Source organism: Nocardia sp. NPDC051990 (genome assembly GCF_040680755.1).
Classification (GTDB): domain Bacteria; phylum Actinomycetota; class Actinomycetes; order Mycobacteriales; family Mycobacteriaceae; genus Nocardia.
In genome coordinates this window covers 114084-160853 of record NZ_JBFAXH010000016.1, presented here as the reverse complement: position 1 = coordinate 160853, position 46770 = coordinate 114084, and the positions used below count along the sequence as shown (strand labels likewise).

Annotated in this window: 44 protein-coding genes and 3 pseudogenes (1 of these 47 cut by a window edge); 30 read left to right on the top strand and 17 right to left on the bottom strand. The window is 66.4% G+C overall.

The genetic code is table 11. From position 1 onward, the window contains the following. Nucleotides 1–419: 419 nt before the first annotated feature. From AB0L63_RS25460 to AB0L63_RS25440, 5 genes are all read left to right on the top strand, one after another. The gene (locus AB0L63_RS25460) at nucleotides 420–1403 is read left to right on the top strand and encodes a helix-turn-helix domain-containing protein (RefSeq protein ID WP_364505368.1); all 984 of its coding nucleotides are present in this window, start codon (nucleotides 420–422) and stop codon (nucleotides 1401–1403) included. A gap of 26 nt (nucleotides 1404–1429) precedes the next feature. Further along, nucleotides 1430–1984, top strand: a complete 555-nt coding sequence (cobU, locus tag AB0L63_RS25455; protein WP_364505366.1) for a bifunctional adenosylcobinamide kinase/adenosylcobinamide-phosphate guanylyltransferase — start codon at nucleotides 1430–1432, stop codon at nucleotides 1982–1984. Nucleotides 1985–2098: 114 nt separating this feature from the next. Then, nucleotides 2099–3211 carry a nicotinate-nucleotide--dimethylbenzimidazole phosphoribosyltransferase gene (cobT, locus tag AB0L63_RS25450; RefSeq protein WP_364505364.1) on the top strand — a complete coding sequence of 371 codons (1113 nt, stop codon included), beginning with the start codon at nucleotides 2099–2101 and terminating at the stop codon, nucleotides 3209–3211. Nucleotides 3212–3506: 295 nt separating this feature from the next. Next, complete coding sequence (locus tag AB0L63_RS25445) at nucleotides 3507–4256, top strand: adenosylcobinamide-GDP ribazoletransferase (protein WP_364505362.1); 750 nt, start codon at nucleotides 3507–3509, stop codon at nucleotides 4254–4256. 94 nt (nucleotides 4257–4350) lie between these two features. Further along, nucleotides 4351–5064 (top strand): MBL fold metallo-hydrolase, encoded by a 714-nt coding sequence (locus AB0L63_RS25440; RefSeq protein WP_364505360.1) that lies wholly within the window; start codon nucleotides 4351–4353, stop codon nucleotides 5062–5064. Nucleotides 5065–5102: 38 nt separating this feature from the next. On the opposite strand, the gene AB0L63_RS25435 is transcribed toward AB0L63_RS25440, so the two are convergent. After that, nucleotides 5103–6203 carry a branched-chain amino acid aminotransferase gene (locus AB0L63_RS25435; protein ID WP_364505358.1) on the bottom strand — a complete coding sequence of 367 codons (1101 nt, stop codon included), beginning with the start codon at nucleotides 6201–6203 and terminating at the stop codon, nucleotides 5103–5105. A gap of 105 nt (nucleotides 6204–6308) precedes the next feature. Then, nucleotides 6309–7409, bottom strand: a complete 1101-nt coding sequence (gene gcvT, locus AB0L63_RS25430) for a glycine cleavage system aminomethyltransferase GcvT (RefSeq protein ID WP_364505356.1) — start codon at nucleotides 7407–7409, stop codon at nucleotides 6309–6311. A 117-nt stretch (nucleotides 7410–7526) separates the two neighbouring features. On the opposite strand from gcvT, the gene AB0L63_RS25425 reads away from it, so the two are divergent. Further along, nucleotides 7527–9068 (top strand): leucyl aminopeptidase, encoded by a 1542-nt coding sequence (locus AB0L63_RS25425; RefSeq protein ID WP_364505354.1) that lies wholly within the window; start codon nucleotides 7527–7529, stop codon nucleotides 9066–9068. Between the two features lie 76 nt (nucleotides 9069–9144). On the opposite strand, the pseudogene AB0L63_RS25420 reads toward AB0L63_RS25425, so the two are convergent. Continuing rightward, nucleotides 9145–9498 (bottom strand): annotated as a pseudogene (locus AB0L63_RS25420) (oxidoreductase). Nucleotides 9499–9764: 266 nt separating this feature from the next. On the opposite strand from AB0L63_RS25420, the gene sucB reads away from it, so the two are divergent. From sucB to AB0L63_RS25370, 10 genes and pseudogenes are all read left to right on the top strand, one after another. Next, the gene (sucB, locus tag AB0L63_RS25415) at nucleotides 9765–11525 is read left to right on the top strand and encodes a 2-oxoglutarate dehydrogenase, E2 component, dihydrolipoamide succinyltransferase (RefSeq protein ID WP_364505352.1); all 1761 of its coding nucleotides are present in this window, start codon (nucleotides 9765–9767) and stop codon (nucleotides 11523–11525) included. A 23-nt stretch (nucleotides 11526–11548) separates the two neighbouring features. Beyond that, nucleotides 11549–12454, top strand: a complete 906-nt coding sequence (locus AB0L63_RS25410) for a TIGR01777 family oxidoreductase (RefSeq protein ID WP_364505350.1) — start codon at nucleotides 11549–11551, stop codon at nucleotides 12452–12454. Nucleotides 12455–12486: 32 nt separating this feature from the next. Then, a complete protein-coding gene (locus AB0L63_RS25405; protein ID WP_364505348.1) occupies nucleotides 12487–13020 on the top strand; it encodes an N-acetyltransferase family protein in 534 nt (177 codons plus the stop codon). Between the two features lie 199 nt (nucleotides 13021–13219). Then, a complete protein-coding gene (lipB, locus tag AB0L63_RS25400; protein ID WP_364505346.1) occupies nucleotides 13220–13954 on the top strand; it encodes a lipoyl(octanoyl) transferase LipB in 735 nt (244 codons plus the stop codon). Nucleotides 13955–14043: 89 nt separating this feature from the next. Next, nucleotides 14044–15060: a lipoyl synthase gene (gene lipA, locus AB0L63_RS25395; RefSeq protein ID WP_364505344.1), complete on the top strand. Its 1017-nt coding sequence runs from the start codon at nucleotides 14044–14046 to the stop codon at nucleotides 15058–15060. Between the two features lie 429 nt (nucleotides 15061–15489). Further along, nucleotides 15490–15666 carry a hypothetical protein gene (locus AB0L63_RS25390; protein WP_364505342.1) on the top strand — a complete coding sequence of 59 codons (177 nt, stop codon included), beginning with the start codon at nucleotides 15490–15492 and terminating at the stop codon, nucleotides 15664–15666. A gap of 194 nt (nucleotides 15667–15860) precedes the next feature. Then, on the top strand, nucleotides 15861–16220 hold the full coding sequence (locus tag AB0L63_RS25385) for a hypothetical protein (protein ID WP_364505340.1): 360 nt from the start codon (nucleotides 15861–15863) through the stop codon (nucleotides 16218–16220). Nucleotides 16221–16451: 231 nt separating this feature from the next. Further along, nucleotides 16452–16574, top strand: coding sequence for a hypothetical protein (locus tag AB0L63_RS25380; RefSeq protein WP_364505338.1), 123 nt, complete (start codon nucleotides 16452–16454; stop codon nucleotides 16572–16574). Between the two features lie 142 nt (nucleotides 16575–16716). Beyond that, nucleotides 16717–17118 (top strand): NAD-dependent epimerase/dehydratase family protein, encoded by a 402-nt coding sequence (locus AB0L63_RS25375; RefSeq protein ID WP_364505336.1) that lies wholly within the window; start codon nucleotides 16717–16719, stop codon nucleotides 17116–17118. Between the two features lie 16 nt (nucleotides 17119–17134). Next, nucleotides 17135–17287, top strand: a pseudogene (locus AB0L63_RS25370) (SDR family NAD-dependent epimerase/dehydratase); the annotation flags it as partial. A gap of 3 nt (nucleotides 17288–17290) precedes the next feature. On the opposite strand, the gene AB0L63_RS25365 reads toward AB0L63_RS25370, so the two are convergent. From AB0L63_RS25365 to AB0L63_RS25350, 4 genes are all read right to left on the bottom strand, one after another. Beyond that, entirely contained in the window at nucleotides 17291–17497 is a 207-nt protein-coding gene (locus AB0L63_RS25365) for a hypothetical protein (protein ID WP_364505382.1), read from the bottom strand. 402 nt (nucleotides 17498–17899) lie between these two features. Then, complete coding sequence (locus AB0L63_RS25360; protein ID WP_364505380.1) at nucleotides 17900–18358, bottom strand: hypothetical protein; 459 nt, start codon at nucleotides 18356–18358, stop codon at nucleotides 17900–17902. 24 nt (nucleotides 18359–18382) lie between these two features. Then, nucleotides 18383–18742, bottom strand: a complete 360-nt coding sequence (locus tag AB0L63_RS25355) for a hypothetical protein (RefSeq protein WP_364505334.1) — start codon at nucleotides 18740–18742, stop codon at nucleotides 18383–18385. Nucleotides 18743–18848: 106 nt separating this feature from the next. Then, nucleotides 18849–19283 (bottom strand): hypothetical protein, encoded by a 435-nt coding sequence (locus AB0L63_RS25350; RefSeq protein ID WP_364505332.1) that lies wholly within the window; start codon nucleotides 19281–19283, stop codon nucleotides 18849–18851. A 578-nt stretch (nucleotides 19284–19861) separates the two neighbouring features. Between AB0L63_RS25350 and AB0L63_RS25345 the strand changes: the two genes are divergently transcribed. From AB0L63_RS25345 to AB0L63_RS25335, 3 genes and pseudogenes are all read left to right on the top strand, one after another. Further along, complete coding sequence (locus tag AB0L63_RS25345) at nucleotides 19862–22066, top strand: elongation factor G-like protein EF-G2 (protein WP_364505330.1); 2205 nt, start codon at nucleotides 19862–19864, stop codon at nucleotides 22064–22066. A gap of 11 nt (nucleotides 22067–22077) precedes the next feature. After that, on the top strand, nucleotides 22078–22629 hold the full coding sequence (locus AB0L63_RS25340; protein WP_364505328.1) for a hypothetical protein: 552 nt from the start codon (nucleotides 22078–22080) through the stop codon (nucleotides 22627–22629). A gap of 139 nt (nucleotides 22630–22768) precedes the next feature. Further along, nucleotides 22769–22867 (top strand): annotated as a pseudogene (locus AB0L63_RS25335) (IS982 family transposase); the annotation flags it as partial. 688 nt (nucleotides 22868–23555) lie between these two features. On the opposite strand, the gene glnA reads toward AB0L63_RS25335, so the two are convergent. Next, on the bottom strand, nucleotides 23556–24992 hold the full coding sequence (glnA, locus tag AB0L63_RS25330; RefSeq protein WP_364505326.1) for a type I glutamate--ammonia ligase: 1437 nt from the start codon (nucleotides 24990–24992) through the stop codon (nucleotides 23556–23558). A gap of 253 nt (nucleotides 24993–25245) precedes the next feature. On the opposite strand from glnA, the gene AB0L63_RS25325 reads away from it, so the two are divergent. Next, a complete protein-coding gene (locus AB0L63_RS25325) occupies nucleotides 25246–25776 on the top strand; it encodes an RDD family protein (protein ID WP_364505324.1) in 531 nt (176 codons plus the stop codon). 88 nt (nucleotides 25777–25864) lie between these two features. On the opposite strand, the gene AB0L63_RS25320 is transcribed toward AB0L63_RS25325, so the two are convergent. Both AB0L63_RS25320 and AB0L63_RS25315 read right to left on the bottom strand, forming a co-directional pair. After that, complete coding sequence (locus AB0L63_RS25320; protein WP_364505322.1) at nucleotides 25865–26731, bottom strand: alpha/beta hydrolase; 867 nt, start codon at nucleotides 26729–26731, stop codon at nucleotides 25865–25867. Nucleotides 26732–26960: 229 nt separating this feature from the next. Beyond that, complete coding sequence (locus AB0L63_RS25315; protein ID WP_364505320.1) at nucleotides 26961–27704, bottom strand: DUF4191 domain-containing protein; 744 nt, start codon at nucleotides 27702–27704, stop codon at nucleotides 26961–26963. Nucleotides 27705–28258: 554 nt separating this feature from the next. On the opposite strand from AB0L63_RS25315, the gene tsaA reads away from it, so the two are divergent. The 4 genes from tsaA to AB0L63_RS25295 are packed head-to-tail and all read left to right on the top strand — an operon-like array spanning nucleotide 28259 to nucleotide 32688. Then, nucleotides 28259–28675, top strand: a complete 417-nt coding sequence (gene tsaA / locus AB0L63_RS25310; RefSeq protein ID WP_364505318.1) for a tRNA (N6-threonylcarbamoyladenosine(37)-N6)-methyltransferase TrmO — start codon at nucleotides 28259–28261, stop codon at nucleotides 28673–28675. Nucleotides 28676–28733: 58 nt separating this feature from the next. Beyond that, nucleotides 28734–30395, top strand: coding sequence for a CocE/NonD family hydrolase (locus AB0L63_RS25305; protein ID WP_364505316.1), 1662 nt, complete (start codon nucleotides 28734–28736; stop codon nucleotides 30393–30395). Continuing rightward, nucleotides 30392–31816, top strand: coding sequence for a M20/M25/M40 family metallo-hydrolase (locus AB0L63_RS25300; protein ID WP_364505313.1), 1425 nt, complete (start codon nucleotides 30392–30394; stop codon nucleotides 31814–31816). Before AB0L63_RS25305 ends, AB0L63_RS25300 begins: the two co-directional genes overlap by 4 nt. Beyond that, nucleotides 31813–32688 (top strand): lysophospholipase, encoded by an 876-nt coding sequence (locus AB0L63_RS25295; RefSeq protein WP_364505311.1) that lies wholly within the window; start codon nucleotides 31813–31815, stop codon nucleotides 32686–32688. The genes AB0L63_RS25300 and AB0L63_RS25295 overlap by 4 nt, the downstream gene beginning before the upstream one ends. Nucleotides 32689–32759: 71 nt before the next feature. Here AB0L63_RS25295 and AB0L63_RS25290 read toward each other — a convergent pair whose 3' ends face one another. Both AB0L63_RS25290 and AB0L63_RS25285 read right to left on the bottom strand, forming a co-directional pair. Continuing rightward, nucleotides 32760–33578, bottom strand: coding sequence for a DUF4097 family beta strand repeat-containing protein (locus tag AB0L63_RS25290; RefSeq protein ID WP_364505309.1), 819 nt, complete (start codon nucleotides 33576–33578; stop codon nucleotides 32760–32762). Between the two features lie 441 nt (nucleotides 33579–34019). Next, nucleotides 34020–34964, bottom strand: coding sequence for an endonuclease/exonuclease/phosphatase family protein (locus AB0L63_RS25285; protein WP_364505307.1), 945 nt, complete (start codon nucleotides 34962–34964; stop codon nucleotides 34020–34022). A 109-nt stretch (nucleotides 34965–35073) separates the two neighbouring features. Between AB0L63_RS25285 and AB0L63_RS25280 the strand changes: the two genes are divergently transcribed. Beyond that, entirely contained in the window at nucleotides 35074–35415 is a 342-nt protein-coding gene (locus AB0L63_RS25280) for a hypothetical protein (RefSeq protein WP_364505305.1), read from the top strand. On the opposite strand, the gene AB0L63_RS25275 is transcribed toward AB0L63_RS25280, so the two are convergent. After that, the gene (locus tag AB0L63_RS25275) at nucleotides 35369–35653 is read right to left on the bottom strand and encodes an isochorismatase family protein (protein ID WP_364505303.1); all 285 of its coding nucleotides are present in this window, start codon (nucleotides 35651–35653) and stop codon (nucleotides 35369–35371) included. The genes AB0L63_RS25280 and AB0L63_RS25275 overlap by 47 nt on opposite strands. Between AB0L63_RS25275 and AB0L63_RS25270 the strand changes: the two genes are divergently transcribed. Beyond that, on the top strand, nucleotides 35544–35786 hold the full coding sequence (locus AB0L63_RS25270) for a winged helix-turn-helix transcriptional regulator (RefSeq protein ID WP_364505301.1): 243 nt from the start codon (nucleotides 35544–35546) through the stop codon (nucleotides 35784–35786). The genes AB0L63_RS25275 and AB0L63_RS25270 overlap by 110 nt on opposite strands. A 6-nt stretch (nucleotides 35787–35792) precedes the next feature. Here the strand turns inward: AB0L63_RS25270 and AB0L63_RS25265 are convergent, their stop codons facing one another. The 3 genes from AB0L63_RS25265 to AB0L63_RS25255 all read right to left on the bottom strand — a co-directional run bounded on the left by AB0L63_RS25265 (nucleotide 35793) and on the right by AB0L63_RS25255 (nucleotide 41888). After that, complete coding sequence (locus AB0L63_RS25265) at nucleotides 35793–38804, bottom strand: bifunctional [glutamine synthetase] adenylyltransferase/[glutamine synthetase]-adenylyl-L-tyrosine phosphorylase (RefSeq protein ID WP_364505299.1); 3012 nt, start codon at nucleotides 38802–38804, stop codon at nucleotides 35793–35795. An 87-nt stretch (nucleotides 38805–38891) separates the two neighbouring features. After that, on the bottom strand, nucleotides 38892–40232 hold the full coding sequence (locus AB0L63_RS25260; protein WP_364505297.1) for a glutamine synthetase family protein: 1341 nt from the start codon (nucleotides 40230–40232) through the stop codon (nucleotides 38892–38894). Nucleotides 40233–40349: 117 nt separating this feature from the next. Continuing rightward, nucleotides 40350–41888, bottom strand: coding sequence for an alpha/beta hydrolase (locus AB0L63_RS25255; protein ID WP_364505295.1), 1539 nt, complete (start codon nucleotides 41886–41888; stop codon nucleotides 40350–40352). Nucleotides 41889–42127: 239 nt separating this feature from the next. Between AB0L63_RS25255 and panB the strand changes: the two genes are divergently transcribed. The 4 genes from panB (at nucleotide 42128) to AB0L63_RS25235 (ending at nucleotide 45540) form a co-directional block, all read left to right on the top strand. Continuing rightward, on the top strand, nucleotides 42128–42985 hold the full coding sequence (gene panB / locus AB0L63_RS25250) for a 3-methyl-2-oxobutanoate hydroxymethyltransferase (protein WP_364505293.1): 858 nt from the start codon (nucleotides 42128–42130) through the stop codon (nucleotides 42983–42985). Between the two features lie 223 nt (nucleotides 42986–43208). Continuing rightward, a complete protein-coding gene (locus tag AB0L63_RS25245) occupies nucleotides 43209–43649 on the top strand; it encodes a hypothetical protein (RefSeq protein WP_364505291.1) in 441 nt (146 codons plus the stop codon). Further along, nucleotides 43649–44611 carry a prolyl aminopeptidase gene (gene pip / locus AB0L63_RS25240; protein ID WP_364505289.1) on the top strand — a complete coding sequence of 321 codons (963 nt, stop codon included), beginning with the start codon at nucleotides 43649–43651 and terminating at the stop codon, nucleotides 44609–44611. The genes AB0L63_RS25245 and pip overlap by 1 nt, the downstream gene beginning before the upstream one ends. Before the next feature lie 2 nt (nucleotides 44612–44613). After that, nucleotides 44614–45540: a CHAD domain-containing protein gene (locus AB0L63_RS25235; protein WP_364505287.1), complete on the top strand. Its 927-nt coding sequence runs from the start codon at nucleotides 44614–44616 to the stop codon at nucleotides 45538–45540. Nucleotides 45541–45742: 202 nt separating this feature from the next. On the opposite strand, the gene AB0L63_RS25230 is transcribed toward AB0L63_RS25235, so the two are convergent. Then, nucleotides 45743–46770: the 3' portion of an RNB domain-containing ribonuclease gene (locus tag AB0L63_RS25230; protein ID WP_364505285.1), read on the bottom strand. Its footprint extends 658 nt past the window's final position; the window shows 1028 of its 1686 coding nt (coding positions 659–1686); its start codon lies beyond the right edge, outside the window; it ends in the stop codon at nucleotides 45743–45745.

Genomic DNA, 46770 nt, shown 5'->3' with positions numbered 1-46770 from the left:
GGGGCGGGGTGTTCGCGGCCCCCTGCTGTCTCGCGTCCGAGCCGTCGAGACTCGCGACTTCGTCGCATGCACTTCGACGACTCGGCCGCGAGACGGGCCGCGAACGTCGCTTGTAAGACCCGCCCCGTGGTGGCAACGAGGGCGGTGACGAGCCCACAGCCCATTGCACTCCACTCAGTGGTGATGGGAGCGGGCGAGGATGGCGGACAGATCGGACCGCAGGCGCTGGGCGTCGCGATCGATGACATTTGCTGATCCAGCGTGACCGCCGCCTCGTGTGATGAGGACCGCGAAGCCCACCACAACCGCCATGCTTACGAGAAAAATAATCATGGCAGTAATTTTTCGCTCGGCGATTTACCGCCGAAAGTGGCTGTTCTGACATTGTCCGTAAAGATTCAGCCAGGTACGCTGACTGCATGCTGTCCAAGGTCGCGGTGGTGCTCTCCGAGCGCCTGGCCATGTTCGAATTCGGCGTGGTCTGTGAGGTTTTCGGGTTGGACCGGACCGCGGACGGACTGCCCGGATTCGACTTCAAGGTATGCGGGGCCGAGCCGGGGAAGCCGCTGCCGTCCGTGACTCCCGGTATCACCGTCACGCCGGAGTACGGGCTGGAGGAGTTGGCGAAGGCCGATCTGGTGGCGATTCCAGCCTTTCCCATATCCGCCGTCGAGCAGGGTCTCGATCCGCGGGTCGTCGGCGCGATCCGGGCCGCGTCGGATGGCGGGGCGATTGTACTCACCGTGTGTTCCGGTGCGTTCCTGGCCGGGGCGGCCGGATTGCTCGACGGTCGCACATGTACGACGCACTGGCGCCATGTCGACCGATTGGCGGAGCTGTTTCCGCAGGCCACGGTCGATCCCGACGTTTTGTTCGTCGATGAGGGCAATCTGATCACCTCGGCGGGGACTGCCGCGGGGATCGATGCCTGCCTGCATCTGGTACGCCGGGAGATCGGCAGTTCCGTCGCGAATGCGATCGCGCGGCGGATGGTGGTGCCGCCGCAGCGCGATGGCGGGCAACGCCAATTCATCGAGCGCCCGGTGCCCGAATGCACCTCCGATAGTCTCAGCTCCATATTGCAGTGGATGAACGAAAACCTCGACCTGCCGCACACCATCGACGATCTGGCCGCCCGCTCGATGATGTCCACCCGCACCTTCGCCCGCCGCTTCGCCGCCGAAACCGGAACCACACCGGTGAAATGGCTGACCAATCAGCGGGTGCTGTACGCGAAACATCTGCTGGAGGACACCGACGAGGGCCTGGAACAGCTCGCCGCACAAGCGGGCTTCGGGTCCGGTGCCCTGCTGCGGCATCACTTCCAGAAGGTCGTCGGTATCGCACCGAGCGAGTATCGCCGCCGGTTCGGGGGCGCGGAGGCGACCGAGCAGCGGGCCTGAGTCCGGCGGATTGATACGGTGCTGCCGTGTCGGACCGCTCATTCACCAGCAGCCGCGCGCACCGCATCCTCGTGCTCGGCGGCGCGCGATCGGGTAAGTCGGCGTTCGCGGAGGTGTTGGCGGCCGAGGTCGGCCCGGTGCGCTATATCGCCACCGCAATACCCGATCCGGCGGATCTGGACTTCGCGGAGCGCATCGCCCGCCACCGCGATCGCAGGCCCGCGGACTGGAACGTACTCGAAAGCGCCGATCCGGCAACGGCTCTCACCGCCGCTCCCCCGGCTGGAACAACACTGATCGACGATATCGGCACCTGGCTCACCGCCAGTATCGACGCCCGAGACGCCTGGGAAGCACCGCGCGGCACCATCGCCCCCGACGCCGACGCCTTGGTCGCCGCCGTCGCCGACTATCCCGGCCGTTTGGTGATCGTCACCCCAGAGGTAGGCATGGGCGTCATCCCCGCCACCCGCTCCGGCCGCCTCTTCCGCGATGAGATCGGCACTGTCAACCAACGCCTCGCGCAAACTTGCGACGAAGCCTTTCTGATAGTCGCCGGTCTTCCCCTCCGCCTGAAGTAGCCGCCCGCCGATCCGGGGTGGGTGGTGCGGATGGGCGAGGGTGGCGGCAAGATTGGGCCGGATGTGGACTGCGCGGTGTAGGAATGAATTGCCCCGACCCGGAAAGGCTCGATAGTGACAGACGGATTCGGACCGGTTGTGCCACCCGATGCGGGGGTTCGGGCGGCGGCAGAGCAGCGGCAGGCGCAGCTGACCAAACCCGGTGGGGCACTCGGGCGGCTCGAGACGCTCGGAAATTGGGTGTCGGCATGCCAGGGTGTGTGCCCGCCGAAGCAGTTCGAGCGGGCACGGGTGGTGGTGTTCGCCGGGGACCACGGCATTGCGCGCCATGGTGTTTCGGCATATCCGAGTGAGGTGACCGCGCAGATGGTCGCCAATTTTCACGGCGGCGGCGCGGCGGTGAATACGCTGGCCGGGGTGGCGGGCGCGACCGTGCGCGTCGTCGATATATCCGTCGATGCCGATACCGATCCGCAAGTCGCCAAGCACAAGGTGCGGCGCTCGAGCGGGGCGATCGATCGCGAAGACGCGCTCAGCCCGGACGAGATCCAGGCCGCGCTCGCTGTGGGCAAGGCGATCGCCGACGAGGAGATCGATGCGGGCGCCGACCTGCTCATCGCGGGCGATATGGGCATCGGCAATACGACCCCCGCCACCGTCCTCATCGCGACCCTTACCGATACCGAACCCATCGCCGCTGTCGGCCGGGGTACCGGCGTGGACGACGCCGGCTGGATTCGCAAGGTCGCCGCGATCCGCGACGCCATGCGCCGCGCCCGACCGGTCGCCAAGGACCCGGTCGAACTGCTGCGGGTAGCCGCCGGTGCCGACTTCGCCGCCATGGCGGGCTTCCTCGCCCAAGCCGCGATCCGCCGGACTCCGGTCATCCTCGACGGCGCGATCGTCACCGCGGCCGCCCTGGTCGCCGAGGACTTGGCCGCCGGTGCCAGCGCTTGGTGGCTCGCGGGCCACCGGTCCAGCGAACCCGCGCACGCCCTCGCCCTGCGCCACCTTCGCCTCGACCCCCTCCTCGACTTGGACATGCGCCTCGGCGAAGGCTCCGGCGCCCTGACGGCCCTCCCGATCCTCCGTGCCGCCGTAGCCACCCTCGCCGAAATGGCCACCTTCGCGGAAGCCGGTGTGAGTACAGCCGATTCGGCCGCCGAAGCCGAAGCCGGAGCCAACATCACCGACGAGGCGACCGCGCAACCGGATCTGCGGAAATAGACAGTGGGCGCACACGTCGCCAGGGACGGTCGAGCCTTGCGCGCCCGGCCAGCCGACCGTGCTCTCGTTCGAAGCACCTCGACAATCGCCGTCAGCAGCCGACAATTCCGGCCAGCGGGTCGTTGCCGACCAGCGGCAACACTCGCAGCCGGCGACCAGCGAGCCTGGCACTCCGCCCCGACGGAGCCCTCAGCATGAACGGTGCGCGGCTCGCGATGCCCGCGACAGCGGCTTCGTCCCCCGGCTCCGCCGCTGGCCACGGTCGAGCGATTACCCCCCACTCAGGACGGCGAGGATGAACGGCGTGCGGCTCGCGGTGTCCTGGCTGACGGTTTTGCCGGTGCGGGGACCGAACAGTGTCGACCAGGATGCGGCGGGACGGGCGATCGGGTTGGCGCCGTTGGTGGGTGTGGGTCTCGGCGTGGGCGGGGTCGGGCTGTTGTGGGTGCTGGTGTGGTGCGGAGCGAGTGTGGCGGTCGCGGGGCTGGTGACGGTTGCCGGGTTGGCGCTGGTCACTCGGGGGATGCATCTGGATGGGTTGGCCGACACGATGGACGGGTTGGGATCATATGGTTCGCCAGAGCGGGCCAGAGAGGTCATGAAGAGTGGCGGCGCGGGACCGTTCGGGGTGGCGGCGATTGTGTTCGCCGTTGGGACCCAAGCGTTTTCGTTAGCCGCGCTGGCACAGGCCGAACGTTGGTTCGCGGTACTGCTCGCGGTAGTCGTCGGCCGAGTGGTGGTGGTCCTCGCGTGTCGGCGCGGCATCTCCGCCGCGCCCGACACCGGCTTCGGCGCCCTGGTCGCCGGGACCCAGCACCCGATCACCATCGCACTCTGGTGCGCACTCGCCATTGTCGCGGGCGCACTCGCCGTGCCGGAGCAACGCTGGCTCGGTCCACTCGTTGTCCTTGCCGCCCTGAGCATTTCGGCCCTACTGGTCCGACATTGCGTCCGCCGCTTCGGCGGAATCTCCGGCGACGTCCTGGGCGCGACGCTCGAGATATCCGTCGCCATCACCGCTGTCGGACTATCCCTGGGCGCCTGACGCGGCCAGCCATACCACAGCATCGCCAGCTCTTCGCACTGAGATAGCTGGCACAGTGCGTGCATTGTCTGGGTCGGGCAATACAGTGAACGGTATGTCTTCCGAGCGTCTGTATTTTCGTCAACTGCTGTCCGGTCGAGATTTTGCTGTGGGCGATCCGATCGCGACTCAGATGCGAAATTTCGCGTATCTGATCGGTGATCGGGAGACCGGCGAGTGTGTGGTGGTGGATCCGGCGTACGCGGCGGGTGATCTGGTGGATATCGCCGAGGCCGATGGGCTGCGGCTGACCGGGGTGCTCGCCACGCATCACCACCCGGACCATGTCGGTGGCACGATGCTGGGATTCACCCTGCACGGGGTGCGGGAGCTGCTCGAAAAGACGAGCGTCCCGGTGCACGTCAATGCCGAGGAACTGTCCTGGGTCGCCAATGTCACCGGCATCGCGCCGAGCGAACTCACCGGACATGAACACTGCGACAAGGTCAGCGTCGGCGCCTTCGATATCGAACTGCTGCACACCCCGGGCCACACCCCGGGCAGCCAGTGCTTCCTGTTCGACGATCGGCTGATCGCCGGCGACACCCTCTTCATCGACGGCTGCGGCCGCACCGACTTCCCCGGCGGCGACTCCGACGCCATGTTCCGCAGCCTGCGCTACCTAGCCGATCTATCCGGCGACCCGGTCGTCTACCCCGGCCACTGGTATTCGCAGGAGCCCTTCGCCGCGCTGTCCACGGTCAAGGACGCCAACTATGTCATGCGCCCGCAAACCCTGGAGCAATGGCGCACCTTCATGCCCAGCTGATCCCATGAGCGGCACCTGGCTGCGACATTCCGCCGCAGTCACATGCCGCGCATCCACCCGTGGATATCGGCGAAGGTGCCGCGCTGGATTCCGGTCAGGGTGTCGCGCAGCGCCATGGTGACCTCGCCGGGTTCGCCACCGCCGACGGCGAACTCACCATCGGCGGAGCGAACCCAGCCGACGGGCGTGATCACGGCGGCGGTGCCGCAGGCGAAAACCTCGGTGATCTCGCCGGATTCGGCGCCCTTGCGCCACTCCTCCACCGAAATCTTGCGCTCCTCAACCACATAGCCCGAATCGGCGGCGAGGGTGAGCAGCGAATCGCGAGTGACACCGGGCAGCAGCGATCCGGACAGTTCCGGGGTGACCAGCCGTGCCTCGGAACCGGAGCCGAAGACGAAGAACAGGTTGTTGGTACCCATCTCCTCGACGTAGCGGCGCTCACAGGCATCGAGCCAGACGACCTGATCGCAGCCCTTCTCGGAGGCCTGTGCCTGGGCGAGCAGCGAGGCCGCGTAGTTACCGGCAACCTTCGCCTCACCGGTGCCGCCCGGTGCCGCCCGCACGTATTCGGTCGACAGCCAGACCCGCACCGGCTTCACACCGCGCGGGAAGTAGGCGCCCGCAGGCGATCCCAGCAGCAGGTATTTGTAGGCGGAGGCGGGCTTCACTCCGAGCCCGGCCTCGGTGGCGATCATGAACGGCCGCAGGTACAGCGACTCCTCACCACCGGCCGCCGGCACCCAGCTGCTGTCGACATCGAGCAGTTGACGCACGGATTCGATGAATAGCTCCTCGGGCAGCTCCGCCATCGCCATCCGGCGCGCGGACTTGCGGAAGCGCGCCGCATTCGCGTCGATGCGGAAGCAGGAGATGCTGCCGTCGCTCTGCCGGTACGCCTTCAATCCCTCGAAGATGGCCTGGCCGTAGTGGAACACCATCGTCGCCGGATCCATCGCCAACGGTCCATAGGGCTCGACCCGGGCATTGCTCCAGCCCTCACCTTCGGTGTAGTCGATGGAGACCATGTGGTCGGTGAAGAACCGCCCGAATCCTGGTGCCGCCAGAATTTCCTGTACCCGCTGCGCCGGGGTGGGCGCGGGATGCGGAACACGAGTGAACTGTGCGGCGACGGTCATGAGGCTGATCCTATCCGGCGCCGGTTCGCCGCGGTGCGCGTGTCGGCGCGCCGCGGACATACACGCGCCGCCGACCGAGATTCCGCAGTGCAGGCGGGTCTGCGACTACTTGGTCTTGGTGTCGACGAACGGCGGGCGCACGACCTCGCACCGCAACCGTCGCCCACGGACATCGACCTCGACCTCGGCGCCGGGTTCGATCCCCGCGTCGGTATCGAGCAGGGCCAGGGCGATGCCGAACTGCAGCGTCGGCGAGAAGGTGCCGGAAGTGGTTTCGCCGACGGGCGCACCGTCACGCAGCACGGTCTGGCCCTGGCGCAGCACACCGCGATCAAGTGCCTTCAGTCCCAACAGGATTCGACGCGGACCCGCCGACTTCTCCTGCTCCAGCGCGGCTTTGCCCCAGAATTCGGGCTTCTTCCAGCCGATCGCCCACCCGCACCGCGCCTGCATGGGCGAAATCTCCAGCGACAGTTCATGTCCGTGCAGCGGATAACCCATCTCGGTGCGCAACGTATCGCGAGCGCCGAGCCCGGCGGGCTGCCCGTCGTGCGCGCGGACCTGCTCGACGAGCGCGCGGAACAGCGGTTCGGCGTCGGCCCACCGGGGCAGCAGCTCGTAGCCGTGTTCACCGGTGTATCCGGTGCGGCAGACCCGAATCCGGCGGCCGTCCCAATCGGCGTCGGCGTAGGCCATGTACTCCATATCGGTCGGCAAGCCGAGTGCGGTGAGCACCGCTGTCGCGCGCGGTCCCTGCACCGCGAATACCCCGTACTCGCGATGCTCATCGGTCACCGTGATGCCCTCCGGCGCGACCTTCCGCAGTTCCGCCACCACCGCCGCGGTATTGGCGGCATTGGGCACCAGGAAGATCTCGTCATTGTTGACGTAATAGGCGATCAGATCGTCGATCACACCACCGTCGGGCGCACAGCACAGGGTGTACTGCGCCTTGCCCGGCCGGATCCGACCGAGGTCGTTGGTGAGCGCCGAGTTCACGAACTGCGCCGCACCCGCGCCGCGGATGGTGGCCTTGCCGAGGTGACTCACATCGAACAGTCCGACGGTTGTGCGAACCGCCTGATGTTCACCGACCGTCCCCGCGTATGAGACCGGCATCTCCCATCCGCCGAACGGCGCGAACTTCGCCCCGAGTTCGACATGGACGGCATGGATCGGGCCTTGCAGCAGGTTCACATCGGTCACCCGCCGAGCTTAGCCCGACCGTGCCGGGCCTCACCGCGTACCGATGGACGCCCGCAACAGCGGTTATCAGATGGCGTCGCGATGCGCCACCCGGAGCAGACCGAATAGCCTGGGCCCATGACCGATGTTGCAGATCGCTCGCTCGGACCGGACTTGGACCTGGTCGACACCATCAGCGCCGACACCGATGTATTGGTGATCGGCCTTGTGTCCGGTGACGACGGCCCGACGATCGCCACCATGGAGGACGAATTCGTCGACAACATCCTCGCCCCGGATGTCCGCGCGGCGCTGCAGGAACAGCTGCGCGCCGTCGGCGCGAAGGGTAAGGCCGAGGAACTCACCCGGATTCCGGCGCCTACGGGCCTCGGCGTGAAAAGCGTGCTCGCCGTCGGACTCGGCGCCGCCGACAAGATCGATGCCGAACAGATCCGCCGCTCAGCCGGTGTCGCCGGCCGTGCGCTGACCGGTGTCGGCCGGGCCGTGACCACGCTGTCGGGTCTCGAGGGTGGCATCGGCCCCACCGCTGAAGGGTTCTTCCTCGGCGCGTACACCTTCACCGCGTTCAAATCCGAGAATGCCGACGACAAGCCGGACGAGCAGCCGGTGCGCAAGGTCGAACTCCTGGTCGGCGACCCGAGCGTGTCCTACCGCAAGGGCTTCGACCACGACTGGGTGATCGCCGAATCCATCGCAACCGCGCGCGATTTCGTCAATACCCCGCCCAGTCACCTGTACCCGGCCGAATTCGCCGCCCGCGCAAAGGCTTTGGCCGAGGCAGCAGGCCTGCAGGTGGAGGTGCTCGACGAGCAGGCGCTCGCCGACGGCGGCTACGGCGGCGTGCTCGGCGTCGGCAAGGGCTCCTCGCGCCAGCCCCGTTTGGTGCGCCTGACCTACAACGGCGGCGCCAAGAAGATCGCGCTCATCGGCAAGGGCATCACCTTCGACACCGGGGGCATCTCCATCAAGCCCGCCGCAAACATGGAAAATATGACCTCGGATATGGCGGGCGCCGCCGCGGTCATCGCCGCAACCATCGCCACCGCCAAGCTGGAGCTACCGGTCACCGTGATCGCGACCGTGCCGATGGCGGAGAATATGCCCTCGGCCACCGCACAGCGCCCAGGCGATGTGCTCACCCAGTACGGCGGTAAGACCGTCGAGGTGCTGAACACCGACGCCGAGGGCCGCCTCATCCTGGCCGACGCGATCGTACGTGCGAGCGAGGACGATCCCGAGTACCTCATCGACGTCGCCACCCTCACCGGTGCGCAGATGGTCGCGCTCGGCACCCGCACCCCCGGCGTGATGGGCACCGACGATTTCCGCGACCGCGTCGCGCGACTGTCCCGACTGGCCGGTGAAAACGGCTGGGCCATGCCGCTGCCCACCGAATTGCGCGCCGATCTGAATTCCAAGGTCGCCGATCTGGCGAACGTCGCACCGCACCGCTGGGGCGGGATGCTCTCGGCCGCGATCTTCCTCGAGGAGTTCGTCCCGGAGGGCGTGCAGTGGGCGCACCTGGACGTCGCGGGTCCGGCCTACAACACCGGCGGCCCGTTCGGCTACATCGGCAAGGGCGGCACCGGCGTTCCGGTCCGCACCCTGATCTCGGTGATCGAGGACATCGCGCACGAAGAACCGTCCGGCGCGGAGTAACCGAATATCGGTGCGGCGTCCGGATTCCCGGGCGTCGCACCGCGGTCCGTGAACAAATTGAACGAAAAGAACAGCCTTACCAGTCGCCCAAATCACGTTCCAGCGCCCGCTGACGCTCGACCCGCTTGCGCGCGTCGAAGTCGCGCATCCGCTGCGGATAACCGGTCTTGCGGACGTCGTAAACGGGAATCCGCAAATCTCCGGCTAGCCGCCGCGCGCCGCGTTCGCCGACGACCCGACGGGTCCATTCGCCGTCAGCCGCGATCAAGACGACAGTGACATCCGTCACGGTCGTCTTGGGCTCCACGCAGCCCTCCACCCCGGTGTGGGTGCGCACCCACTCGGCGAGATAGCGGGCATCGTCATCGCTACCCGAACCCGCAGGTAAACCGCCGCCACCTCAGGCCGCGCCGCCTCGGAAACGATCCAGCAAACCCACCGACGCGGGCCTCCTTCCACCAGACCGGATGCTCGGCACCGGCCATTACATATTGCCAGCCCCGGGTAGTTCGCTGCCCTGTGCTACACCTCTCGTGCGCGAGTGCAAGGATGGATCGCGGTACAAGAACCACACAGATCTCCGGTGCCACGCACAATGATCGGTGGCTTTCGGACACCCATCGCGACCCGCGGTGGGTGTCCGCAGTGAGATCAACTGTTGTAGAACCCGTCGAGCAGTCAGAGGAGTCAACGGACATGGCCTTCTCCGTCCAGATGCCGGCTCTTGGTGAGAGCGTCACCGAGGGAACGGTGACCAGGTGGCTGAAGCAGGAAGGAGACACGGTCGAGGTCGACGAGCCACTGCTCGAGGTCTCCACCGATAAGGTCGACACCGAGATCCCGTCGCCGGCGGCGGGTGTGTTGTCGAAGATCGTCGCAGCCGAGGATGACGTCGTCGAGGTCGGCGGTGAGCTCGGTGTGATCAGCGAAGCCGGCGAAGCGCCTGCGCCCGCCGCCGCACCCGCACCTGAAGCCGCGCCTGCACCCGCCCCGGCACCGGCCCCCGCGCCGGCCGCCGCCGCCGCTGCGGCCCCCGCCCCCGCGGCTCCGGCCCCCGCCCCCGCGGCTCCGGCCGCCGCCCCCGCCGCCGCGTCGGGCACCTCGGTCAAGATGCCGGAACTCGGTGAGTCGGTCACCGAGGGCACCGTCACCCGCTGGCTCAAGCAGGTCGGTGACCAGGTCGCCGTCGACGAGCCACTGCTCGAGGTCTCCACCGATAAGGTCGACACCGAGATCCCCTCGCCCGTCGCCGGCACCCTGCTGGAAATCTCCGCGCAGGAAGACGATGTGGTTGCCGTCGGTGGACAGCTCGGCGTGATCGGCAGCGGTGCCCCCGCGGCCGCCGCACCGGCACCCGCCGCCCCCGCACCGGCCCCGGCAGCTCCGGCACCTGCCCCCGCCCCGGCGCCGGCTCCCGCTGCCACCGCACCGGCCCCGGCAGCTCCGGCTCCCAAGCCTGCTCCGGCTCCGGCCGTCACGGCTCCAGCGCCGACCCAGGAGACCTCCGCCAACGGCGCGACTCCCTACGTCACTCCGCTGGTCCGCAAGCTGGCCGAGGAGAACAGCGTCAACCTCGCCACCATCGCCGGCTCCGGTGTCGGCGGACGCATCCGCAAGCAGGATGTGCTCGCCGCCGTCGAGGCCAAGAAGGCACCGGCTCCGGCCGCAACCGCCCCCGCGGCGACCGCACCGGCCGCGAAGGCACCCGCCGTGGTCCCATCGCAGCTTGCGCATCTGCGCGGCACGGTGCAGAAGGCGAGCCGCATCCGCCAGATCACCGCGACCAAGACCCGGGAATCGCTGCAGACCACCGCGCAGCTGACCCAAGTGCACGAGGCGGATGTCACCAAGATCGCGGCACTGCGCAGCCAGGCCAAGGCCGCGTTCAAGGACCGCGAGGGCGTCAACCTGACGTTCCTGCCGTTCTTTGCCAAGGCGGTCGTCGAGGCGCTCGGCGTACACCCGAATGTGAACGCCAGCTACGACGAGACCACCAAGGAGATCACCTACCACGCCTCGGTGCACCTCGGCATCGCCGTCGACACCGAGCACGGTCTGCTGTCTCCGGTGATCCACAACGCCAGCGATCTGTCGCTGGCCGGACTGGCCCGCGCCATCGCCGACATCGCCAACCGCGCCCGCACCGGCGGCCTCAAGCCGGACGAGCTGGCCGGTGGCACTTTCACCATCACCAATATCGGCAGCCAGGGTGCGCTGTTCGACACCCCGATCCTGCTTCCGCCGCAGGCGGGCATGCTCGGCACGGGTGCGATCGTCAAGCGCCCGGTGGTAGTCACCGATGAGACCGGCAACGAGTCCATCGGCGTCCGGTCGATGTGCTACCTGCCGCTCACCTACGATCACCGCCTCATCGATGGCGCCGACGCCGGTCGCTTCCTGACCACGATCCGGCACCGGCTCGAGGAAGCGGCGTTCGAGGCGGACCTCGGTCTGTAATCGGAAAGGGTCGTCTGTCGCGCATGAAGGTGGTGATCGCCGGTTCGTCCGGGCTGATCGGGACGGCACTCGTCGCGGCGTTGCGCCGCGAGGGGCACGAAGTCGCCAGGTTGGTACGCCGCTCACCCAACGCGCCGGACGAGTACCGCTGGGATCCCGCTCACGCCGATCTGGACGAGCGGGCCCTGCGGGGCGTCGATGCCGTGGTCAATCTCTGCGGGGCCAGCATCGGCAGGCGGCGCTGGAACGGCAGTTACAAACAGGAGCTGCGCGACAGCCGACTGACCCCGACCGATGTCCTGGCCAATGCGGTCGCCGCCGCTGGTGTAGCGGTGCTGGTGAATGCCAGCGGCGTGCACTACTACGGCGGCGCCACTGGCAATCGGGTGGTGGACGAAACCACCCCCGCGGGAACGGGTTTCCTCGCGACGCTCTGCCGGGACTGGGAGGCCGCGACCAAACCCGCCGTCGATGCGGGCGTGCGCACGGTGCTGCTGCGCAGTGCCGTGGTGCTGTCCCAGCACGGCGGCATGCTCAGCATGCTGCACCCGCTGTATTCGCTGGGGCTCGGCGGCCGACTCGGCAATGGACGGCAATACACGCCGTGGATCTCGATGGCCGACGAGGTCGGCACGATTATCTTCGCGCTGACCCATGACAACCTTGCCGGGCCGATCAACTCGGTCGGTCCGGCACCGGTCACCAATGCCGAATTCAATCGGGCACTCGGCCGGGTGCTGCACCGGCCGACCCCGTTTGTGATGCCCGCGTTCGCATTACGCGCGCTGATCGGCGAATTCGCCGAAGAGGCGATCCTGAACGGACCGCGCGCGATTCCGACGGTGCTGGAAGAAGCGGGTTATCAGTTCCAGCACCAGACGATCGGAGCGGCGCTGGCGGCCGCCCTCGGCCGCGATCACGACCATTGACGCGGCACCCGAAGCCCACACGGAGAAGATCGATGACCGAGCTGGATACCCGCCCCGCCACCGTCATTCGTGACGCACACGAGGGCGATCTGCCCGAGATCCTGATCATCCACAACACGAATATCGCCACCTCCACCGCCATCTGGGATCACGAGCTGGTCGATCTCGACAATCGGCTCGCCTGGTTCCGCGAGCGCACCGCCGCCGGACTGCCCATTCTGGTCGCCGATATCGGTGGTGAGGTCGCCGGTTACGCCAGCTACGGCCCGTGGCGGACCCGATCGGGCTACCGCTTCACCGTGGAGAATTCGGTCTACGTCGCCGACCATTTCCACCGCCGCGGTATCGCCAGCGCCCTGCTCACCGCGCTGATCGAGCGCGCCCGCCAGGCGGGCACCGTGCACGCCATGGTCGCCGCCATCGAATCCGGCAATACCGGTTCGATCGCGCTGCACGAGCGATTCGATTTCCGCACCGTCGGGGAACTGCCGGAGGTCGGCCGCAAATTCGGTCGGTGGATGGATCTGACGCTGATGCAGTTGACCCTGCCGATCGAAGCCGACTGAGCTGCGGCTACCTGCCTCATAAAAAGTTGAATGCGGTTTTCGGGGCTGGAGCCCGCTTACCGGAGACATTGTTTGTACCTGGTCGCACCTCGCGAACCAGCGCGCACACCGGCACTCGATACCGAAGCCGGCAATCCTGTGGCATCGCCCACACCAGGTTGGTTTATCGAATCGACACATTCAGCGTACCGTCGAGGACGTGAACGACACGGGCACCACCTGGTCCGCGAGATTCGATACGACCCCGATCGTGGTCGAGGATCTCGGACTCATCGATTACCACAGCGCCTGGGACCTACAGCGGTCGATCGCCGCGCAGCGGGCCCAAGGCCAAGGAGCAGACCATCTGCTCCTGCTCGAGCACCCATCGGTCTACACCGCAGGTCGTCGCACCGAGGCCGACGATCTGCCGATCGATGGCAGTCCGGTGGTGCAGGTCGACCGCGGCGGCAAGATCACCTGGCATGGGCCGGGCCAGCTCGTCGGCTATCCGATCGTGCGGCTGGCCGAGCCGGTGGATGTGGTCAAGTACGTGCGCAGGCTCGAAGAAGCTCTGATCACCGTGTGTACGGATCTCGGGCTCGACTGCGGCCGGGTCGATGGCCGCTCCGGGGTCTGGCTGCCCGCCACCGAGCTCTACTCCGAGCGCAAGGTCGCCCAGATCGGCGTGCGAGTACAGCAGGGCGTCGCACTGCACGGCATCTCGCTCAACTGCAATTCGGCCCTCGACGGCTTCCAGGCGATCGTCCCGTGCGGCATCCGCGACGCCGGTGTCACCACGCTGACGCGTGAACTCGGCCGCGAAGTGACAGTGGCCGAAGTCAAGCCGCTCGTCGCCGATGCGATCACGCGCGCGCTCAATGGCGAACTCCCGGTTACCGCGCGCGATATCGTCCGCGCCGCACCGGTTGTGGGGCCTGCGAAAGCCGGATGAGTCGACTGCTGCGCATTGCCCAGCCCCCCGCGCGTGACAGTGATGGACTGCATCCGACGGCGGCGCACGGCAGGCGTAAGGTCGATCGAGTGACCTCAGCTTCAGCACCGGCAGGACGCAAACTGCTACGCATCGAGGCGCGCAACGCGGAGACCCCGATCGAGCGCAAGCCTCAATGGATCCGGACCCGAGCCAAGATGGGCCCCGAGTACACCGAACTCAAGGGCCTGGTGAAACGCGAAGGCCTGCACACGGTGTGCGAGGAGGCGGGCTGTCCCAATATCTTCGAATGCTGGGAAGACCGTGAGGCCACCTTCCTGATCGGCGGCGAACAGTGCACCCGCCGCTGCGACTTCTGCCAGATCGACACCGGCAAGCCCGCCGCACTCGATCGCGATGAGCCGCGCCGGGTGGCCGAAAGCGTGCAGGCGATGGGCCTGCGCTACTCCACCATCACCGGCGTTGCCCGCGACGATCTCGAGGACGGCGGCGCTTGGCTCTATGCCGAAACCGTCCGCGCCATCAAGGCTTTGAACCCGAACACCGGCGTCGAACTGCTCATCCCGGACTTCCATGCGGTCCCGGAGCAGCTGGCCGAGGTCTTCTCCGCGCGCCCCGAGGTGCTCGCGCACAATCTGGAGACGGTGCCACGCGTCTTCAAGCGGATCCGCCCGGCATTCCGCTACGAGCGCTCCCTCGCCGTGCTGACCGCCGCCCGCGACGACGGCCTGGTCACCAAGTCGAACCTGATCCTCGGCATGGGCGAAACCCCCGAGGAAGTCACCCAGGCCATGCGCGACCTGCACGAGGCGGGCTGCGACATCCTCACCATCACCCAGTACCTGCGGCCCTCGCCGCGGCACCACCCGGTCGACCGCTGGGTCAAGCCGGAGGAATTCGTCGAGCACTCTCGTATGGCCGAGGAAATCGGCTTCGCCGGTGTCATGGCCGGACCGCTGGTCCGCTCCTCCTACCGCGCGGGCCGCCTCTACGCGCAGGCAATGACCCACCACGGCCGCGAAATCTCCCCCGCCATGGCACATCTCGCGGAGGAGGGCACCGCCTCTCAGGAAGCCAGCTCCGTGCTGGCGCGCTTCGGCAGCTAGCCACACGGAGATCAGGCCCGGTCCGAAGGATATGGACCGAGCCTGATCTCCCGCTTCTACTACTGCGAAGACCGAATTGGCTCACGTCATCAACAACGTCTGAGCGCGCTCGGTGAAGTCCGTGGCCGAAGGATGTGGCCCAAATAACGACGACTACGCCGACGCCGCAATCAACATCAAGCCGCACGAGTGTTGAGGATGGCGGGCACGAGTTCACCGTCCTCGTCCACAACCAGCGCGGATAGCGGCGTGAGTGATGGCTGAAAGCGTGGATTCAGCGGAGGTTGGGTGAGCGTTCCCATCCGGCCCCGACCACGGACAAGGCGGCAGCCACTGCGGCGCTGTGGGATCCGTGCACTCAGATCAGCGACGAGGTGCTGCGCCAGGTTGGGGTGGACCCATCGCGACTTCGGCAGTCGGCTCGAGCCATTGGGATCTGGTTTACATCTCGAGGAGGCGATCGGTAAGGCGGCTGCCGCCAAGGCCGCGACTACCCTCGGCAATATCGCTCGCGATGCCGGATGCTCTGATAACTGGGATCGGATGATCACGGTCTACTGGCGGCTGGGTGACCACAACGGGACATGTGGCGGCCCGCGCCACTGATCCTGGAGAAAGTGCAACCGGCGCGAACCACGAAGGTACTCGGCAAGATTCGCGCCACTGCACTCGAAATGCTGGCGAACGGGGACGGGACAATGAGTTCACCGGGTCAACCTCAGCATTGGTCGACCGAAGGTGGCCTTCGGCCCGTCCCAGGCGATGAAAGTCACCTCGAGCCGGAAAGGCTTGGCGCCCTGGTGAGCACGGAGTCGATCCTCACCCCGCCGAGCATCTGCGGCAGTGCCGAAATCGACTTGGCGCATCGGCTGATGCGGCGGCACCGGGAGTGCCGGATCCACCGGTGCGCGTGGCAGTGGGTCGCCTACCGCACACTCGTGCAGTACGGCCGGATCGCGCCGCAGCCGTTGAGCCCGCGCGAGCGCGCGCATCGGCGTAGCATCGAATTTTCCACCACCGCACCGTCATCCCGGCAAACGCCGGGACCCGATTCGGTATTTCCCTGCGGCGCAGCGGAACCCGTGACTTTGCACCAGGTTCTCGATGGACTACGCGAACTGGCGCGTGATATGCGCTCGGGCGACAGCCGGGAGGGGTGAGCAGCCGTGGCCCCGTGGCATGTGGTCTCGAGTGTGGTGGCGGTACTCGCCGGATGCGTTATCACGGTGACCGCTCTCGGATGCGTATGGCCGACCGACCGATCGCACCGATCCGCCCCCACCCATCGCCCTGCGCGAGCGCACTGTTCACTACGTCCGGTCCAGTAGCCGACGGCGTGGACATGTGACTGGCCCGCTCCGCCATTGACTCTCGACGAGGCGCACCGCGCGATGCAGCTGCACCGCGAACACGACTGCGCCCGACGCCGTGCCGCCCTGGCCACCCTCGTCGCGGCCGGGCGCGTCACCCTCGACTCGACCCGCCGACACCGCCCCTGGGAGCTGCTGTCATGAACCACACCGTCTGCACCGACGACCTGCCATCCGCGAGCGCCCACCCGCGTCGCGTGCACACCTCCGCCACCCGGCGCCTCGGAGCCGCCACCATGAATCACACCGTCGTCACCGGAGGCGCGGGCCTACTCGGCTCACATCTGTGCCGCGCACTGCTCGAGCGCGGGGACCGGTCACCGCGATCGACAATATGAGCATCGGCCGCCGGGCCGCTATCGAAAACCTCACGACGCACTTGCGATTCACCCTCCGCACCGCCGATGTGACCACGCCCGGCGCGTTCGCCGACCTCGCCACCGTCACCCACATCGCGCATCTCGCGCTCCCGGGTAGCCCGACAGCCAGTGCCCGGCGGCCGGTCGACACCCTCCGGGCAGCCTCGACCGGCACCCTCACGGCTCTCGACCTGGCCGCGCGTCGCGGCGCCCGCATCGTCGTGGCGTCGGGCTCCGAGATCTACGGCGAATCGAACCTCGGGCCGCCACACCGGCCACACCTCGAAAACATCGGCCCGGCAAGCATTTTCGGCACGCACCGCGGATAGCCACGTCACCGAGGCCATCGCCCGCCACTATCGAGGCGCGAATGTGGGCATCGTCCGGCCCTTCGAGGTGTACGGTCCACACCTGTGGCCGGGCGACGGCCGCGTCACGGCCTCATGCTGTGCTGCCGCTCTGCGTGATCAGACACTGCAGGTCATCGATGGTGACACGCGATCATTCGTCTACGTGGCCGATACGGTCGAGGCCATGGTCGCGATGCTCGACAGCGAAGCGTTCGGGCCAGTCGATATCGGCGGCCCGAACGCGGTCACCCTCGCCGAGTTCGCGTGCACCGTCATCGATCGCGCAGGCAGCGGCTGGCTCGAGGTCGCCCCCGCCAACGCCCCCGAGGTCACCGCACCGAGCCCGGATCTCACTCACGCGCGAGCCCCCTGGACTGGCAACCCACCACCCTCCTACCCGACGGCCTGCACCACACCCTCGACTGGATGCGCACCATCCTGCGCCCGCACCCACAGTGACCCGCCGACACTCGGCTACACCACGCCGGACCGAACATCGTTCACCCACAACCACATTCGCCGATCCGGCACAACCGAACCCGACATCACCGACTCACCGACAAACTCACCACCCGCCACGGCTGACGAGAGTTCCGGACGCTCACCGAGACCGGAGATCGACGCTGGAATGGCACGCGAGTGCCCCGGCGATACGACATCATCCTCATGCGGCTGCCGCGTCACCGGGGCGATCGTGCGGTTCCGCTGGCTGGAAGGGTTAGCCAACCCATCCAGGTGGGGCGTCGCACCAACGGGCATTTCAGTTCACCCGGGTTTGGTTCCGATGCTGGTCGATGAGGCCCCGGTAGATACCATTGGGTTCAGACCTCGACGAGATGTCACGCAGACCGAGAGTGATCTTACGGCCAGCCGCCGCCGAGTAACCGTCTTGGTCCATGCCGAGATCTTCCATGATCACCGGCAATAGTTCGTCCAGTTCGTCGTCGGCAATATAAACGGTGAGGGTGCATTCGACCGGCACAGTGGCCGGATCGTAGGCCTCACCCTGAATTCGCTCGGCCCAGTTGTCGACCTCACTGACCGGGCCGAACTCGGTATAGCACGGTATCCGGTTCACTCCGCGGATCCGATGCGTGCTCTCCTCCAGCATCAGCGCGATCGGGTGGATCTCCTCGCTGGCGAGGGATCCGGGTCCCGTGAGGTCTGGTAGCCCGAGCCCTACCGCGATCTGCCAGATGCGCCGATCATCGTCGTCCATGTATTCCATACTCCCCCGTCAGCGCTACTTGCCGACGCTCATGGTGCGGCAATGCTTCAGTTTCTTTCCCGCTGGCACAGCCTTCTGAGCATTGTTCTTGGCGTCATTCACTGCGCCATCCTTCGTCTTACCGGTGCCGCTGAACGTGAACGGCCCCGTGGCATCTGTCCTGTCCAGGTTCTCGAAGTAGCAGGACACCGTCGCCTTGTAGGTAGCGGTGAACTCTAACTGCCATCCTGGCTGTGCAGCGTCGATCGTCTGGGCGGTGGCGGTCGGCACCTCCGCCCCCGCGAGCCCCACTCCGATCGTTGAAGCACCTGCGGTGCAGGCTGCGACTAGGGCGATCGAAGCAAGAAACCGGCGGCTTGTCGTGATGGTCTTCATTGTGTTCTCCCCACTGATGCATGTTCCTTCACTTGTCTTCGACGCGCCTGTGGCGCAACAGATTCCACCCAATTTGGTGACGGTCATCACTGAGATGGACTGCGATTCAGTGGTTTTGGGAGTCATTGGCCTCGAACAGCCAAAAGCCCTTTCGGATTTGATCCCATCGAGGATGGCGGCGGAGCACCGGCAACCACCGCAACCCGAGCACGGCCAGCCCAAGCGCATGCCACGGCAACCGCCACCACCACCCGACCACTGCGCCGAATGTGCCGTCCGGCTCCTGCGGAGCCGCGTAGGACCAGGCCAGAAAGGCATCGCCGATGGGAAAGATACCGAATCCGTACCGCTTGCCCGAACCGACGGACACCGGCACCCCTAATGCCTCACCCAGACCGGTGAGCGGACCGGCCAGCGCGTGGCCGCCGTGGACGCGCGCGGCACCGAGCGCCACTATCGAAGCGGACAAGCTCGCCCCGAACAGCAGTGGTCCGGAGTCGACATCACCCTTCCCGTCGACCCCGTGCGGGTACTCCCGCACGGGGGCAGCCCAAGCGGTCGGGCCGCGAACGCCGAGCGGAACAGCCGGTACTGCTCATCTGCCCAGCCCTTGTCGATTTCCGGCAGGAAGCGATGGATGATCGACTGGGAAGATCCCCGTGCTCCCTCCACCACCGGCAGTACACGGTGCGGAAGCAACCCGGTGGCCGGGTCGAGTCGCGCCCGCGCCGCCGCCATCCAGCGCTCGACCATCACGGTGTCATTCACTCACTACTGACGCACCGGCGGGCCGATCGGTTCCATCCGATTTCGGCAACGGCAGAGCAACAGCCCTGTCCCCCTGGATGATCCGACGCGCGGACTCCGCCGGATCCTGCGCGACCGGTGAATCGCTACGGCACCTGGTGCCGGGCGCGAGCATCCCCGCCCGCGCCGAAACGACACCTGCCCGCAACCGACACCTCGGATGCGCGGTATCCGGGTGACCCCGAGCTGAACCGCATGTGCACGCCACCCCACGCACACCTGAACACACCGGATCGCCCGATCTGCACACGCGACGGGACCGCTGGTGGGAAGCTCGAAGGACCGGAAGTGTCGACCGAGAAAGCGAGACACATGGTCGAGAAAGCGAGTGCGTCCGCAGGGACCAACGGTAAGGCTGCGGCGCAGCGGCCGGAGGACATCCGGAATGTGGTGCTGGTCGGGCACAGCGGGTCGGGCAAGACCACATTGGTGGAGGCGTTGGCGCTCACGGCCGGCGCGGTGAATCGCGCGGGCCGGGTGGAGGACGGGACGTCGCTATCGGATTACGACGAGATCGAACATCGCCAGCACAGATCGGTGCAGCTGTCGGTGGTGCCGATGGTGTGGCGCGGAATCAAGATCAATCTGCTGGATACCCCCGGATACGCCGATTTCGTCGGTGAGCTGCGCGCGGGTCTGCGGGCGGCGGATGCGGCGCTGTTCGTCATATCCGCGGCCGAGGGTGCGGAGGCCGTGAGCGGTGCGACTCGCGCGCTGTGGGAGGAGTGTGCGGCGGTCGGGATGCCACGGGCGATCGTGATCACCCACCTCGATACCGCACGCGCCGATTTCGAGGAGATGACCGAGACCTGTCGGCTGGTATTCGGCGGCGTATCCTCGGAAAACATTCTGCCGCTGCATCTTCCAGTGTACGGGCCGAAGAGTCCGGACGGTCATCGCCCGGTGACCGGATTGGTCGAGCTGCTGCCGCACTGCGTCGCGGACTACTCCTCCGGGGAGGAGGTCCAGTGCGAACCGTCCGCCGAGCAGCTGCCGCTGCTCGAGGAGGCGCGCAACCGGCTGATCGAGGGCATCATCGCCGAGAGCGAAGACGAAACCCTCATGGAACGCTATCTCGGCGGCGAGGAGATCGAGTTGGCGGCGCTGGTCGAGGACCTGGAACGCGCGGTCGCCCGAGGCAGCTTCCATCCCGTGCTGTTCGGCGCGCCCGCCCCCGAGGGCGCCAAACAGGGCCTCGGCACGATCGAACTGTTGGAGCTGATCACCGGCGGATTTCCCACGCCATCAGAACACGCGGTCTCGGCGGTTACCACCTCCGACGGTGCGGCGCCGACACCGCTGCACTGCGATCCCGACGGCGCGTTGGCCGCCGAGGTGATCCGCACGGCGTCGGATCCATATGTCGGGCGCGTCTCGCTCGTCCGCGTCTTCTCCGGCACCCTGCGCCCCGATGACACCGTGCACGTCTGCGGTCACGGGATGGAGGACCGCGGCCACGAAAGCCACGATGTGGACGAGCGCATCGGTGCCATCACCGCACCGTTCGGCAAACAGCAGCGCCCACTCGGCCAGGCCATCGCCGGTGATATCGCCTATGTCACCAAACTGAGTCGCGCGGAAACCGGCGACACCCTGTCCGGCACCGCAGCACCGCTGCTGATCGAACCCTGGCAGATGCCGGATCCGCTGCTGCCCATCGCCATTCGCGCACACAGCAAGGCGGATGAGGACAAGCTCTCCAGCGGTCTGGCCCGGCTGGTGGCCGAGGATCCCGCGGTTCGGCTGGAACAGAATGCGGACACCCATCAGATCGTGCTGTGGTGTCTGGGTGAGGCGCACCGCGACGTCGCGCTGGAGCGTCTGCGCACCAGGTTCGGCGTACAGGTGGACGTGGTCGATCACAAGGTCGCGCTGCGGGAAACGTTCGCGGGCAAGGCAATCGGTAAGGGCAGGCACGTCAAACAGTCGGGCGGGCACGGACAGTACGCGGTCTGCGAGATCGAAGTGGAACCGCTGCTGGGTGGTTCGGGCATCGAATTCGTCGACCGGGTAGTGGGCGGAGTCGTACCGCGCCAGTTCATTCCGTCGGTGGAGAAGGGTGTGCGCGCCCAGGCCGCACGCGGGGTGGCGGCCGGGTACCCGCTGGTCGATATGCGCGTGACACTCTTCGACGGCAAGGCGCATTCGGTCGACTCCTCCGATGCCGCATTCCAGACCGCGGGCGCGCTCGCATTGCGCGAGGCCGCGACCACGGCCGGTATCGACCTACTCGAACCGATCGCCGAAGTATGGATAGTGGTAACCGACGATTACGTCGGTCCGGCTCTCGGCGATCTGTCCGGACGCCGCGGACGCGTCCTCGGTACCGAACCGCACGGCACCGGCCGCACCCGCATCCACGCCGAGGTGCCCGAACTCGAACTCACCCGCTACGCAATAGATCTGCGTTCGCTCTCACATGGCACGGGTGATTTCACGCGGTCGTATATCCGGCACGAGCCGATGCCGAACGCCTTGGCGGGCGCGGTCCGCGAACAGGCCAGGAAGTCGGGCTGAGAAGGAGCCGGGTGGTCAATCCAGAACGTTTCGTTGTCGATACCGAGCATTTCGGCAAGATCGTGATCACGCGGACCGACGAAAGAGTGGTCACCACACCGGTATTCGACGATGCCACAGTGGTGACCATCGAGCGCATCGGTCCACGCACTCGTCAGCGGGTGCCCATCGGTACCCGCAACGCCAAGCGGCTGCGGGCATCGATCAACGACCGCCCCATCAGGTTGACGGTCGGGCGCGGGCATTTCTACCACCGGTGGTCCTATCGCGCGGTCGCCGAGGTGGATGGCAAGATTTTGCGGCTCCAGCCGACGAATCTGCACTCCAGCACATTGCTGCTGGGACAAAAACACCAGGCCGATCATGTGCTCGGCGAATTCATGCTCACAGGGACGCACCACGTACAGGTGGTGTGGACATTGCCGTTCACCTCGCGCGATCACGGGGCAATTGTTCGCCAGCCCACCTTGGAGGACGTGCTTATCGCGTATGCGCTGGTGGTGGCATTCGGCTCGGGTGGTGTCTCGCTCTGGGAGATCGTCCATATGGTGCTCCCGATCTAAATTTCGGCTGCCGCTGCACGATTCGGGCAAGGTTGCCTTGCCGATATCCCGAACATTGACCGCCCCCGGCGAATCGATCCGCGGCGCTGCGATCTCCACCGTCGGCTCAACAGTCACAATAGGAGACGCCGCCGCGATCCGCGTGGCCCAGCTCGTGCTGGCGATGGCCGCCGCGATTTGGCACAACCACACCATCGCAGCACCAGTCACCCGGTCACTGATCGCCTACGATCACTGACCGAGGTTCGGACTTACTCGTCTAGCAGCGGTGTTGCAACGATCCCTAGAATCCGAGCGGCCTCGGGAGGGGCCGCTTCAGCGGCCAGATGCGCTCCGCGCACCGCTTTGCACCCTTGGCGCCAACAGTGTGGGGGGGAGTCGCTCGGGCCGTCTCCGACGCCCAGGTTGATCCGGTCGCGGATAGAACGCATGGCCTGGCGAAGTTCGATCGGCTCGACCTCGGTGATGTCTGCGTCGAAGGTCAGAAACAGTCCCGCCATGCCTGCCCAGGACCAAGCACCCAGTGTGAGCCGACAACTGTCGTCCATTGTGGTGCTCGACTGTGGAGCCGCCGGGGGCGAATAGCGCAACGAGGGATGCTGGTAGCGCGATCAGTGCGGATCCGCGGCATTGCCATTCGGCCGCGACATCGCCGCGGTCGTGCGTGGTCATCGCGAAGTTCACGCCAAACCTCACAGCGTCGCTGTCGATCTCCAGGGTGCTGACATCGAGACCGCGCAAGCCCAACTCCGGCATGCCACTGCCGAAACCACGCTCGACACCTACGGGCATCCGTGGCCGCATGCAGACGAGTCCACCCGGACCGCAATCGGTGGTGATCGCGGAACGGATGGACTCGCTGACAACTACTGCGGACGGAAGACGTCGGATAGACCTTCGTGCGCAGGTCAGAGCGTTACAACGACTTACACGTCGAAGTAGAGCTCGAACTCGTACGGGTGCGGACGCAGGTTGACCGGCGCGATTTCGTTTTCGCGCTTGAGGTTGATCCAGGTCTCGATGAGGTCGGGGGTGAAGACGTTGCCTTCGGTCAGGTAGTCGTGGTCCTGTTCGAGGCGGTCGATGACCGAGGCCAGGCTGGTGGGGGCCTGCGGGATGCCCTTGGCCTCCTCCGGCGGGAGCTCGTACAGGTCCTTGTCGACCGGGGCCTTCGGCTCGATCTTCCTCTTGATGCCGTCCAGGCCGGCCATCATCATGGCGGCGAAGGCCAGATACGGGTTACCCGAGGAGTCGGGCGCGCGGAACTCGATGCGCTTGGCCTTCGGGTTGTTGCCGGTGACCGGGATGCGGACCGCGGCGGAGCGGTTGCGCTGCGAGTACACCAGATTGATCGGGGCCTCGTAGCCCGGGACCAGGCGGTGGTAGGAGTTCACGGTCGGGTTGGTGAATGCCAGCAGCGACGGCGCGTGGTGCAGGATGCCGCCGATGTAGTGGCGCGCCAGGTCCGACAGGCCCGCGTAACCGGCCTCGTCGTGGAACAGTGGCTTGCCGTCCTTCCACAGCGACTGGTGCACGTGCATGCCCGAGCCGTTGTCACCGAAGAGCGGCTTCGGCATGAAGGTGACGGTCTTGCCCTCGGCCCACGCGGTGTTCTTGACGATGTACTTGAACAGCTGCAGATCGTCGGCCGCGTGCAGCAGGGTGTTGAACTTGTAGTTGATCTCGGCCTGACCGGCGGTACCGACCTCATGGTGGCCGCGCTCGAGTTCGAAGCCCGCGTTCTGCAGGTTGGTCGAGATCTTGTCGCGCAGGTCGACGTAGTGGTCGTACGGCGCGACCGGGAAGTAGCCGCCCTTGTTGCGGACCTTGTAGCCGCGGTTGGGGGTGCCGTCCGGGTTGAACTGCTTGCCGGTGTTCCAGGAGCCCGAGATCGACTCGATCTCGTAGAAGGCGCCGTTCATGGCCGAGTCGTAGCGGATCGAGTCGAAGATGTAGAACTCCGCCTCGGCGCCGAAGTACGCGGTGTCGGCGATGCCGGTCGAGCGCAGGTACTCCTCCGCCTTGCGCGCGATGTTACGCGGATCGCGGCTGTATGCCTCCAGGGTGAACGGGTCGTGCACGAAGAAGTTGAGGTTCAGCGTCTTGGCCGCGCGGAACGGGTCCAGCCGAGCCGTGCTGAAGTCCGGGAGCAGCAGCATGTCCGACTCGTCGATGGACTGGAAGCCACGGACGGATGAGCCGTCGAACGCTAGCCCTTCCTCAGCGAGGTCAGCGGTGAAAGCCTTCGCAGGGATCGAGAAGTGCTGCTGCACACCAGGAAGATCGCTGAAGCGGATGTCGACGTATTCGACATCCTCTTCCTTCATGTGCTTGATGACCTCGTCGGCCGTGCTGAACGTCACTTGTTCTCCTTACGGATCGGTTCCCAGCCAGTGTCGATTGCATGGGCTCGTCGCGTCCAGACGGTATGGACGCGGTGTTTCCCAGCAATCAAGGCTGTGTTTCACCCGTGTTACACGTGCGACTGGGCGGGTGGCGAAGGCCACCTGGGCTCGAACAGCATGGTAATCGCCCCGTCCGCAGCAGCGCCCGTCGAGGTCAGCTTGGGCTGATGCGATGTCCTACGACCGGTCGTAGCGGCCTATCCTGGGGGTCATGGCACGCATCAGCGGATCCTGGCTCTCCGGACCTCCGGCGGACCCGGGCGGTCCGGCGACCCCCGAGTTCCCCGGTCAGCACCTGGGTCTGCCGCGCTCGGGCGCCGGGTCGCTGGTCGGTATGTTGCGGCGCATCGTCGCACTCGTGGTCGACTGGTTCATCTCGCTCGGTGTGACTGCAATCATCGTGCGGCCGAACCCGGACAAGATCATCGGCGGGATGCATATTCCGGCCGGGGAGCCGCGCCCCTCGAATTTCGAGGCGATTGTGAGTGCACTCACGACTCCCAACCTGCTCGTCTGGTTCGTGATCGGGGTCGTCGCGGTGTCGTTGTTCGGATACACACCCGGCCAGTACTTCCTGCGGCTGCGCGTGGTGCGCGTCGACGCGCCCGTCGCGGTCGGTTTCGTTCGCGCCCTTGCCCGCCAAGTCCTGTTGGTATTCGTGGTACCCGCCCTGTTCACCGATGCCGACGGCCGCGGCATGCACGACCGCGCCACCGGCACGGCGGTCGTACGGGCGCGCTGATTCGCGATCCGCTCGGAACACGAACGCCGCGCCCAGGGTGGCATGACCTGGGCGCGGCGGTGCGGGCTGTGGTGTTCGGAGGCTCGGATCAGCCGAGCGTACGGGCGAGGAAGTCGCGGATCAGCGCCGCGATCTCCGCGCCGTGGGTTTCCAGCGCGAAATGCCCGGCGTCGAGCAGGTGCAGTTCGGCATCGGGGAGATCGCGCAGGTAGGCGCGCGCCCCTTCGGCGCCGAAGATCTCGTCGTGCTCGCCCCAGGTGATCAGCACTGGCGGACGGTGTTCGGCGAAATATTTCTGGAAGGCGGGATAGCCGTCCAGATTGTTCTTGTAGTCGTAGAACAATTCGAGCTGGATCTCCTTATTGCCCGGCCGATCCAGGTAGTGCTGATCCAGGGTCCAGGTGTCGGGGCTCACGAGTGCGAGGCGGTCGGCAGGCACACCGTGCGTGTACTGCCATTTCGTGGCCTCGGCGGTGAGCAGTTCGCGTACCGCAGGCTCGTGGGTGACGCGATCGCTGGCGTGCGCGAAGAGCACCTCCCAGAACGGGGTAAAGCCCTCCATGTAGGCGTTGCCGCTCTGCGTGATGATCGCGGTGACGCGTTCGGGTTGGCGCGAGGCGATGCGCAGGCCGATGGGTGCGCCGTAGTCCTGAATGTAGAGCGCGAACCGGTCGAGTCCGAGGGTGTCGAGCAGTTCGAGGGTGATCTCGGTGAGTTTGTCGAAGGTGTACTCGAATTCGTCGACCGCGGGCATGGCCGACTGACCGAATCCTATGTGGTCGGGCGCGATCAGGTGGTAGTCCTCGGCCAACGCGGGCAGCAGGTTGCGGAACATGGCGGAGCTGCTCGGGAAGCCGTGCAGCAGCACGAGGGTCGGCTTGGCCGGATCGCCCGCCTCTCGATAGAAGACGCGCTGGCTCTGAATCTCGACGGTGTTGTGGCGCACGGCGGTCATGGTGTCTCTCCCTGTTCGTCTTGTTCTCGGCGAGCGGTCCTAACCGCTCATCAATGTTTTAAAGGTTAGAAGTGGCGATCCTGTTCCCGCTTACGGAAATTTCTTTCCACAAATTCGGCGCCCATGCCGTGGACTCGACCGTGACCTGCGGCGATACCTGGAAGTCAGCCAAAATAACGAAAGGCCCGTATCCCACGATGTGGGATACGGGCCTTTCGGCAGCCTGGTTTCAGCGCCTGCGGAGGGTGCGCTGCACCCCGCGCATCTTGGCGCCCGCGGGCATCGGCCCCTTGGGCAGTGCGGGACCACTGCGCGAACTCAGCGCGGTCAACCGGCCTTCGATGAGGTCCATGCGCTTGGCATCGATATTGCGGGGCAGCTTGGTGAGGTGCTTCTGCAGCTCCTTCAGCGAGATCTGCCCCTCGTCGTTACCGATGATGATGTCGTAGATCGGAGTGTCGCCGATGAGTCGCGCGGTGCGCTTCTTCTCCTGTGCCAGTAGCGATTTCAGCCGCTGCGGAGAACCCTCACCGATCAGGATGACGCCGGGCAGGCCGATCACCCGATGCACCGCGTCCAGCTGGGTGGTCGCGGCGATGCCATTGCTGACCCGCCACTTGCCCTGCAGATTGTCCAGCACCCAGGCCGCCGCACCCGCCTGGCCCTCGGCCTTGGCATAGACATTCCGCTGCACGCGGCGACCGAAGATGATGAACGCGACGAGCACACCGAGCAGCAGACCGAGCGGCAGCAGGAACCACTGCAGCCCGAAGATCAGGCCGACCACCAGGAATACGACCGTGATGCCGACGACGGCGCCGATCATCAAGGGCAGCAGCAGCTTGTCTTCCTTGCGCTGCATCTGGAACGCCTGCCAGAGCTGCTGGCGGCGTTCTTTCGACTGCTGCTTGCGGGCCGCCTTCGCCGCGGCCTTCGCTTCCTTCGACGGCGTGCCGCCCTTGCCTACTGCCATGCTCACAGAATAGTGCCACGTCGGGTGGCCGGCTCGCTCGTATTCCCCCCGGAGACTTGCACTGACCAGATCATACGCCGCGCCGCCTGCGACACCAGCCGAATCTTATTGGCCTAGTACAACCTTCGCCCTGTCGAGAGCAAACGCGAATAGCCCGTCATCGCGCGAGCAACGGGCGCCCGCCGCACGCGATCGTGAAATCTTCGCAGCTGAGCCGCAGCCAGGTCTCTCGGCTGCGTCATCGTCCGCGCTGCCGGAGCCGAGCATGCGATATGCGAGCCAACGCGTGCGGTGCTCCTCGAATCGGCTATCGGGTGGCGGCCGGACCCCGGCCTGACCCGAATGGCGACGAAAGGGTACGACCCGCCCGAATCGGCGACCGGACCGTCGAGGACACGAGAAGTGGCTGAGCACCTCGGTCGAGGCCGATGCCGCAGTGACCCGGCGGCCCGCCGAAGGTCGGCGGCGGGAAGCGGATCGCGACGGTCGAGCACACCGACGGAGGTGTTCGGCCTCATGTAGCCGTCATCGAGGCGACTTGCGAGGATCGACCCATGTCTTCCGAAACCTATGACGTGCGCCCGATCGGGCGGGTGCGTTCGCCGCTGACCGATCCGGCGGATGCGCCGAAGCAAGGCGACGAAGGCGCACCGCCCGCCGAGATCGTGCTCGACTCCAATGTCGCCGCGGGCACGGCGGGCTTGCGGCCCGGCGATGAGGTGTTGGTGTTCACCTGGTTGCACCAGGCGGATCGGGAGGTGCTCGCGGTACATCCGCGGGGCGACCGTACCCGCCAGGTCACGGGGGTGTTCGCGACCCGCGCCCCGCATCGTCCGAACCCGATCGGGCTGCATCGGGTCACGATCGCCGATATTGCTGGGGCCACGCTCACTGTGCACGGTTTGGAAGCGATCGACGGCACTCCGGTGCTGGATCTGAAGCCGGTCCTCGGTCCGACCGCGCAACGCTGAGTAACACCCCCGGTTCCGGGGGCTGGACAATCGACCAGCAGCGGTCGATAGTTCTCGGGTGACTGTGGGTTCGGTGCTGTTGCGTGGGTTGGCCGGGGTTCTGCTGGTGCTCGGTGTGCTGGCGCCGGTGACGGCAGCAGAGCCGGTCGGTGTCCCGTTCCAGTGGTCGCAGAGGTTCATCACCGCGCCGGACGGCACCCGGCTGCACGCCGATATCCTGCGGCCACAGGGCATCTCCGCGGATACCCGCACTCCCGTGGTACTGACCGTCAGCCCGTATCGCTCGCATACCGCTTATCTGAGCATGCCGCGGATCGAGGATGGGCCGTCCACGGACGACCTGCACGTCGCGATGTTCCTGAACGCGGGCTATACCTACGTCATCGTGGATCTGCGCGGATACGGCGGCTCGTCCGGATGTCCGGATTTCGGTGGACCGGGCGAACGCTCGGATGTGGCCACCGCCGTGGAGTGGGCGGCGGGGCAGCCGTGGTCGACCGGCCGGGTCGGCATGATCGGCACCTCCTACGAGGCCTGGACCGGGATGATGGCGCTGGCCGCCAAGCCCGCGGGCCTAGCCGCCGTCGCGGCATTCGGACCGGATGTCGACCCGTACTCGTATATGTACATGCAGGGTGTTGCCTGGAAGTTTTCCGGTAAACCGGTCACCGATCAGGGCATTCGCCCAGCCGAAATGACGGGTTTCGAACATCTGCTCATCGCCTCCACACCCGGCCGCCTCGACGACTCCCCCGAATACCAGTCCAACGCCGTTCAGATATCGACCGAGTGCTACGCGCAACTCGCGGCGAACACCACCAACCATGACCAGACCACCCCCTTCTGGCGCGAACGCGATCTCACCGAACAGCTGCGTGGCAATACCATTCCGCTATTCGTCGGCCAGGGCTTTCTCGATAACAACACCCGGGCGTACCGCATTTTCGACGTCTGGAATGCGCTCGGCCCCGGCAATCACCGCGCCTGGTTCGGCCAATGGGGTCACAGCGATTGCGACAGCAACTGCGGCGCACCGGATTTCGATACCCAACTACTTGCCTACTTCGATAAGCATGTCGCCGGGCGCGATATCGAGGTACCCGGCCCGCGCATAACGGTCGGTCAGTTCGATGGCGGCTGGCGCTCCGAAACCGCTTGGCCGCCAACGGATTCGGACCGCATTCCGATCGACCTGCGCACCGGCACCTATACCGATCGCGGCCTGCTTCCCGGACCCGATCGCGAGATCTGGTCCATTTCCGAACCGCTGAGCACCACGGCGCACATCTCCGGAATCCCGACGGCAACGCTGCGCCTGTCCGGTCCGCCGACCGCGACGGTCGCGGTCGAGCTGTTCGATATCGCCCCCGACGGCCGCGGCACCATCATTACCCGCGGCATCGCTCCAGTCGCCGACACCGTCGATATCAGACTGCTGGCGCAGGACTGGCCGATCAACGCCGGACACCGCCTCGGCGTCCTGATCACCGATGTCGTCGACGATGTCTGGTCCCATGCCGCCGCAAATGCCCAGGTCACCGTCCTCACCGCCCGCCTGGACCTACCCCTGCTCGGCACCGCGCGTACCCCCGACCTCACCGGCGGCACCAGCGAGGCCTGGTCGAAGTGGCGCGACCAGAAGGTCCGCGCACTCGGGCCCGACGTGTTGAACAATGCAGTGATGCCGATGAATTTGCCGAATGAGACCGGTCCGCGATGATGACAGGTAACGCCGCGCCGACCCACACCACGCCGGTGGTCGTCGACACGCACGTCGCCGAACGCCTCGCGCAGGCTCTGCGCTGCGCGACGATTTCCCACGAGCCACTGGATACCGCCGAGCACGCAGCCATCGATACCGAACCCAGCGATGCCGAATTCGTCCGGCTCGGCGCGCACCTGGAACAGTCGTTCCCACTGGTCCACGCCGAACTGGAATTGGAACGGTTCGGGCACAGCAGGCTCTATCGCTGGCCGGGCGTCGAACCGGATCGGGTATCGGCGATTCTGCTCGCCCATCAGGATGTCGTGCCGGTCGATGATCTGCAGCGGTGGACGCATCCGCCGTTCGCGGGCGTGGTGGATGACGAATTCATCTGGGGCCGCGGGGCAATCGATGACAAGAGTCGGTTGATCGCGATTCTGGAGGCTGTCGAATCCGCACTCGCCGCCGGAATTCGCCCCCGGCACACCATCTATCTGGCATTCGGACACGACGAGGAGGTGTTCGGGGATCACGGCGCGGTGCACATGGCGCGGCGGTTGCGCGAATCCGGTGTGCACGCGGATCTCCTGCTCGACGAGGGCGGTGTCATTCTCGACGGTATCGCCGACGATGTCGACCGGCCGGTGGCCTCGATCATGGTGGGCGAGAAAGGCTATGCGACCGTTCGCCTTTCGGCCTCAGCGGTGGGCGGACATTCGTCCATGCCCGGCGCACAGACCGCGGTCGGACAGATCGCCCGCGCGGTGGGCCGGATTCAGGACCATCCGATGCCGCTGCGGCTGACACCGGTGGTGTCCGACATGGTCACCAGGTTGCGGCAAGTCATGCCCGATTATCGCCGCCGCCTGCTCCGATTCGCCGGACTGGCCACGCCGGTGATCACCCGGATACTCGCGGCCCGTCCGCAAACCGAGGCGCTGGTGCGCACCACGACCGCGCCGACGGTCATCCGCGGCGGCATCAAACCCAACGTGCTGCCACAGCAGGCCGAGGCCCTGGTGAATTTCCGCATCCTGCCCGGCGATTCGGTCGCATCGGTGCTCGAACACTGCCGCAAGGTGGTGCGCGATGCGCAGGTGCGGATCGAACTCGTCGGCATGACCTCCGAGCCCTCCCCCGGCAAACCACCCGGCCCGGCATTCGACATGATCGCGGGGCTGGCCCAGTCCGTCGTCCCGGGCATCGCGGTGACCACCGGCATCGTCCCCGGCGCCACCGATTCCCGACACTACGACGATCTCGCCGTGACCCGCTGCAATTTCGCCCCCATCCTGCTGAGCCAGGCCGATGTGGAAACGATCCATGGAACCGACGAGCGCATCTCCCTGGTGAACTACGCTCGGCTCATCGAGTTCAATCGGCGGCTGATCGATCAGCTCGCGGCGCCGCCACGTACCCGAGGAGCCGATGCATGACAACCGATCCGAAGGCCGGCGAGTCCCCCGAGCCGACCCCGGGCACCGCGGGTGAATTCGACGGCATAGGCAGCCGAATCGCTTGGCGCGCATGGCTTCCCGGCACCACCGCGCGCGCGGTGATCGTGCTCGTGCACGGCGTCGCCGAACATTCCGGCCGCTACGCCCATGTCGGAAAGCGCCTGGCGGACAACGGTTTCGCCGTCTATGCGCTCGACCACCTCGGCCACGGCAAGTCGGCGGGCAATAATGCGAATATCGGTTCGATGGCGGGCGCCGCCGACAATGTCGCGGAGATGCTGAAGATCGCGAGCCGCGAACATCCGGATGTGCCGCGATTCCTGCTCGCGCATTCGATGGGCAGCCTGATCACGTTGTATCTTGCGGTCCGGGCGCCCATCGACGTCGACGGCATCGTCTTGTCGGCACCGCCGCTGGATATCGCGGTCGGCAATCCGCTGCAGCGCCTGGCGGGCCCGCTGTTGTCCCGGTTCGCGCCGAATCTCGGTGTGCTGAAACTGGATTCGTCGATGATCAGCCGCGATCCCGATGTGATCCGCGCCTACGACAATGATCCGCTGGTCTTCCGCGGCAAGCTCCCGGCCCGCACCGGTATGGAGATACTCGACGCCACCGAATTCGTCAAGAGCCGTCTGGACAAGCTCACCGTGCCGCTGCTGGTGCTGCACGGCACCGCCGATGCCATCGCCGCACCTTCGAGCACCGATCTGATCGAGCGCACCGCGGGCTCGAAGGACCTCATGGTGATCCGCTACGAGGGCCTCTACCACGAGGTCTTCAATGAACCCGAACAGGACAAGGTGCTCGCCGATGTCCTGGAGTGGCTGGAGGCCCACGTAGCGGACGACTGAGCCGCCGTCAGGCAGGTCTGCTCGCCGTCGAGGACTCGGCCCGTGCGGTCCAGTGGCGAAGAAAGTCACGCTTAGCGGCAACTCGGCCCCGTGACTGAGGGATGATCGCGGGTATCGGTACCGAGAGGTCGAGGCCTCGACGTCTCGGTGTCGCGCGAATCAGGCGGATTTGACCGTGATTTGACCGTCGAGGTGCGCATGTCGAGGTGATATCGGCCCGCCGGGGTGCTAGGAACGTCAACGTTCTTGCGACCGTTGGTGGTTTCGGCCGACACCTGGTAGCTGCCATTCGGCACGACCAGATTGATGGACCCGTTGGTGGTTTCGGCCCGCACGTCCTGTGCCGCCGCCAGGGTGAGATCGATGCTGCCATTGCTGGTCTTCGCCTCGACCTTGCTGCCGTTGATCGCCTGTCCCTGGATTCGGCCATTGGTCGTCTCGACCTTGACCGGGCCCGCGACGGTGTCCAGCTGCACGTGGCCATCGTGGGTGGACACATCGACGCTGCCCACACTCGACAGTGTGATCACGCCGGTGGTGGTGGTGCCGCTCACCGGCAGGTTCGCGGGCACCGTCAGCGTGTAGGTCACCGCGCAGTCCTGGCCGCAGCCGCCGAGCACCAACTGCCCGTTGTCTACCCGATAGGTGACATCGGACGGTTTTGCGCCGTGGTAGCTGAAATACCGCTTCAGCGCGACCGGGCCCGCGTCCGCACGGCCCTCCACGGTGACGCCCCCGGCATCCATATCCAACCGAATCGAGGAGATCTGCTGCGGCAAGGTGGCACTGTTCTCGCTGTGGGTCGGCTGGACGGTGCCGCAAGAGCTGACAGCGATCGTTCCCAATCCGGCAATGGCGGCGAGCGTCAACGCACGCAACGGCTGGACCATGACTTCCCTTCGACTACTTCCAACTCCGGCCTGTCGCAAGCGTCGCGACTCCAGACACGCTAGTACAGCCATTCGACAGTTTCTCCGATTGTAATCCCAGGATTGGATAATTGATATCTCAGAGATCCGACTGGTTTCCCATGCCCGCGCGAGGAACCGCCGCCGCGGCCACTACGGCTCTCCCGCAGTCGTCCGGCATGACCGTGCGAAGGGAAATGCCTGCCCCGCCGACGTTGGCGCGATCTGTACTTGCATGTCGGGTGCTTCACGGTGTGCACAGGTGATGGGGGCAGGGCTGGCTCGGCGATGTTCGGGAGTCCTTGCCCGGGAGCCAACGTCCTCGGCGAACCCGACCCGATGGGTGCGCGCCTCGCTTGGTCTGCCCGTCGAGTGGTCAGCAGAAACCCCTGCGCGCCTATGCGTCTGAGCGCATTCGCTCCGTCAGGCGTACAACCGCACCTGTGCCAGTAAAGCGCGATGGTCCGATCCCGGAATGCTCAGCGAGCGGACCTCCGCCGCCGTGCCGTCGGCGACCAGAATGTGGTCGATGCCGATCACCGGACCCCACCGGCGGTCCGCGGGATAGGTGAGCAGCGGCCCCGCACCCGCCTGATCCGCCGCGGCGACGAACCGTCCGCGCAGCAGGGCACGGAATGCCGAATGATCGCGGGTGGCATTGAAATCCGCGCCGACAATCGCGGGACCCTGTTGCGCGTCCAGTATTTCGCGAATCCGGTCGAGCTCCGAAGTCCACGCCGGGAAGTCGACCGAGGGCGGCACCGGATGAAATGCGAACACCGCGACCGGTCCGCGCTGTGGATGCTCCATGGTGGCGGACAGATTGTTCATCCAGAAGCCGTCGTATTTCTTGGTGTCCCGCAACGGATATCGGCTGTAGATCCCGGTGCCGTTAGCGTTTCCACGGGCCTGTAGGAACTGATGTGGCAGCAAATCTTCGATTCCGGCTGCCGCGAGTCGCTGGGCGACCTGCGGCGTCAACTCGTCGACGGTGAGTACCTCGACACCGTGCTCCCGCACCGCCCGAACCACCGCCGCCGCATCCGCCTCCCCGATCAACAGATTCGACTGCATCACCGAAACTTCCGGCCCACTCGCCGCCCGCCCCTCCGGCACGAACATCGGTACCTGCGTCCACAACACCGCAGCGACGATCACCCCGGCCGCCGCAGCACTCTTCCAGCCCCGTGCGATCAGGAACAACACCAGCCCCAGCACCGCCCCGAGCATCAAACACGACGCCCCCGACGCCAACAGCACCAAGACCTGCCGCCGCCACGTCCCGAAATGCAGCACGATCCCGAGCACGCCCGCCCCGAGGACACACCACCCCAACCCGAGTAGCACCCGGTCCACCCATTTACGCATGCGCCGACCCTATCCCGCGGCCATGGAGACCAGGTGCGGCGATTGTGCAGATCCCGTGTGGATAGCGTGGCCCTCCTACACTGGACGGCAGACAGTGGAGGTGGTCGCGATGTATGTCGAGGAGTTCACGTCGCCGGGTGCGCTCACCGCCGACGCCGCCGAAGATCTCGCCCACACCGCGGGCCGGTTCACCTCGCGGATCACCGTGACCTGCAATGGGCACACCGTGCTGACACCAGTCCTGCCGTGGTGTTGGGATGAGTTGCGAGTGCGCGCGGGGAGCACGGTATCGGTCACCGCCGAGCGGGGGTACCGCCCACCCGACGATGAGGACCGCACTGCGCTGCGGGAATTCGTGCGCCGGTTCCAGGTGCTGACGGGGGTCGGCCCGGCGCGGCTCCCGCTCAGTGGCGGTGCATCTGCTCGACGAGTACGACGGCGTCCGTGGTGAGCGATCCACCGGCGAAAGCCAGTGTGGCCAAGGATCGTTCGGCTGCGGTCGGATGGCCGGCGCCGCACGCATCGGTCACCACAATGGGCAGATAGCCCAGGTCCAGGCTGTGCCGGACGGTGGGTTCGATGCCAACCTCCATGGCGATGCCGGCGATGGCGAAGGTGTCGATACCCAAGTCGCGCAGGGCGATATCGAGTGGTGTCGCCGCGAAGATCGACGGCCTCGTCCGCCGCACCACCTTCGATACCGTTCCACCGCAGGTCGAATACGACCTGACCGAGGAAGGCTGGAGCCTGGTCCCGGTCCTCACCGCCCTCTACGAATGGGGACAGAAACGCGCCGACCGCGCTGGCATCACGCTGCCCTGAACGACCTCAGCCTCCGAAGACACGCTCCACCACCGCTTTCGCCCGCCGCGTGACGCGCATGTAGTTGTCCAGGAACTCGCTGCCGTCATCATTCGGCCACCCCGCGACCCGTGCGACGGCCGATAGCAGACGGCCAGGGCCAGGTAGTTGATCGGCCGGTTTGCCACGCACGAGCACCAGCGCGTTGCGCGCCTTTGTCGCAGCGATCCAGGCTTCGCGCAAAAGCGCAACATCTTCGACCGCAAGCAATTTGGTCTGCTCGATGACATCGAGGGATTGCAGCGTCGAGGTGTTGTGCAGTGCGCGCACATCGTGGGCGTGGCGCAGTTGCATCAGCTGCACGGTCCATTCGATATCGGCGAGGCCACCGCGCCCGAGTTTGGTGTGGGTCGCCGGATTCGCACCGCGCGGCAGGCGTTCGGCATCCACCCTGGCCTTGATCCGGCGGATCTCGCGCACCGCCTCCGCCGATACCCCGCCCTCGGGATAGCGCACCTTATCGATGGTGTGCAGGAACCGGACGCCGAGGTCCTGGTCCCCGGCCACCTGATGCGCGCGCAATAAAGCCTGCACCTCCCACGGCTGCGCCCACTGCTCGTAGTAGGCGGCATAGGCGGCCAGCGTGCGCACCAGCGCGCCGTTGCGGCCCTCCGGACGCAATCCCGCGTCGACCTGCAGCGGCGGATCGGTACTCGGTGCACCGAGCAACCGCTGCACCTTTTCGGCGATGCCGACCGCCCACTTCACAGCCCTGGTCTCGTCCTCGCCGGGACGCGGATCGCAGACGAAGAGCACATCGGCATCGGACCCGTAGCCGAGTTCCAAACCGCCCAATCGACCCATGCCGATCACGGCGAAATCGGCCGGTGCCGGTGCCCCCAGTTCGGCCTCACTCGCCCGAATCACCGCGCGCAGTGCGGCTTCCAACACCGCGACCCACACCGTGGACAATGCCCGGCACACCTGCGGCACGTCCAGCATGCCGAGCAGATCGGCCGAGGCCACCCGCGCCAATTCGTGCCTGCGTAGCGAACGGGCCGCGGCTACAGCACGTTTCGGGTCGTCGTAGCGCGCCGCGGCGGTGAGGATCCCGCGCGCGACGTCTTCCGGCTGCGGGCTGAGCAATTGCGGCCCGCCCGGACCGTCGGCATACATCCGAATCGTGTCCGGCGCATTGATCAGCAGATCCGGCAGATATTCCGAGGAGCCGAGCACGATCATCAACCGCTGTGCGATCGCGCCCTCGTCGCGCAATTCGCGCAGGAACCAGATCTGATCGGCCAGCCCCTCCGAGACGCGCCGGTAGGCGAGCAGTCCGGCATCGGGATTCGGTGTGTCCCCCAGCCATTCGAGCAGTGTCGGCAACAACAGCGCCTGAATTCGGCCCTTGCGCGATACTCCGCCGGTGAGCGCTTTCAGATGGCCGAGCGCGTTTTCCGGCGCCGCATAGCCCAGCGCCGCCAACTGCCGGATCGCCGCGTCCGGGCTCAGCCGCAGCGCGTCGGGATCCATCTTGACCACCGATTCGAGCAGTGGCCGATAGAAGAGTTTGGCGTGTAATCGCCGCACCCGCACGGCATTCCGGCGAATCTCGGTGCGCAGCACGCCGACCGCGTCCTGCCGTCCGTCCGGGCGGATATGGGCCGCACGGGCCAACCAGCGCATGCCCTCCTCGTCATCGGCGGCGGGCAGGGTGTGGGTGCGCTTGAGCCGCTGCAATTGCAGCCGGTGTTCGAGTAGGCGCAGGAATTCGTAGGAGGCGGTGAGGTTCGCGGCGTCGTCGCGACCGACGTACCCGCCCGCGGCCAATGCCGTCAACGCTTCCACGGTGCCCTGCACGTGTAGCGTCTCGTCCACCCGGCCGTGCACCAATTGCAGGAGCTGCACGGCGAATTCGACATCGCGCAGGCTGCCGTGGCCGAGTTTGAGTTCGCGCTCGCGCAGATCGGCGGGTACCAGATTCTCCACCCGACGCCGCATCGCCTGTACATCGGCGACGAAGTCGGGGCGCTCGGCGGCGGTCCACACCATCGGCATCAGCGCGGCGCGATATTGGTCACCCAGCGCCAGATCGCCGGTCATCGGCCGCGCCTTGAGCAGTGCCTGGAACTCCCAGGTTCTGGCCCAGCGCTTGTAGTACGCCATATGCGAATCCAAGGTGCGCACCAGCGCGCCCGCCTTGCCCTCGGGCCGCAGGGCCGCATCGACCTCGAAGAAGGCCGCGCTGCCCACGCTCATCATCTCGGCGGCCAATCGGGTGGCGGTGGCATCGGCCGGTTCGGCCACGAAGACCACATCGACATCGCTGACGTAGTTGAGTTCGCACGCACCGCTCTTCCCCATGGCGAGCACGGCAAGCCGCACCGGCACCGGCACGTCCTTGCAGACCCGGGCCACCGCCACCGCCAGTGCGGCGGTCAATGCGGCGTCGGCGAGATCCGTCAAATGGCGGCCGACCACCTGATACGGCAGTACCGGCTCGTTCTCCACGGTGGCCGCCAGATCCAGCGCGGCCAAGAGCATGAGCTGATCGCGATATCGCTTGCGCAGCAGCGCAATTGCCTCGGGACCGGATAGCTCGGCCCGGTACAGCACGGCATCCGCGTGCGGGCTCCCGGCCGGTACGGCCCGCACCGCCGCCAACAGGTCCGCAATCAGCTCCTCGCGCGCGGGTAGCTTGTCCCGCAGCAGAATTCGCCACGCGGCCGGGTCGGCGACCAGATGATCAGCGAACGCGCTCGACGATCCGATGAGCGCGAAAAGCCTACCGCGCAAGGCGGTATCGCCCCGCAGCGTCGAATCGAGCTCGGACCAGCCCTCGCCCAGCGCGGCTTGCAACCGCGTCAGCGTCAGCAGTGCGAGGTCGGCATCGGGCGCGCGGGACAGCGCCCACAGCACCGGAATGCTGTCGATATTGTCCCAAGCCAACTCTCGTAACGAGGCGGCGGCGGTCGGCTCGAGCAAGCCGAGCCGACCGACACCGGGGACAGCTGAACGAGCAGACGGCGGCCGAACCATAAGTCCAACTTAGTTGGCCGATCTTCCGTTTCCACCCGGGCAGGGTGGAAAGAGTCGTAAATGTAGCCGACGCGCCGGTTTAACCGACTAGAGGCCGAGGTACTCCTTGAGCTCGAACGGGGTCACCTGGCTGCGGTAGTCCGCCCATTCCCGGCGCTTATTGCGCAGGAAGAAGTCGAAGACGTGCTCACCGAGCGTCTCGGCGACCAGCTCCGAGCGCTCCATCGACTGCAGCGCCTCGTCGAGCGTGCCGGGCAACTCGCGGAAGCCCATGGCACGCCGCTCGGCAGCGGTCAGCGACCACACGTCGTCCTCGGCCTCCGGCGGCAGCGTGTAGCCCTTCTCGATGCCACGCAGACCGGCCGCGAGCAGCACCGCGAAGGCCAGGTAGGGGTTGCAGGCCGAATCTGGGCTGCGGATCTCGACGCGACGCGAGGATGCCTTGTTCGGGGTGTACATCGGCACCCGCACCAGCGCGGAGCGATTGGACCGGCCCCACGAGGCCGCGGTCGGCGCCTCGCCGCCGTGGATGAGGCGCTTGTAGGAGTTCACCCACTGGTTGGTAATCGCGCTGATCTCCGGAGCGTGCTCCAGGATGCCCGCGATGAACGCCCGCGCGGTCTCCGAGAGGTTGATCGGATCGTCCGGGTCGTGAAAGGCGTTGGCCTCACCCTCGAACAGGCTCATATGGGTGTGCATGGCCGAGCCCGGGTACTGGGCGAACGGCTTGGGCATGAAGGTCGCGCGCACGCCCTCGTCGATGGCCACTTCCTTGATCAGGTAGCGGAAGGTCATCACGTTGTCGGCCATGGACAGCGCGTCGGCGTAGCGCAGATCGATCTCCTGCTGCCCCGGAGCGCCCTCGTGGTGGCTGAATTCCACCGAGATGCCCATCGACTCGAGCGCGTCGATGGCGTGGCGACGGAAGTTGGGTGCCGAATTGTGCACGGCCTGATCGAAGAAGCCGCCGGAATCGGCCGGGGTCGGCATGGAGCCGTCCTGCGGGCCGTTCTCCAGCAGGAAGAATTCGATCTCCGGATGCACATAGCAGCTGAACCCGACGTCACCGGCCTTGTTGAGCTGACGCCGCAGCACGTGGCGCGGGTCGGCCCAGGACGGCGAACCCTCGGGCATGGTGATATCGCAGAACATGCGTGCGGAATGCTGGTGGCCCTTACTCGTCGACCACGGCAGCACCTGGAAGGTCGAGGGATCCGGCCGCGCCACCATATCGGCCTCGGACACCCGGGCGAAGCCCTCGATGGCCGAGCCGTCGAAGCCGATGCCCTCTTCGAAGGCACCCTCTAGCTCCGCCGGAGCGATGGCAACGGACTTCAGATAGCCCAGCACATCGGTGAACCAGAGACGCACGAAGCGGATATCCCGTTCTTCGAGCGTCCGCAGCACGAATTCCTTCTGGCGATCCATGTCGCCGAGCGTAAGCATCCGGCGTTAAATCCGTGTTACATCCGCGCTCAGGGATTGCAATCCCATCATTGCCGAATGAATCGGACGAGAAACAAGATCGTCTTGTAATCGGGGGACTCAGCAGGTCAGACCGGCCTCCGGGACCTTCAGATCGACGAGGTAGGAGATCACCGCGTCGTCCAGGCACTGATCACCGGCGACCAGCGCCGCGGTGTGTCGGGTACCCCGGTAGGTGATCAGTGCGGCGCCCAGCTGGTTGGCCAGATCGACACCGGCCTGATACGGCGTCGCGGGATCCTCGGTGGTCGAGACCACTACTGTCTTCGGCAGACCCGGTGCCGAAACCTTGTGCGGTGTGCTGGTGTTCGGCACCGGCCAGAGCGCGCACAACTCCAGGGGCGCGGCTCCGGTGCCGCGGCCGTCGTCCAGGAACGGTGCCGCCTTGCGATATTCGGCGTCCTGTCGGCCCGCCACCGCACGATCGTTGATCGGCGGATCGTCGACGCAGCGGATGGCGTTGAACGCCTCCTGCGTGTTGTCGTAGTTGCCATCGCCGCGGCGACCGTCGTACAGATCGGAGAGCTTCAGCAGCATGTCGCCGCGCCCGTCCCGCAATTCGGACAGGCCGAGGGTGAGCACCTTCCAGAAGTCGTCGGAGTAGAGCGCCTGCTGCACGCCGGTGATGGCGTCGCCGTAGCTGAGTCCGCGCGGATCGGTGGTCGCGGCCGGTTTGGTCTCCAGCGGATTCACCAGCGCGCGGAACTTCACGACCGCCTGTGCCGGATCGGCGCCGAGCGGGCAGTCCGCCTGCTTGGCGCATTGGGCGGCGTAGGCGTCGAACGCCTGCTGGAAGCCCGCCGCCTGCCGCAGTGATTCCTGTACCGGATCCTGCGAGGAGTCCACCGCACCGTCGAGTACCAGCGCGCGCACATTGTTCGGGAACTTCTCGGCGTAGGCCGAGCCGAGCTTGGTGCCGTAGGAGTAGCCGAGGTAGCTGAGCTTCGGATCGCCGAGGATTGCCCGGATCACGTCCATATCCTGTACCACCTCGCGAGTACCGACATGGGCGAGGAATTCGGTGCCGGTGCGCTCGACACAGTGGCCGACGAACTGACGGTTATCGTTCTCGGTCTCGGCGATGCCCTCCGGGGTGTTGCCGGTCGGCGGTTTCGCGCGTTCGGCGTCGTTCTGCTGCGAGGTCAGACAGGCAATGGTCGGGGTCGACGAGCCGACACCGCGCGGATCGAAGCCGACCCGGTCGAACCGCTCGGCCAGCGGCGTCTTGCCCGCGATCCCCACCATCGACAGACCCGATACTCCTGGCCCGCCCGGGTTGAGCAGCAGCGAGCCGATCCGCTTGCCGCTGGCCGGGATTCGGGCCAGCGCGATCTGCGCGGTCGCGCCGTCGGGCCTGGCGTAGTCGACGGGCACGGTGATGCGGGTGCATTCGGTATTCGGCGGGGTGCGCTCGTCCGGGGAACCGAAACCGGTGCAGGGACCCCAGTTCGCGGTCTGGCTGTAGAACTTCTCGAGGCCCGCGGGCGGTGTGGGTAGCAGATTGCCCGGCTCGTCCTTGGATGCGCTGCATCCGGACGCCACCACCGCCAACGCCACCGCGACCAGCACCCGACGTGACCCACTGCGCACCACTGACATATGGAAGATCCTGGCATGGCCCACCCGCCGCCCCGAAACCCATGCCGGTTGGGAGTACGTCAAGCCTTGGTCACCGGACCGACAGTTGGCGAAATCAGTCGTTGCGCTGGGGATTGTGATGTGACCAATTGCACCACCCACGACCTTAAGCGAGTTGCGCAGAGGGTGCACACTGGATTCGTCATACAAACCCGGGGACCCGGACGGGCCTCGAGGCGACAACCACGAAAGGGACGATGATGTCCGTATCCGAATCGGAAACCCCTGCCTACGGCGCTGCCCCGGCGGCGACCAAGCCGACCAAGCGCAAGACGCGGGTACCTCATCTGCAGCAGATGAAGGCCGATGGCGAGAAGTGGTCGATGTTGACCGCCTATGACTATTCCTCCGCTCGCATCTTCGAAGAAGCCGGTATTCCGGTCCTGCTGGTGGGTGACTCCGCCGCCAACGTCGTCTACGGCTACGACACCACCGTGCCGATCACCATCGACGAGCTCATCCCGCTGGTGCGCGGTGTGGTCCGTGGTGCACCACATGCGCTGGTGGTGGCCGATCTGCCCTTCGGCACCTACGAATCCTCGCCGCAGCAGGCTTTGGCCACCGCGACCCGGTTCATGAAGGAGGGTGGTGCGCACGCGGTCAAGCTGGAGGGCGGCGAGCGGGTCGCCGAGCAGATCGCGCTGATCACCTCCGCCGGTATTCCGGTCATGGCGCATATCGGCTTCACCCCGCAGAGCGTCAATACCCTCGGCGGTTTCCGGGTGCAGGGACGCGGCGACGGCGCCGAGCAGCTCATCGCCGATGCCATCGCGGTTCAGGAGGCCGGTGCGTTCTCCATGGTGATGGAGATGGTGCCCGCCGAACTGGCCGGCCAGGTGACCCGCAAACTGACCATCCCGACCATCGGTATCGGCGCCGGCGCCGAATGCGATGCGCAGGTGCTGGTCTGGCAGGACATGGCGGGCTACACCAGTGGCAAGACCGCCAAGTTCGTCAAGCGGTTCGGCCGGATCGGCGATGAATTGCGTTCCGCCGCCGCCGCTTACGCAGACGAGGTGCGTCGAGGGACCTTCCCCGGCCCCGAGCACAGCTTCTGAGCTGCACCTCGACCGGCCGAGCGGTGCACGCGCCAGCGGCACTTGTGGATGGCCGCCGGCGAGGCCGGCGGGGTGGGGAAGCACTGCTCGGCCAACCTGCGCAACCGATGCTCGACTGCCTTGACCAGGTTTGATCGGCGGTGCCCGACGAACTCGTGCGGGCCAGACGCGGCAAATAATGGCAGACTCGAAGCCGACAATGCCGACACGAGCAGAGGTACCGATGCCGCAACCCCGTTGGATTTCACGCTGCACGCTACTGGTGGCGGGCGCATTCGCCGCGGCGGCGCTCACCGCCTGCGGGAACTCGAGCCCCGCGCCCACCGCCAGTTCGAGCTCGACCACCGGATCGGCGACGGCCACCAGCGCGGGCAAGAGCGCACCGACAACGCCCCTGGAGATCTCCGACGCGTCGGCCACCCAGCTGTGCGACATGATCCGCCCGGAGTTGTCGAATTGGCGGGTGCAGGGGCCGACACTAGGCCGGATCGGGCTCAATGCGCTTGTGCACGAATGGGCGCTGCGCAATGGTGGCATCAACGGCCACGTGCTCGCCGATAAGGCGATGATCGACCGGATCACCACCAAGAGCTGCGCCGATGTGCACCAGCAGGCGATCGAGGCGCTGGAACTGCCCGATCTGGCTTCGGGGCTCGCCTTCTGATGCGCACTCTCTACCCGGCGATCCAACCGTACGAAACCGGCATGCTCGATGTCGGCGCAGGCCAATCCGTGTACTGGGAGGTCAGCGGCAATCCGGACGGTAAACCCGTGGTGTTCCTGCACGGCGGACCCGGCGGCGGCACCGAACCGTTCCACCGGCAGTTCTTCGATCCGGCCGCATACAAGATCGTGCTCTTGGATCAGCGCGGTTGCGGACGGTCCACCCCGCACATCGCGGATGGGGCGAGTCTGCAGACCAATACCACCGGCAACCTGATCGCCGATATCGAAGCGCTGCGCATTCACCTCGGCATCGACCGCTGGCAGGTATTCGGCGGCTCCTGGGGTTCGACGCTCGCGCTCGCCTATGCGCAACAGCATCCGGATCGTGTCACCGAACTGGTGCTGCGCGGAATATTCCTGTTGCGGCGCAAGGAAATCGACTGGTATTACAACGGCGCCGCGGGCAACATCTACCCCGATGAGTGGGAGAAGTTCCTCGCCCCGGTGCCAGCGCACGAACGCGACAGCGATCTCGTGCAGGTGTATCACCGGCTACTGCACTCCCCCGACGAGAAGGCCGCCGAAGTGGCCGCCATCGCCTGGTCCACCTGGGAGGGTGCGACGAGTTCGCTACTGCCACACCCGGATCGGGTGCAGGACAGCGCCGAGCCGCGGTTCGCGCTGGCATTCGCCAGGATCGAGAACCACTACTTCGTCAATGGCGGATTCCTCGACGAGGGACAACTATTGCGCGATATCGACAAGATCGCGCATATCCCGGCCGTCATCGTGCAGGGTCGCCACGATGTCGTCTGCCCGGCGACCAGTGCGTGGGAACTGCATCGCGCTTGGCCCGGTTCGGTACTACACATCGTGGACGACGCCGGACACGCCGCGGCGGAACCGGGAATCACCCACCATCTCGTCGAGGCGACCGACGGATTCGCGAAGGTGAGCTGATCATGGTCAGGGCCGGAACCGCTGTCGTCGCCGCACTGCGCGACGACGTCGACCGGCTGCTGGCCGCCGAACCGGACGTCCGCGCCGACGCCTGGGATTCGGTGCACCAGATGCGAGTCGCGACGCGCAGACTGCGCAGTGTGCTGCGCTCGTACCGCACGCTCTTCGAGGCCACGCCGATCGCCGAGATGCAGCAGGAGCTGAAATGGCTGGCCGGCCTGCTCGGTGTCGCCCGCGATGCCGAGGTGCGGGCGGAACGGTTCACGGCACTGCTGGCCGCACACGCGCCGCAGGACGAATTCGCCCGACTCGCAACGAAATCGACCGTGCCGAAGGCTGCGGGCGACGGCTATGCGCCCGGTACCACGGAGTATGTCCGCACCGAACTGGTCGACGCGGAACGCGAACGGTACCGGAACGCGCATGCGCAGATCCTCGCCGCCCTCGACCATCATCGCTATCACACACTGCGCCACCGTCTTTCGGCCTGGCGCACCGAACCGCCGCTCGACCCGGAGCAGTCGAAGCAGCCCGCCGCCGAGGTCTTCGAGCGCATCCTGCGCAGGGACCGCAAGCGGCTACGGCGACTGGTCTACGCCGAACCCGCCGTCTCACCCGCCGAACGCGTCGACCTGCTGCACGATATCCGCAAGGCCGCCAAGCGCCTGCGGTACTCATGCGAGGCGGCGACCGACGTACTCGGCAGTGCCGCAAAGGATCTCGGCACCGAGGCGAAACACCTGCAAACCGTACTCGGCGATCACCGCGACGCCGTCGATTCCCGCGAAGCCATCCTGGCCCGCGCCGCCGAAGCCCACGATACCGGCGTCAACGCCACCATCTACGAACTATTGGCCGACGCCGAAGAAATCGCCGCGGGCGAAGCACTGGCCAAATACCCCGCTGCAGCCACGTTCGTATCGGGTTGACCGGCTCTCCTCATTATTGAGGTTCTCCTCGCCTCAGGTCGAGAGCTGTCCTGATCAGTGCTCTAGCGGCTGCACCGGTAACCGACTGCACGGCAAGGATATCGAATGCGCCGCCCGTCCAGCGCGGCTGCGTGATGGTGCGTCCCGCCGTGACAAATAGTTCTGTGCTGCGGGCCAGGCCGAGCGTTTCAGTGTCGGGTTGTCAGATGGGGTAGCCGAAGCTGATCTTGCGGGTGGTGGGGTCGGCCGCGACCAGGCGCACCTGGACCTGGGCGCCTTCCCGGGGTGCGCCGATGCAGGGGCCGACTACCGGCGGGTCGGCGATGAAGACCTCGGCGGGGCGGGTGCCGTTGGCTTCGTGTACAACTACGGCTTCGAAGATCGCGCCGCCGCGTTGGGCGAGCAGGGTGGCTTCGGTGAGGTCGATGCAGGCGCGTTCCACCTTGCCCGCGAGGCTGTCGCTGCGCTTCATCGACTCGGCGGTGGGGACCAGGCCATCGCGAACCCATTGCGGCACTTCGGTGCCGGCGCAGCGGGCCAGGCAGATCTCGGTGGCGAAACGGTCGGCGAGACGGCGCAGCGGTGCGGTGACGTGCGCGTAGGGCGCGCCGATTGCGCTGTGCTGCAGGTTGTTCATGGTCTGATGGTTGCTCGCAGGCTTGGCACCGGTCCGCCCGCCGCCCACCGAACCCGGATCGCCCACTGAAGGCGGGCCACCGACCGAACCCGCACCGCCGACCGAACCCGCACCACCAACCGAGCACGCGCCGACCCGCGACTCGGCAGCCGGTGCCGAGCGCACACCGGCCTCCGGCTCCACACCGCCCGCCGACCGAGAACCCGCCACCCCGGAACCATTCGCCCCTGCGGCAACCACCCCATCGAGCACGGTATATCCCGCCCCACGCAGCAACCCGGTCGCTTCGGACATCAGCACCAATGTCGCCGGCGCATTCGGATCGAGCCCGGCCAACATTTGGCCGACCGGCCGATCCGCAGGCCAGTCAACCCCCAACGCGACAGCCGTCCTGCGCATCGAATCGATCGCCGAATCGGCGGGCGGAGGCATTGTCCGCAACAATGCGATGCGCTCACCGACACTGGGCGCACCGTCGGATCCATCGCCGTTCAACATGATTCGCGCCGCGCACATACCGGTCAGCAGGGAAACCTGTTCGTTCCAGTCATCGGCGGCGGTGCGTGGTTCCACCACCAGACGCCAGTGCCCGA

What these genes read in the sequence shown, in the direction of transcription:
- AB0L63_RS25460 (WP_364505368.1), top strand. Translation starts at nt 420, where the DNA reads ATGCTGTCCAAGGTCGCGGTGGTGCTCTCCGAGCGCCTGGCCATGTTC.
- AB0L63_RS25445 (WP_364505362.1), top strand. Translation starts at nt 3,507, where the DNA reads ATGAACGGCGTGCGGCTCGCGGTGTCCTGGCTGACGGTTTTGCCGGTG.
- AB0L63_RS25440 (WP_364505360.1), top strand. Translation starts at nt 4,351, where the DNA reads ATGTCTTCCGAGCGTCTGTATTTTCGTCAACTGCTGTCCGGTCGAGAT.
- AB0L63_RS25435 (WP_364505358.1), bottom strand. Translation starts at nt 6,203, where the DNA reads ATGACCGTCGCCGCACAGTTCACTCGTGTTCCGCATCCCGCGCCCACC.
- AB0L63_RS25425 (WP_364505354.1), top strand. Translation starts at nt 7,527, where the DNA reads ATGACCGATGTTGCAGATCGCTCGCTCGGACCGGACTTGGACCTGGTC.
- sucB (WP_364505352.1), top strand. Translation starts at nt 9,765, where the DNA reads ATGGCCTTCTCCGTCCAGATGCCGGCTCTTGGTGAGAGCGTCACCGAG.
- AB0L63_RS25410 (WP_364505350.1), top strand. Translation starts at nt 11,549, where the DNA reads ATGAAGGTGGTGATCGCCGGTTCGTCCGGGCTGATCGGGACGGCACTC.
- AB0L63_RS25405 (WP_364505348.1), top strand. Translation starts at nt 12,487, where the DNA reads ATGACCGAGCTGGATACCCGCCCCGCCACCGTCATTCGTGACGCACAC.
- AB0L63_RS25380 (WP_364505338.1), top strand. Translation starts at nt 16,452, where the DNA reads ATGCAGCTGCACCGCGAACACGACTGCGCCCGACGCCGTGCCGCCCTG.
- AB0L63_RS25360 (WP_364505380.1), bottom strand. Translation starts at nt 18,358, where the DNA reads ATGGACGACGATGATCGGCGCATCTGGCAGATCGCGGTAGGGCTCGGG.
- AB0L63_RS25355 (WP_364505334.1), bottom strand. Translation starts at nt 18,742, where the DNA reads ATGAAGACCATCACGACAAGCCGCCGGTTTCTTGCTTCGATCGCCCTA.
- AB0L63_RS25345 (WP_364505330.1), top strand. Translation starts at nt 19,862, where the DNA reads ATGGTCGAGAAAGCGAGTGCGTCCGCAGGGACCAACGGTAAGGCTGCG.
- AB0L63_RS25325 (WP_364505324.1), top strand. Translation starts at nt 25,246, where the DNA reads ATGGCACGCATCAGCGGATCCTGGCTCTCCGGACCTCCGGCGGACCCG.
- AB0L63_RS25320 (WP_364505322.1), bottom strand. Translation starts at nt 26,731, where the DNA reads ATGACCGCCGTGCGCCACAACACCGTCGAGATTCAGAGCCAGCGCGTC.
- AB0L63_RS25315 (WP_364505320.1), bottom strand. Translation starts at nt 27,704, where the DNA reads ATGGCAGTAGGCAAGGGCGGCACGCCGTCGAAGGAAGCGAAGGCCGCG.
- tsaA (WP_364505318.1), top strand. Translation starts at nt 28,259, where the DNA reads ATGTCTTCCGAAACCTATGACGTGCGCCCGATCGGGCGGGTGCGTTCG.
- AB0L63_RS25300 (WP_364505313.1), top strand. Translation starts at nt 30,392, where the DNA reads ATGATGACAGGTAACGCCGCGCCGACCCACACCACGCCGGTGGTCGTC.
- AB0L63_RS25295 (WP_364505311.1), top strand. Translation starts at nt 31,813, where the DNA reads ATGACAACCGATCCGAAGGCCGGCGAGTCCCCCGAGCCGACCCCGGGC.
- AB0L63_RS25290 (WP_364505309.1), bottom strand. Translation starts at nt 33,578, where the DNA reads ATGGTCCAGCCGTTGCGTGCGTTGACGCTCGCCGCCATTGCCGGATTG.
- AB0L63_RS25285 (WP_364505307.1), bottom strand. Translation starts at nt 34,964, where the DNA reads ATGCGTAAATGGGTGGACCGGGTGCTACTCGGGTTGGGGTGGTGTGTC.
- AB0L63_RS25280 (WP_364505305.1), top strand. Translation starts at nt 35,074, where the DNA reads ATGTATGTCGAGGAGTTCACGTCGCCGGGTGCGCTCACCGCCGACGCC.
- AB0L63_RS25270 (WP_364505301.1), top strand. Translation starts at nt 35,544, where the DNA reads ATGCCAACCTCCATGGCGATGCCGGCGATGGCGAAGGTGTCGATACCC.
- AB0L63_RS25265 (WP_364505299.1), bottom strand. Translation starts at nt 38,804, where the DNA reads ATGGTTCGGCCGCCGTCTGCTCGTTCAGCTGTCCCCGGTGTCGGTCGG.
- AB0L63_RS25260 (WP_364505297.1), bottom strand. Translation starts at nt 40,232, where the DNA reads ATGGATCGCCAGAAGGAATTCGTGCTGCGGACGCTCGAAGAACGGGAT.
- AB0L63_RS25255 (WP_364505295.1), bottom strand. Translation starts at nt 41,888, where the DNA reads ATGTCAGTGGTGCGCAGTGGGTCACGTCGGGTGCTGGTCGCGGTGGCG.
- panB (WP_364505293.1), top strand. Translation starts at nt 42,128, where the DNA reads ATGTCCGTATCCGAATCGGAAACCCCTGCCTACGGCGCTGCCCCGGCG.
- AB0L63_RS25245 (WP_364505291.1), top strand. Translation starts at nt 43,209, where the DNA reads ATGCCGCAACCCCGTTGGATTTCACGCTGCACGCTACTGGTGGCGGGC.
- pip (WP_364505289.1), top strand. Translation starts at nt 43,649, where the DNA reads ATGCGCACTCTCTACCCGGCGATCCAACCGTACGAAACCGGCATGCTC.
- AB0L63_RS25235 (WP_364505287.1), top strand. Translation starts at nt 44,614, where the DNA reads ATGGTCAGGGCCGGAACCGCTGTCGTCGCCGCACTGCGCGACGACGTC.